This is a genomic window from Bradyrhizobium lablabi (assembly GCF_001440475.1).
In the GTDB taxonomy this organism is placed as follows: Bacteria; Pseudomonadota; Alphaproteobacteria; order Rhizobiales; family Xanthobacteraceae; genus Bradyrhizobium; species Bradyrhizobium lablabi.
In genome coordinates, this window is the sequence record NZ_LLYB01000134.1 from 173015 (window position 1) to 230685 (window position 57671).

Genomic DNA, 57671 nt, shown 5'->3' on the forward strand with positions numbered 1-57671 from the left:
AGGGCACCGCCGGCGGCGGCCAGATCGAGGTGTTCGTCGAAGCGTCCGGATTTGCAGCCAACCTGAATTTGCGCACCCAGGGCAACAAGCAGGTCGTGCAGATCGACTCCAAGGGCGAGATCCGCGGCGTCAAGATCACGATGACAAGGACCTGATAGGGCCATCGAGGCAATGTGAAATGGCGGCGTTCAACGCCGCCATTTTCATTTTCGCGACCCGCCTAGCGGAATTGCCACGCCCAATGTGCATCGCCGCGGTCGCGGCGTTCGGTGACCTCGACGCGCATGAAGCGGTCATGAGCCAGCGCGGCGCCCACCCACAATTCGTTCCAGGCATCGAACACGGCGGGCGACAGTGCTTCGCGCTCCGCCATCAGCCGCCACGAGGTCTGGCGCACGCTGGCATTCGCGTTTTCCAGCTTTAGTTCGGCATCGTCATCCTGCGCGCGCGACAGCCGGGCGAAGGCCGCTGCAAAACCGGCAGCGCCCGCCTCGACGCCGCCCAGCATCGCGGCGACGTCGTCGAAGGTGTGCATCCCGACCAGCCGCGCGGCGGCACCGGCGAGATGGCCGCCCTCCTCCGGGCCGAGCACGGCTATGGTTTCCGGCACGATCGAGGTGACGTACTCCATCGCATAATTGCGCAGCACTTTTTGCAGCCGCTCCTCCGGCCATGTCGTATCAGGCAGACGCGGCGCCAGATCGGCGCGGAATGGCGGGCAACGCTCGCCGGGCGAGAACTGCAGCCGCTCCTCGGGCGCAAGATCGCGATCCCATTCCTTGTAGTAACCCTCGAGCCCCGGCTGGCCGTCAACGGTCTGGCCGGTGCAGACAAAGCCGAGCCTGGGATTGCCGAGCACGACGCCGTTATTGGCGTGCCATCCGCGCAGCATCGCCCGCGACACTTCGGAAGGAATGCCGCAGATGGCGGTACCCGACCAGATCCAGCGCGGCGGCGGATAGCGCACCCAGGCCTTGGTGTCGGTCTCATGGACATACTCGACCTTCACGCCGCCGACCTGGTTCGAGAGGTAGTGATATTGCGCGCAGGCGACCGCATGGGGGAGCTTGTCGAGCCCGAGCTTCTTCAATCCAGGCAGAAAGCGCGCCAGTTGCTGGCGGCGGAAGGTGCGGAACACCACCTCGGCCGCACGCGGCGCGCCCGCCCGCGAGGCCAGCATCAGGATCAGCCCGGTGAGGTAGGAATGATAGATGTGTTCGACGGCGCGATAAGCGGCGGCGTCCGCCGCAGGGCGAGCGGCTAATCCTGCAGACGTCATTCCTCAGCCTCTCTTCGGCTGCCGTTGATCGGCAACCCTTGTTATTCAGCAACGCCTGGCTTGTTCTCCGCCGGTTTGGCGTGACTGACGCCGCGAATCTTTTCCGACAGATTGATCAGGAACATCGAGGTCGGCCGCAGGATGAAGAGGTCGGCCACCAGCGCAGCGATCATCGAGAACGCGCTGAGCCAGCCGAACAGCCGCAGCGACGGCAGGTCGGAGAACACGGTAACGACGAGGCCGCAGGCTAGCACCACGGTGGTCAGGATCAGCGCCGGACCGACCAGCACGGTGGCGCGCTCGACCGCCAGTGCCGACGTCACGCCCGGCTTGCTCTCCAGCCGCAGGCGGTTGAGGAAGTGGATGGTGGCGGAAAGCCCCAGGCCGAACGAGACCGTCAGCGCGACCACGCTGGCGAATTGCAGGCCCTCGCCCAGGATCCACAGCACCGTGCCCGATGCCACGACCGGGAAGATGCCGGGCAGGATGCACGAGAACATCACCACGACCGAGCGGAATGCGAGGCCGATGAAGACTGCGACCAGCAGGAACTCGATCGTCAGGCCGTGATTGAGTTTCGAGATCATGTTGGCGCTGTTGCGCGCGGCGATCGCCGACAGGCCAGTGACCGCGATCTCAAAGCCGGGATGTTCGGCGCGCACCTTGTCGAGCGCCTTGTCGAGCTTGTCGACCACGGGAAGGATTTCGCTGGAATCGAGATCGGGCACGCGTCCCGACACCACCACGGCATCCTGATCGGCCGAGATGAAGCGGCGGACCAGATGTTCGGGGATGACGCTGACATATTGCTTCAGCGTTTCGACGTCGCTGCTGCCGGCTTTCTCGGCGAGCCAGCGGCGCAGGGTTTCGAGCGACCAGACATTGCCGACGCCGGCTGATTTCTCGACCATGGCGTGAACTTCGGCGATCGTCTTCAGCGTATCGGGTGCATAGAGCGAGGTGCCCTTGGGGAATTCGATCAGCACGTCGATCGGATTGGCGCCGGTGAGCTTGGCGTCGAGGCGGCTCGACGCGGCCACGGCTTGCCGCTTGTCCGGCACCTGGTCCGCGAGNCAGCGTGGCGTAGATGTAGCCGAGCGCACCGACGAAGAGCAACGCGATCAGGCTGAACATGCCGGGGCGGCCGACCATGCGCACCGCGATCCAGTAGCAGAAATTGCGCAGCATCTGCACGCCGGCATCGGCGCTCTGGAACTTGACCGCAAAGATCTTCTCGTTGCGCACGAACAGCACGCCGAACACCGGAACCAGCGAGAGCACGGCAATCAGCGCGATGATGGTGGCGGCAAGGCCAGCCTCGCCGAATTTGCGGATCAGTTCGGAATCGGAGAATTGCAGGGCAATGAACGAAATGCCGGCGGTTGCGTGGGTGAGCACGCAGGCCGGGCCCACCACCAGAACGGCATTGGTGAAGGCGGTGCGCTTGTCCTGGCCCGCGATCAGGCGGTCGCGTGCCGCGAACGTCAGCTGCATCGAGTCCGAGAAGCTGATCACCATGATGAGCGGCGTCATCACGTTCAGGAACATGTTGAGATTGAAACCGGCCCAGCCGAGGCCGCCGAGCGCGAGCAGGATCGCGATGATCGGCGGGAAAGCCGCGACCACCATGAACGATATCTTGCGGAAGAAGATGATCGCGATGATACAGCCGGCCAGAATGCCGAGGATGTTGTAGGTCAGCCCGTCGCGCTTGACCGCGTTGCGGATCTCGAGCTGCATGACGGGAACGCCGGAGAGCTGGGCGTTGAGACCACTGCCCGACAAGTCGTCGGCCATGATCTTGCGCATTTCGCCGACCACCTTGCCGAGCTCGTTTGAGGAAACGACGCTCGGTTCGAGCGACAGCACGATCAGCGCCAGCGTGCCGTCTTCCGACAACAGCTTGCCGCGAATGATCTCGTTTGATTTGACGGTCTCGGCGAACTTCTCGTAGGCGGCGCCTTGCGGCAATTCGGGCGGGAACAGCGCGGCCGGCAGCTTGCCGGGCTCCGGTGCCTGGCGCGCCGAAAACAGCGAGACCAGACCGCGCACGCCCTCGACCAGCTGCAGGTCGGTGACCATGTCGCGGATCTTTTCGAGGTTCTCGCGGGCCAGCAGCGTTTTGCCCTCGACCACGACGAGCACGTCGAATTCGGTCGCCGGGAAGCGCTTCGTCACGGCCTCGTATTGCTTGTAGTCCTTGGAGTCGGAACGGAACAACTGGCTCAGGGAGTCGTCGATCTTGATCCGCTCGATGCCGAACAGCGCGGCCACGATCAGCGCGGCGAGAATGAACATGGACAGGATCGGCGCCTTGACCGCGATCAGGCCCATGCGCTCGAGCCCGAAGGCGATGCTCTTGCCTGGCGGCGGCGGCTCCTCGATGGCTTCGACGTGGACGTGACTTTCGGAGTTCTTGTCGAGCATACCCTGTCCAGTTCTCACGTCGGCCTGTTCGTGCAGCTTGGCTTATGCATTTGGTGGCGCGAAGGCGGCTTTGACAGCCATCATCCGATTGGCGCTAACCATTGAAATCACGCGGTAAATTAACCGGCGCCGTTTTACAGGGCGAAGCCCCGTCCGGCAAGCATGCGGGACAGGGCAAATCGGCATGAAGATGACGAAAATCCGCGTTAAGTCTCTGATTTGCCACACCTGCCGGCACGGTCCCGGCAACCCCGATCGCGCCGACCGGGCGCCACGACCTCCGGTCAATTTTTCGGGAAATGGCACGCTCGAGGCGAGCGGCGCGACCGCTCAGTCCTGTTTCTTCTCCGCTTCCGTCCCGGCGCGGAGCGCGGCCTTGAACGCCGCGTCGAACAGGCCGGCATATTGGCTCGCATTGACATTGGAGATATGCGCGGTGTCGCGGAAATTGGCCTGCCCGTTCCGGACCAGATAGCAATAGCCGTGCTCGCAGACGGCGGACAGCGGGTCGATGATCAGGAGATGCGGATTATCCCGGTACCGGTCGAGGACGCCCGCGATCTCGCCCCGGAAGGCGCTCATCGTCAGGCCGGGGCTGGCCTCGACTTTCCATTCGTCGATCGCCTTGCCCGCGCGGATCTGGTTTTCGATCCATCGCTGCGGCACGTCGAAGCCGACATGCAGCAACGGCATGATGAAGACGACGGTCTTGCCTGCCGAGAGCAGTCTGTCCACCAGAACAGAAACCTCGGCGGCGGTGCCCCAGATACTGCCAAGCACGACGATGCTCGGCCCCGTCTGCGCCAACACGAAATCAAGCGTGCTGCGGTTGAATTGCCGGCATGGCGGCTGATACCCTGCGTCGATTGCCGCATCGTCGACGAAAGCCCTGCACCCGCTTTGCGTCGCGATCAGCCCGTGGATGCCGTTGGCCAGCGCGGCCGATGAAATCGGATCGAGATACTGGTTGGCAAAGGAATCGCCCCACAGGATCGCCGACGGCATGGCCGCGGCTGGCGCACTGCCGAAGCTGCAATAGGTCTCGGTTGCCTTCTTGGTGGAGTTTGCATTCCGGAAACACTCATCGCGCGGCGTGTTGGTCCTTCGCGCAAGTTCAGCAGGCAGCAGATATTCCGGCAGCCTGCCCGGAAAGCCTTGATTGAGGAACGCCAGCGACACAAAGCCGGCGAAGGCGGCGAACGAGACGCCTGAAGCCGTCAGCAGGACGCGGGGCGTCCAGAAATCGCGCTGCGTTCGGACCGGCTGTTCGACGTAGCGGTAGGACAGCGCGCCAAGTGCCAGCGAGGCCAGCACCATCGCTGTCTTTTGCACGCTGCCGACCTCGTAACCGCGCACCGCGAGCCAGCTCAGGCCGAACACCCAGACCGGCCAGTGCCACAGATAGATCGAGTAGGACCAGTCGCCGATGCGCTGGACCGGGGATAGTGCGAGCAGGCTGCCCTCACCTGCTTTCTGTCGCGCCGCGACGATCATGCAAGCGCCGAGGATCGGCAGGATGGTGAGCACGCCGGGCCATCGCGCTTCTGGCATGGGGTAGACGGTACAGGCTGCGACCAGCACCCAGCCGGCAAGCGCTGTCATCGGCGATTCCAGCCATGACGTTTTCATGCCTTCCGACCGGCGCCGGATCTCAGTGGCTGCGATCAATCCGCCAGCCAACGGCTCCCAGGCCCGCGCCTGCAGGGAGAAGAAGGATGATCCCGTCGCATCTTGCTGGCTTGCCCACAGACACCACGCCAGTGAAAGGGCCGCGAAGACCTGCAGCGCAACGACCACCGCGTTGATCCCTGACATGGCGCGCGAAGCAAGCCGCCAGACCAGGCCAACGATCAGTGGCATGAAGAAATAGAACTGCCACTCCAGCGACAGCGACCAGGTGTGCAGCAGCGGTTTGGTCTGGGCCGCCATGGCGAAATAGCCGCTATCGCTCTTGAAGGCGAAGTTCGAAAAGAAAGTCAGCGCCGACAGCGCCTGGAGCAAATGCCGTTGATATTCAGCCGGCAAAGTCACGAACCAGCCGACGATAACGGACACCATGGTGAGCACCGCAAGCGCAGGATAGATCCTGCGCATCCGCATCATCCAGAAAGCCCACAGCGAAAGGCGACCGAGCCGCAGGTCGTTCAGCACCTTCGTCGTCATCAGATAGCCGGTGATGACGAGGAAGACGTCGACGCCGACGAATCCTCCGGCGAATCCCGGGATCTGGAAGTGGAAGCCGACGACGGCGATCACCGAGAGCGCCCGCAGTCCATTGATGTCGAGCCGGAACCCGTCCGGACCCGCATGCCTGCCCGCAGCGCTTCGCGTCCCCGCTGTCTCCATCGCCTGTCCTGCCCGCTCCTTGGTCGCTTATATCAGGCGCGGGTTGGCTCACCGTGGCGGAGCGGCCACATGTCGATTCGTTTTCGGGCTCAGTCGACCGGTCGGGCCGCGATCAGCGCGGTTCCGCTCTCGTCCTTGAGCGCCACGCCGGTGACCTCTCGCGCGATGCCTTCCCGCACCAGCCACGCGATCTTGAAGGCGGCCTCATCGTAGCTCAGGCCTGCACCGTGGATGTTGGACACGCAATTGCGCTTCTCGTCGGTGAGGCCGATGCGCGGCGCAAAGGTCAGGTAGGCGCCGAGGCTGTCAGGTGCCGACAGGCCGGGCCGCTCGCCGATCAGCATCGCCACCATCCGCGCGCCGAGCACCGCGCCGATCTCGTCGCCCAGCGCCACGCGCGCGTTGGATGCGACCACGACATGCCCGCACCGGATTCCCGCTTCCGTCAGGCGCGGTGTGAGATGACGAACCAGTTCGACCGCGTGGAGATTGACGGCCGCCGGCGACAGCCCGTCGCCGATCACGACCACGACCTCGCTCGCGCCGCTGCTGCGGTCTTCCAGCGTGCGCCGCGAATCCGGCTCCAACATGCGTCCGAGATCGGGACGGCGCAGGTAGTCACCACGGTCGCGCGCCTGACTGGAAACCTCGCTGACTTGCAGGCCGAGGCCGGCCAATCCGGCAACCAGATGCGGCGCATCGAAGGCGGCATGAACGGCGTCGCGCGCGCGTGCGTGGTCGAGCGTAAAGGCAAGCAGCGCGTCGGTCGGCATGCTCGCGCCGGAGCGGCCGAGGCCGACGCGCGCCGGCGTCAACTCCCGCAAGGCTTCAAGCGGACGGGACGGCGGCGCCGGCGTTTTCATGCAGCTTTACTCGGCAGGGACCGAGGCTTCGCGCAGCCGGATCGAATAGTTCGACGCGTTCTGCTGGCCGCCGGACGCCGCACGCGCGAACTTGATCAGATGATGCGCAATGGTGGCCGACCCGATGAATCCCTCGATATCGCCGCGCCGAAGCCGCCCTATCGCGAACTTCCAGAACACGCGCCTGTAGTCGCCGCGCACGCCGACCTGCCAGAAGATATTGCGCAGCATGATCAGCGCGCGGCGAATGTTGCGCCAGCTCTTCATTTCGGGTGCGACCGGCACCTTGATGCGGTTGGCATAGGTGTAGTCGCACTGATACTCGTATCGCGCGAACAGCTTCTCGGGCTCGTAGGCGATCTCCATGCATCGCTTCCAGGAGCTGACGACGTCCTCATACGGCATCAGGAATTCGACATTGGAATCGCGGCTGTCGTCCTCGACCAGACGCCCCTCGCGCTCCAGCCGGTCCCACAGCGGCGTCTTCGGCAGCGCCTGCAGCAGGTTGATGGTGAGCAGCGGAATCCGCGATTCATCGACGAAGTTGAGCAGCGCATCCGCGGTGCCCGGCTTGTCGGTATCGAGCCCCATGATGATGCCGGAGACGACCTCCATGCCGTAGGAATTGATGGTCTGGATGCCCTCGAGGATCGGGACCATCATGTTGTGGTCCTTGTGCATGGCGTGCAGCGCATCGGGGTCCGGCGTCTCGATGCCGCAGAACACCGTGACGAACTGCGCCTCCCGCATCTTCTCGAGGATCTCCGGCCGCTTGGCGATGTTCAGCGTCGCCTCGCAGGCCAGCCGCACGACATATCCTGTCCTCTTCTGCCATTCGATCAGATGCGGCAGCAGGTCCAGCGCAGCCTTGCGGTTGCCGATGAAATTGTCATCGACGAAATAGATCGTGTCGGTCATGCCGCATTCGCGTAAGCGATCCAGTTCGGCAACGATCTGCTCCGGCGTCTTCAGGCGCGGGTTGCGGCCATAGAGGCCGGGGATGTCGCAGAACTCGCACTGATAGGGACAGCCGCTGGAAAACTGGATGCTGCCGAGCAGATATTTTTTCACTTCCGCCAGCTCGTAGGCCGGAATCGGAAACTCGGTCATCGACAGCCGGTCCTTGGTCGTCAGCACCACCTGCTGCGCAGGGCGAGACGGGTCCTGCGCCAACCGCGCAAGCAGCTCGTTGGTGGCGTCGCCGAGCTCGCCGACATGCAGATAGTCGAACGAGGGATAGTAATCCGGGCACGCGCTCACCGAGGGGCCGCCGATCGCCACCGGGAGCTCGAAGCCATGGGCGCGGCGGCAGATGTCGTTCATCTGCTGGCGCTGGATGTGCATGCCGCTGACGAACACCGCCTCCGCCCATTCGAAATCCTCCCTGGAAGCGGGACGGATGTTCTCGTCGACGAAACGAACGGGCCAGTCCGCCGGAAGATAGGCCGCGATCAGGAGAAGACCCTGCGGCGGCATGAATGCCTGGACGCCGTCGGTCAGGGGATAAGCGTGCTCGAACGTACCGAAAGAAGACGTATAGCGCGGAAAGACGCACAGAATACGCCGTACCGTTCCGATGCCTTCAGCTCTCATCAAATTTCCTCAAGGCTGGCGCGAATTTAAGCACGACATTGAAAGCTGGGCCAGAAGTTCTTCAATATTGTGACAGTCACCTCTAACTCGCTGTGGGTTCAATTGGTTGCACGAAAATCTGCCGGCCGCGGGGCCAGGGCTTACGTGACCGGGCTCACGTGATCAGGCGATCAGGCGCGAGGCAAATTCGGGCAGCAGACCCGCGTTGCCCGCAAGCCGGAAATCGGCGTCGGCGAGGCCTGCGCGCACCAGCCACTCGTCGAATTCCGGCGCCCGCTTCAGGCCGAAGAGGTCGCGGACGTAGAGCGCGTCGTGAAACGAGGTCGACTGATAGTTCAGCATGACGTCATCGGCGCCCGGCACCCCCATGATGAAGGTGACACCGGCGGCGGCCAATAGCGTCAGCAGATTGTCCATGTCGTCCTGGTCGGCCTCGGCATGGTTGGTGTAGCAGACGTCGACGCCGAGCGGCAGGCCGAGAAGCTTGCCGCAGAAATGATCCTCCAGCCCGGCGCGGATGATTTCCTTGCCGTCATAGAGATATTCCGGGCCGATGAAGCCGACCACACTGTTGACCAGCAGCGGATCGAAGGCGCGCGCCACCGCATAGGCCCGCGCCTCGCAGGTCTGCTGGTCGACATGGTGATTGGCGTTGGCCGACAGCGCCGAGCCCTGCCCGGTCTCGAAATACATCACATTCTCGCCGACCGTGCCGCGGCGGAGCGACAGCCCGGCCGCGCGCGCCTCGCGGAGCAGCGCGAGATCGACACCAAAGCTGCGGTTGGCCGCTTCGGTTCCGGCGATCGATTGAAACACCAGATCGACCGGCGCGCCCTGCCCGATCAATCCGAGCGTCGTCGTCACGTGGGTGAGCACGCAGCCCTGCGTCGGAATCTGCAACCGCGCGATGATGCCATCGAGCAGCCGCAGCAGTTCGCCGATCACGGCCGGATCGTCGCTGGCCGGATTGATGCCGATGCAGGCATCGCCCGATCCCAGGAGGATGCCGTCGAGGATCGAAGCGGTAATGCCCTTGGCGTCATCGAAGGGGTGATTGGGCTGCAGCCGCACGCTCATCCGTCCCTTCAGGCCGATGGTGTTGCGAAACGCCGTGGTCACGGCGCATTTTTTGGCAACCAGGATCAGGTCCTGGTTGCGCATCAGTTTGGAGACGCCGGCGGCCATTTCCGGCGTGATCCCGCGCGCGACCTTCGCCAGGGTCTCAGCTGTCGCGGCATCGGAGAGCAGCCAGTCGCGGAAGCCCCCGACGGTCAGCGACGAGATGGGCGCAAAGCCCGGGGCGTCGTGGCTGTCGATGATCAGCCGCGTGACCTCGTCGTCTTCGTAAGGAATGACGGCCTCGTTGAGGAATTGCTTGAGCGGCAGGTCGGCGAGCGCCATCCGCGCCGCGATCATCGCTTCCGCGCTGTCGGCCGCGACGCCGGCAAGACGATCGCCGGACCGCGGCGGCGTCGCCTTGGCGAGCAGTTCGCGCAAATCGCCGAATACGTAGGCGGTGCCGCCGATGACCTGGCGATAGACCATGCTGACCTTCCCGCGCCCGTACCCGCGCCCTGCCGCCTCGCTAATCTATGCCGGGCGGACAGCCAAGGCTACCCAGCTAGTCCAGCGTACCGAAATGGCGAACGGCAAAGCTTATCTCATAGGCCACCGCGCCTAGCGCAAACAGCAGGTGGAATTTCGGATTGCGCGTTCTCGCAGCTATCGCTGACAGCAGGATGAATGCACTGATGGCGACGAGATAGTCCAGTCCCAGCGACCGCAGATGCGCTTCGCCCTTTATCCAAGTGTCGACTACATCGAGCGCTTCGGTAAGGGCGGCAAAACCAAAGAACCAGCGGCGGCGCGAGAGGAAGTAATCTTCGTAACCCTGATAGTCATCGAGATCCTGCGGGAAAAGCAGGACGCTCAGGAAATAGTACATCGATGCGTAAACGCAAACGAAGAAGTAAAGGCCATACGTCCAGTGCTGGATCTGGTTCAGCCGAAACTCAAACCACCAGAACGTGACGACGTTCAGCAGCGCCCAGGCGACCCAGGCAAGATGTACTGGCCAGATCGGGTAGCGACCGGGATGCTGGACCAGGCCCGCGATGCCGCTGACCAACCGCGTGACGCTGAGCCCCAGGATCAGGGCGATCAGCACGCGCACGTGAAGATAGAGATCGAGATTGCCCGGCAAGGCGGCAGCACTTTGAGTCATGAGTCCCGGTTCTCACGCATAAGCATGCGCCGCCTGCAGCAGGCGCCACACGACGAATTGGAGCGATGGTTTGAGAATTGCGCACTTGCCGCCCGGGCAAGGCGAGTTCGAACAAGTTCCGCCGCCTTGCTTGCTGTCTAGCTTGATTCGCTGCAGAGATGCCTGCCGAAGCGCGACAGCGCGTGGTGAGAACTCCCCCGGCCGATGCGGTCACGGGACCTGTGTCGCTGTCCGGCTATGGCCACCTCCAATTGCGCCGGCATGGCCGAGCCCGTTCGGGTCGGCGCGGAGCTGCCGAATCTTCCTGGCGATGCAAGTCATTCCGAGGGTGTAATTAACTGAAATCACTTGATAATTAGTATTAGTTGCACGCCCCGCAACTTCGCGCGTTAAGACATTTTCCATCTAACTTGGGCACACTTTGCCAAAGTAAGCGGCAGTCGCTGGATTCCGCTCCGGCGCGCCGATACGGCTGAAATTTACAAAAATCCCGTACTTGTTTTGGTGACGCCATGGCATCCCGGTTTTCGCTCGCAGCCAGACTATATTCGATCTTCGCGCTGTTCGCGCTGCTGGTTGCCGCCATCACGGCGCTGTCCGACTACAACACCCGCCAGAACGCCGCCCTCACCGAGGCGGTCTCGATTGCGAGCCGCGCCGCGCTCAATGTCGAGCGCATCAATTCGCTGGTCTATGCGGTCGTGATGGAATCCCGCGGCATCTACATGTCGACCGAACCGGCGGTGGTGAAGAAATACGGCGACGGGCTGCTCAAGTTCAATGAGCGCATTCTCGACGTCGTGAAGAACTGGGAGGCGCTGGTTCAGGCCGATGACGCCCAGCAGTTCGCCACCTTCAAGAAGCGGATCCAGCAGTTCGTCGACTTCCGCAAGGAACTGGTTCGCCGCGGCGTCGAGATCAACGCGGCCGCAGGGCGCGAATGGGGCGACAACGACGCCAACCGCGAAGTGCGCACCGCGCTGAACAAGGATCTCGAGGCGCTGTCCAAGGTCTATGCCGAACGCAGCAAGAAGCTGGCGCAACAGACCGACACCAACCACACGCTGGCCTTTGTGCTCACCGCTCTCGGCGTCATGGCACTGGCAGTGGTGGTCATCGGCATCCTGATCATTGCGCGCTCGATCGCCCACCCGCTGTCGGTTATCACCGCCACCATCAAGCAGGTCGCCGACGGCGCCGAGGGCGTCGAGGTTCCGCATACCGGCCGCGCCGACGAGATCGGCGCGCTGGCCCGCGCCATCAAGATCTTCCAGGAGGCGATGGATCGCAACCGCAACCTCAATTCGCAGGTGCTGCAGGATTCCAAGGCCCGCGACGAGCGCACCCGGCACATCGAAGCCTCGGTCGACGCCTTCCGGGAAGCGATCGGCGGCGTGCTGCGCGCGGTCAAGGACAATGCGACCTCGATGCGCGGCACCGCCGAGACCATCGCCAACGTCTCATCGGAAGCGAGCGGGCGTGCGGTGGCCGCCAACGGCGCGACCGAGCAGGCCTCCAGCAACGTCTCTGCGGTGGCCAGCGCCGCCGAGGAACTTTCCGCTTCCGTCGAGGAAATCGGCCGCCAGGTGCGCCAATCCGCGAGTGCTGTCGAGCAGGCCGGCCATCGCACCGAGAAATCGGTCGCCGAAATCGAGGGACTTGCGGCCGCGACCCAGCGCATCGACGGCGTGCTGAGCCTGATCCAGGCGATTGCCGAACAGACCAATCTCTTGGCGCTCAACGCGACGATCGAGGCGGCGCGTGCCGGCGATGCCGGCCGCGGCTTTGCCGTGGTCGCCCACGAGGTCAAGGCGCTGGCCGAGCAGACCGCGAAAGCGACCGCCGAAATCGGCCAGAACGTCGGCCTGATCCAGACCTCGACCAAAACCTCCGTCGAGGCGGTCCGCGAGATCGGCAACGCGGTGCGCGAGATCAACGAGGTTACTTCCATCATCGCCAGCGCGATCGAGCAGCAGGATTCGGCAACCCGCGAGATCTCGTCGAATGCGCAACTGGCGGCGCAGGGCAACGGAACGCTGGTGGTCAATATCTCTTCGCTGAGCGATGCGATCGGCACGACCAGCACGGCGGCCGCCTCCGTGCTCACCGCCTCCAGCGAACTGACCGCGACCGCCGATACGCTGTCCCGCGAGGTCGAAAAGTTCTTCCGCAACCTGCGCGCGGATTCATCCGAGCAGGTGCGGAAGACCGGGACGTAAGGCCCGCTGCAGCAATTGCGGAGCATCTGTAATCCGTCACCCTGAGGAGGCCGCAACACGGCCGTCTCGAAGGGCGACGGCCACCAGCCGGGCCGCACATCCTTCGAGACGCGCTTCGCGCTCCTCAGGATGACGGATCACGATGGGTGGGGCCAAGTCCGGCCTACTCCACCAGCACCACATCGACGGCCACGCCGAGCTTCTGCTTGCGCGATCCGACGATGATGCCGTCGACCGGCGAGACGTCAGAAAAATCCCGGCCGATCGACAGGATGATGTGGTCGTTCTCGACCAGGAGGTCGTTGGTCGGATCGAAGCCGACCCAGCCGAGCTCGGGACCGCACCAGACCGACACCCAGGCGTGGCTGGCGTCGGCGCCCTGCAGGCGCGGCTGGCCGGCGGGCGGGGTGGTGCGGAGATAGCCGCTGACATAGGCCGCCGGCAGGCCGAGCCCGCGCAGGCCCGCGATCATCACATGGGCAAAATCCTGGCAGACGCCGTGGCGCTTTTCGAGCACCTCCTTGAGCGGCGTCGAAATCACGGTGGCCTTGGGGTCGTAGCGGAAATCGCGGCGTATCCGGGACATCAGGTCGACGGCGCCCGCGAGGATGCCGCCATCAGGCGGGAAGCTTGGCGCGGCATAGGCGGTGAGCGGCGCCAGCACCGGCACCAGCGAACTCGCGAAGACGTATCCGACCGGTGACGCGGGGCCGAGGCTGGTGGCCTCGAACGCGACGTCGCGGATGCGCTCCCAGGGCGGGCTAGGTGCCGCGCGGGCGGGCGCATGGCGCGAGACCGAAACGCGCGAGCGGGAATCGATCCGCAGATTGCGATGCGCGGTCTCGATCAGCACGCTCTCGGTATGGGTTCCGAAAAAGTCGCGCCGCACCGTGCGCTCGGCCGGCCGCGGCCGGATATCGACCGAATGCGAGATCAATTGCTGCCCGTCGCTGCTCCGCGGCTCCAGCCGCAGCGAGCAGCGCGCAAAGCTCACCGGGCTCTCGTAAGCATAGGTCGTGACGTGACGGATGTCGTAGATCACGCGAGGCCCGTCAGCTTCTCCGGCCGGCTCGCATGCGGTCCGTGCGGGAAATAATGCTGACCGATCGCGTCGGCGAGATTGAGCAGAGCCTGTTCGAGCGCAAACAGGGTCGTGACGTCGAGCGTAGCGGCCTCTCCCGTCGTCAGCGTCGCCTGCAATGCCACGGCCAGCCGTTGCGGCCGCTCGATCAGGCCGTGCTCCTTCAGGCTCGGGAGGGCTGCGATATGATCATTCAGCGTCGCCACCTGAAACGCGACCGAGCGCGGATTATAGGGATCGAGCACCGCAAGATCCCGCACCGGCGCCAGTGCCGGCCCAACCAGATAGCGCGAGCGATAGGTGATCTGGCAATCCACCAGCGTCAGCAGGGCGTCGAGGTCATCCTCGCCGGCTTCGTCATAGGCAAACTGCCGCGCAAACCGCACCGTGTTGATGGCGCGCTCGGCGCGGCGGCCCATGTCTAGGAAGCGCCAGCCGGCGGCGCGGTTCATGTTCTCCTGTGCGAGGCCTGCAAGGCTCGCCAGCTCCTGCAGCGTCAGTTCGGCGGCGCTGACGACGCTGTCGTCGTCGTCGACCTGCAGCGCGAGGCGTTCCACCATCTCGGTGATGACCTGCCAGGCGTCCGGCGAGAGCCGCTCGCGCAACGAGCTCGCGGTGCGCTGCACCGATCGCACCAGGGACAACGCCGAGCCGAACTTCTCCTCGCTCTGCAGCGCCTCGGCGATGACCCGCGCCGGGTTTGACCGTGTCGTTTGCGAGGTGGCGCCCCAGCTCACCAGAATGCGCTGGATGCGCTCGACCGAATGCAGCGCGGTTGGCGCGCCGTTGGCCGGATCGCGCGTCGAGGTGCCGAGCACGCGGATCAGCCGCAGCGTCGCCTCTGCGCGTTCGAGATAGCGGCCGAGCCAGAACAGATTGTCGGCGGCGCGGCTCGGCACCACGCCGGCGATCCGCCTGATGCGTACGGTTTCGGCGGCCGGCAGCAGCGTCGACGTCGAGACCGCCTTGTCGGAAACCACCCAGACATCAGCCGCTCGCGCGCCGTCCCCCATCGACACGGCGCGGGCATCGGGTTGGTCGGCGATCCGGCAGAAACCGCCGGGCATTATGGTCCAGCCCTGCGGCGTGGCGGCGGCAAATACTCTCAGCACGAACGGGCGCGGCGTGATCCGGCCCTGCTCCCACACCGGTGTCGTCGACAGCCGCACCAGTTCCTGGCCGACATAATCGATGCCGCGGTCGGTGATCGCCTGCCGGAGCCGGTCGCGTTCGTCGGGCGGCAGTTCGCCTGCCAGCACGGGCCCGTGGCTGGAAAAGCCCGGAACGGCCCGGCCATAGGCGCCCTCGATCGCGAAATCCTCCAGCCGCGACAGCACCTCCTCGCGCGCCGATTTCTGGCCGCACCACCAGGTCGCGATGTGCGGCATGATCAAGGTCTCGCCGAGCAGACGCCGGCACAGGCTGGGCAGGAAGCCAAGCAGCGCCCTCGCCTCCAGCACGCCCGAGCCCGGCATGTTGGCGACCACGACGCCGCCCTTACGTACGACGTCGATCAGGCCGGGCACGCCGAGCTGCGAGGAGGCATCGAGTTCGAGCGGATCGAGAAAATTGGAATCGACCCGCCGCAGCAGCACGTCGAGGCGCTTCAGTCCCGCGACGGTGCGGATATGGATGCGGTCGCCGCTGACGGCGAGATCGTCGCCTTCCACCAGCAGGAAGCCGAGATAGCGCGCGAGCGTGGCGTGCTCGAAATAGGTCTCGCTGAAGGCGCCCGGCGTCAGCAGGCCGATGCGCGGCTCGTCGCGGTCGGCGCTGGCGCGAAGTGAATCGCGGAATGCCTCGAAGAACGGCGCGACGCGCTCGACGTTCATCGACTTGTAGAGATTGGAAAAGGCGCGCGACAGCACCAGGCGATTTTCCAGCGCATAGCCGGCACCTGACGGCGCCTGCGTGCGGTCGTTCAGCACCCACCAGCGGCCGTCGGGGCCACGGCCGACATCGGCGGCATAGAAATGCAGATGACGCCCGCCAGGCGGTTTGACGCCGCAGACGGCACGCAGATATTCGTTGCTGCCGGCAATCGCCGCCGCCGGCACCGCGCCCTCGGTGACGAGCCGCCCCTCGCCATAGAGATCGCGCAGGATCATTTCGAACAACTGCGCGCGCTGCGCGATGCCCGTGGTCAGTTGCTGCCAGTCGGCCTCGTCGATGATCAGCGGCAGATGGCTGAGCGGCCACAGCCGGTCGGCGGTCTCGCCGGGCGCGCGATAGGTGACGCCGGCCTCGCGCAGATGACGGTCGGCGGAGGCGAAGCGCCGCTCGATATCGACGGGCGAGAGCGCCGCAAAGGCATCGAAGAAGCGGGCCCAGGCCGCGCGGGGCGCCCCGTCAGGCCCGATATATTCATCAGGGATTCCGGGCAGCCGCGCATAGTCGCGCGTCCATTGCGCCATCCGGCGCTGGCCCGGACGGGCCTTGCTCTCCTGGTTGTTGCCCTGGCCTGACATTCCGATTCCCCGAGACGGCCGATTAGATCAGGAGCGGCGTCCTCAAGTCGAGTGTCAAAGGGAATTCAATGGTGCGTTCCTCGGGCGGCGGCTCGATTTTGCCCGGGGTGTGGCCGTGATCCTGAAACCGGGCCAGCCGGCGGGCTTCCGCCTCATAGGAATTGACCGGCTTGGTGTCATAGTTGCGGCCGCCGGGATGGGCGACATGGTAGACGCAGCCGCCGAGCGAGCGGCCGTTCCAGCTATCAATTAAGTCAAATGTCAGCGGTGCGTGCACCGGAATGGTCGGGTGCAGCCCCGATGCCGGCTGCCAGGCCTTGAAGCGGACGGCGGCGACCGCCTCGCTGGCGCGCCCCATTGACGTCATCGGCATCCGCCGGCCATTGCAGGTCACGACATGGCGTCCCTCGACAAAGCCGGTCGCCTTGACCTGCAGCCGCTCCACGGAAGAATCGACGTAGCGCACGGTGCCGCCGGCCGAGCCCTCCTCGCCCAGCACATGCCATGGCTCCAGTGCCTGCCGCAATTCCAGCGCGACGCCGCCATGATGCACGCGGCCGAACACCGGAAAACGAAACTCGAGCTGCGCCGAATACCAGTCCGGCGAGAAGTCGTAGCCGGATTGCCGGAGCTCATCGAGCACGCCGAGAAAATCCTCCCAGAGGAAATGCGGCAGCATGTAGCGATCGTGCAGCGTGGTGCCCCAGCGCACGAACTTGCCTTGCAGTGGCTCGCGCCACAGTTTTGCAATCAGCGCGCGGATCAGGAGTTGCTGCGCCAGCGACATCCGCGGGTCCGGCGGCATTTCGAGCGCGCGGAATTCGACGAGCCCGAGACGGCCGGTCGGCCCGTCGGGCGAATAGAGCTTGTCGATGCAGATCTCGGCGCGGTGGGTGTTGCCGGTGATGTCGACGAGGATATGCCGGAACAGCCGGTCGACCAGCCACAGCGGGGCTTCGATGCCGGGCGGCGGCACATGCGATAGCGCGATCTCCAGTTCATAGAGCCCGTCATGCCGCGCCTCGTCGATGCGCGGCGCCTGGCTGGTCGGGCCGATGAACATGCCGGAGAACAGATAGGACAGCGACGGATGGCGCTGCCAGTACAGCACGAGACTTTTCAGCAGATCCGGACGGCGCAGGAACGGCGAGGCTTCCGGTGTCGAGCCACCGACCACGACATGGTTCCCGCCACCGGTGCCGGTATGACGGCCATCGACCAGAAAGCGGTTGGCGCCGAGGCGAACCTTTGCGGCGTCTTCGTACAGGCCGAAAGTAATATCGACCGCTTCGCGCCAGCTCTGCGCCGGCTGGACGTTGATCTCGATGACGCCGGGATCGGGCGTCACCTTGATGACCTCGATGCGCGGATCATAGGGCGGCCCATAGCCCTCGACATGAACCGGGATCTGCATCTCCTCGGCGGTCGCCTCCACCGCCGCGATCAATTCGAGATAGTCCTCGACTCTCTCGACCGGTGGCATGAAGACGCACAAGACGCCGTCGCGGATTTCGACCGATGTTGCCGTGCGCACCGGCTTGGGCTGCTTCGGCTTCTGTGCCAGCCGCGAGCGAACGCTATCAGCCACCGCGTCCTTGTGTTCCGTCGCCAGTTCGAGCCGCGGCTCCATCGGGTCCTGCTCGACGATGTAGGGATAGTCTTCCGGCTCGACATGCGGCAGCGAGGCCATCGGCAGCCGCAGCCCGAGCGGGGAATCGCCCGGGATCAGAAACAGATGGCTGCGCCGAAGCTGCCAGCGCTCGCTCATCCAGCCCGAACCATCGGCGCCCGCGTGCTGGATCGGCAGCACGAACCCTCTGGCCTTGTTGAGTCCCTCATCGAACACCCGCGCCATGCGCGAGCGTTCTTCCGCCTCGGAGAGCTTGGAATCGCTGGGATCGACATTGACCGGAAGGGCGGCTTCCTTCTGCAGCCAGTGCACGGGATCTTCATAGGCGGGCATCACGTAAGCGATATCGAGGCCGAGACGCTTCGCGGCACGCTCCATGAATTGTTGAGCGTCTTCGATTATCGCCTTGCGCGGGCTATCGATCGTCGCAATCAGATCGGCATTCTTCCAGATCGGCACGCCGTCCTTGCGCCAATAAAGGCCGAACGCCCAGCGCGGCAGGCTTTCGCCCGGATACCATTTGCCCTGTCCGTAATGCAGCAGGCCGCCCGGTGCAAAGCGCGCGCGCAGCTTGCGGATCAGCTCATCCGCCAGCGCCTGCTTGGTCGGGCCGACGGCGGCGATATTCCATTCCGGCGATTCCAGATCGTCGACGGAGACGAAGGTCGGCTCGCCGCCCATGGTGAGACGCACGTCGTCAGCTCTGAGATCGGCATCGACCTGCTCGCCCAGCGCATCGAGACGCGCCCAGGATTCATCCGAGAACGGCCGCGTGATCCGCGGCGCCTCGCGGATGCGCCTGACGCTCATCTCGAAAGCAAAATCGACTTCGGCAAACCCGGCGCTGCCCGAGACCGGCGCGGCAGATCGATAATGCGGCGTGGCGGCGACCGGGATGTGCCCCTCGCCCGTCAGCATGCCGGACGTGACGTCGAACCCGATCCAGCCGGCCCCGGGAAGATAGACCTCGGCCCAGGCGTGCAGATCGGTGAAATCGCGTTCGACCTCGCGCGGCCCTTCGACCGGATCGATGTCGGGACGAAGCTGGATGAGATAGCCGGAGACGAAGCGCGCGGCGAGGCCGAGATGCCGCAACGCCTGGATCAGCAGCCACGCCGAGTCGCGGCACGAACCGGAGCCGCGCGCCAGCGTCTCTTCCGGCGTCTGAATGCCCGGCTCCATCCGGATGACATAGTTGATCTTCTTCCGTAGCTGCGCGTTGAGCTCGACCAGGAAATTGACGGTACTGTCCGCCTCGCGCGGAATCTCCTTCAGATACTGCTCGAACAGTGGCCCCTGCCCGGTGGTGGCGAGATATGGCGCGAGCTCGGTCTTGAGATCGTTGGGGTATTGGAACGGAAAGGAATTGGCGTAGGGCTCGACGAAGAAGTCGAAGGGGTTGACCACCGTCATCTGCGCGGTGAAGTCGACTTCGATCTTGAGTTCGGTTGCCTTCTCCGGAAACACGAATCGCGCCAGCCAGTTGCCCTGCGGGTCCTGCTGCCAGTTCACGAAGTGGTTGGCCGGTGTGACTTTGAGCGAATAACTCAGGATCGGCGTGCGCGTATGCGGCGCCGGGCGCAGGCGAACGGTTTGCGGGCCGAGATCGATCGGTCGGTCGTATTTGTAGTGTGTGACGTGATGAAGTGCGACGAAGATCGACACGGACCGGAAACTCCAGCGGCTTTTTTAAGCAGAACACCGGTTCCGGGTGGGATCAAGCATTAACAACGGGCACGGGGTGCCTATGGGGCAGGCTGAGCTCCTTCCCCGCCATTGCGAGGAGCGAAGCGACGAAGCAATCCATCGTCCCGCTTGCCGCACTATGGATTGCTTCGCTGCGCTCGCAATGACGGTTGAGACAGTCCTGTAGCCCGGATGGAGCGAAGCGCAATCCGGGGCAACTCGGTCCGCCTGCGGCACCGCTCCCGGATTTCGCTTCGCTCCATCCGGGCTACGATCGCGAGAACTACATCGTCGCCCCAATCACCCAGGGCGCGAACTCGGCGCTGCCGAAATCGAAACTCTCGCTCTTGGTCGGCTGTCCCGATGCCGTTTTCAGCATCAGTTCGAAGATGCGCTGGCCGCATTGCTGCACGGTTTCCTCGCCGTCGAGGATGGTGCCGCAATTGACGTCCATGTCGTCTTCCATGCGCATGTACATCGGCGTGTTGGTGGCGAGCTTGATCGAGGGCGCGGGCTTGCAGCCGAACACGCTGCCGCGCCCCGTGGTGAAGCAGACCATGTTAGCGCCGCCGGCCACTTGGCCCGTGGCAGCGACCGGGTCGTAGCCGGGCGTGTCCATGAAGACGAAACCCTTCTTGGTGATGGGCTCGGCGTAGTTGAGCACGTCGACCAGGTTGGTGCTGCCGGCCTTGGCCATCGCGCCCAGTGATTTCTCGAGGATCGTGGTAAGACCGCCGGCCTTGTTGCCGGGGCTCGGATTGGCGTTCATCTCGGCGCCTTCGCGCTTCGTGTATTCCTCCCACCAGCGCATCAGGCCGACGAGCTTTTCGCCGACCTCACGGCTGACCGCGCGGCGGGTCAGGAGATGCTCGGCGCCGTATGTTTCCGGCGTCTCCGAGAGGATCACGGTGCCGCCGTGGGCAACCAGGAGATCACTCGCCGCGCCCAGCGCGGGATTGGCCGAGACGCCGGAGTAGCCGTCGGAGCCACCGCATTGCAGGGCGACCGTCAGTTCGCTCGCCGGCACGGGCTCGCGCTTCACCTTGTTCGCATCCGTTAATGCTTCCTTCACGAAGGCGACGCCGGCCTCCACCGTCTTGCGGGTGCCGCCGACTTCCTGGATGTCCATCGCGCGCAGCCGTCCGGCGAGCTTCTGCTCCTCCATCAGCCCGCCGATCTGGTTGACCTCGCAGCCGAGCCCCAGCACGACCACATGGGAGAAATTCGCGTGCCGCGCGTAGCCGCCGAGCGTGCGGCGAAGCAAAGCGAGCGGTTCGTTCTGCGTCATGCCGCAGCCGGTCTTGTGGGTCAGCGCGACGACGCCGTCGACATTCGGGAAATCGGCCAGCGGGTTATCGCCGGTAAAGGGATTCTTCTTGAACATGTCGGCCACGATGCCGGCGACATGGGCGCTGCAATTCACCGAGGTGAGGATGCCGATATAGTTGCGCGTCGCCACCCGCCCGTCGGCGCGGCGAATGCCGTCGAACGTCGCGGGCAGATCGAAGTTCGGCACCGGCTTGACGTCGACGCCATAGGCATAGTCCTTGGAAAAGTCCCCCATGCCGCAGTTTTGCGTATGCACGTGCTGTCCCGGCGCGATCGGCGCGGTGGCGAAGCCGATGATCTGGCCGTAACGGCGCACCGGCTCGCCCATGGCAATCGGCCGGATCGCGACCTTGTGGCCGGCGGGAATGCGCTCGACCGTGGTGACGCCGTCCGCCACCATCATGCCCGGCGGCAGGCTTGCGCGCGCGATCAGAACGCCGTCGTCAGGGTGCAGGCGGATCACGGGTGCGGGGGTCGTCATGGTGGTGTCTCCTCGGGTTCGCTGTCACCTCTCCCCGTCCTTTACGGAGAGAGGTCGAATTCTCGCAACGCGAGAATTCGGGTGAGGGGCAAGGCACGATGCCGAACGCTAACACAGTGCTCGCTGGATGGAGGCCCCTCACCCCGCCCCTCTCCCCGCAAGAGCGGGGCGAGGGAGAAGTAAGAGCTTAGGCCTTGCCGGCACTATCCTTGCGGGTCTGGTTCACCTGCATCTTGGCGTAGGTCGACATCAAGCCGACCTCGTTCGACAGCGTCACCAGCTTGAAGCCCATGTTGATGGCGCGCACCGCGCCCTCGGCGCCGGAGCAATGGATGCCCGGATTGAGGCCGCGCTTGCCGCATTCCTTGATGATCTTCTCGTAGATCTTGAGGATCTCCGGCTCGTCGCGGTCGAGCTTCGGCACCAGGCCGTAGGAGAAGCCGAGATCGGACGGGCCGATATAGACGCCGTCGATGCCCTCGACATCGAGGATCGCTTCCATGTTCTCCACCGCCGTCTTGGTCTCCATCATCGGCAGCAGCACGATCTCGTCGTTTGCGGTCTGCTGATAGCTGCCGGCGGTGCCGTACATGCCGGCGCGGATCGGGCCGTTCGAGCGCGTGCCCTTCGGCGGATACTTGGCGAACTGAACGAGATCCTTGGCTTCCTGCGGGGTGTTGATCATCGGGCAGATCACGCCGTAGGCGCCGCCGTCGAGCACCTTGCCGATGATGCCGGGCTCGTTCCAGGGCACGCGGACCATCGGCGTCACCGGGTGGCCGTTCATCGCCTGGAAGCATTGCACCATCGAGAGGTAATCCTGCACGCCATGCTGCATGTCGACGGTGACGCTGTCGAAGCCGCATTGCGCGATCACCTCGGCCGAGAAGCCGGAGGGGATCGCGAGCCACGCGTTCACCACGGCCTTGCCCGAGGCCCATACTTTCTTGACGTTGTTGGTTGCCATTGATCGCTTTCCTTTTGTGATCGTTACGATTGTTGGAGTTCGTGAGGTGAATTAGCTGGTCGCGCGCTGAATGCTGGCTTCGCTGACGCCGACCTCGCGGGCGGTGTTGACGATCGCGGCCCAGGTATCGTCAGGCAGCGGCACGCCGTTCTTCGTTCGCTCGGCGCGCGTCTTCCGTTCCGGATCGCCCGGGACCAGCACGGACTCGACGCCGGCGATCGGCTTGGTCTCGCGGATGAAGTCGGTATAGCGCGAGATTTCGCCGTCGAAGAAGTTGGCGGTGTCGACCACCTTGGGATCGACATAGAAGGAGAGCATGCCGTTGGCGAACTGCCGCCCGCCCGAGGTGGCGCCGGTGCCGGTCAGCGCGCCGCCGAGCAGTTCACAGATGAACGCCAGGCCCGAGCCCTTGTGCTCGCCGAAGGCGCGGATCGCGCCGGTACCCTTGGTATGGTCGCGAGGTCCATCTGGAGTGTAGGGCCCGTAGAGCACGGACGGCTCCTCGCTCAGCGTGCCGTCGGCATCAACCAGTGCGCCGGTGGGCAACTTCTTGCCGCCGCGGCTGGCGACCAGCACCTTGCCCTCGGCGACGATGGAGGTCGCAAAATCGAGCACGATCGGATCCTGCCCCTTGCGCGGAATGCCGACGCAATAGGGCGCGGTCGAGAGCCGCTTCTGGACGCCGCCGAACGGTGCGACCAAGAGCGAGCCGGCCGCATTGACGAAATGCACCGATACCAGCCCTTCGGCGGCAGCCATCTCCGCCCAGTCGCCGACGCGGCCGATATGGCCTGCATTGCGCAGCGCGACCGCCGATAGCCCCGCCTTCTTGCACTTGTCGATGCCGGTCCGCACGGCGAACGGCGTCACGGTCTGGCCGTAGCCGAACTTGCCATCGACCACCGCGAGCGAGGGCGTATCGACGACGATCTCGGGGGTCTGGTTGGGAATGACGTTGCCGGTCTTCTTCCACCTGATGTAGACGGGAACCCGGATCACGCCGTGGCTGTCATGGCCGGTGAGATTGGCCGTCGTGAGGTAGGTCGCGATGCGCCTTGCTTCCTCGGGCGAGGATTCCGAATGGGAAAAAACCTCAGCGACGAAATCGATCAGATTGTTGACTTTGATAGTGACCATGTCCGGATTTCAGCCCTGTCCTTGCCCGGCGGAAGCCTGCGCTTGAACAGCCAGGCCCGCGACTCCCGCGCCGGTTTTCATGACCGGCTTGGCCGGCACTTTGAGCGAAAAACCGCGCGCATGTCTACTCGCCTCGATCGCATTTAGCCAAATGATTGCAATCATTTGTCCGCCCGCTATGCACCGGCTCGGTAGCATCATGCAAATTTGTGATTACTCGTCCGCCTCGGCGTCGCCCTCGCCTGCGACTTCCATCGCCGCAAGGCTGCGCTCGAGTTCGCCCAGCATGTCCTGCAGCTCGGCGAGCTTGCGGGCGCCATAGCGCTGCGTGATCTCGGCGTAGATCGCTTCCGAGGTCGGCGCCACCGCCTCGATCAGCTTCAGGCCCTTGGACGAGATCGACACCACGCCGCGGCGCAGATCGGCTTCGGCTGTCCGGCGCTCGATCAGGTCGCGCGCTTCGAGGTCGCGCAGGATCCGCGACAGGCTCGGCCCCAGCAGAAACGCGACGCGCGCGAGCTCGGTCACCTCGATGGTATCCACCGCCGTCAGCGCGCGCAGGATCCGCCATTGCTGTTCAGTCAGGCCATGGTTGCGCAAGGATGGGCGGAACTGGCGCATCACGGCTTCGCGCGCGCGTAAGAGCGACATCGGCAGCGAACGCGAGAATTCGCGCATCGGCCCGCGGCGCGCGTCCGGTGTTCCCTCCTGGTCCGAACGCGTTCCGTTCGGCGACTTCTTGCCCGTCATGTCTGGTGATCCGCCAATCGGGAATCCTCGATCTCGCGAAGGATAAAGTTTTGCGGCGCAACAAGCATCAAATCAGTTTGCGCCGGATAACTTAACATGTTAAACAAATTTCAGCACCCGCTTTTTGCTGAAACAGCCGGACGCTCATGGCCCTTTCAACCGACGACATCCGCAGCGCCGCCACGCGGCTCGACCAGGCCGAAAAAACGCGCAAGCAGATTCGCCAGCTTTCGCTCGAACATCCCACCATAACGATCGAGGATGCCTACGCTATTCAGAAAGCCTGGGTCGAGATGAAGGTCGCCCAGGGCCGCGTCGTGAAGGGCCACAAGATCGGCCTGACCTCGAAGGCGATGCAGAGCGCGCTCAATATCGACGAGCCGGACTCCGGCATCCTGCTCGACGACATGTTCTTTGCCGATGGCGGGCTGGTGCCGTCGGACCGCTTCATCGGCACCCGCGTCGAGGCCGAGCTTGCCTTCGTGATGAAGTCGCGGCTGGCGGGACCGGACTGCACGATGTTCGATGTGCTCAATGCCACCGACTTCGTGGTGCCCGCGCTCGAAATCCTCGACACCCGCGTCGAGCGGGTCGATCCGCAGACCAAGGCGACGCGGAAGATCTTTGACACCATCGCCGACAACGCCGCCAATGCCGGCATCGTGCTGGGCGGCCGCCCGATCCGGCCGATGGACGCCGACCTGCGCTGGATCGGCGTGCTCTGCTTCCGCAACGGCCAGCTCGAGGAAACCGGGCTTGCGGCGGGCGTTCTCAATCATCCCGCGACGTCGGTCGCCTGGCTTGCCAACAAAATCGCGCCGAATGGCCTCGCGCTCGAAGCCGGACAGGTGGTGCTGGCAGGCTCGTTCATTCGCCCGATCGAGACGCGGAAGGGCGACACGATCCAGGCGGACTATGGCCCTTACGGTTCAGTGAGCTGCTACTTCGCCTGAAGCTTGAGGACGACAGGAGCAATCGCAACATGCCGCACTTCACGATTGAATATTCGGCCAATCTCGATGGGCGCGTCGACATGGGCGCGGTGGTGGAGTTGGTTCGCAAGGCCGCAGTCGAGACCGGCATCTTCCCGCTCGGCGGTATCAGAGTCCGCGCCGTCAGATGCGAGCACTATGCGATTGCCGATGGCCGCCAGAACTATGCCTTTCTCGACATGGTGCTGCGGCTCGGCGAGGGTCGCGACCTCGCCACCCGCAAGAAGGCGGGCGAACATATTTTCAAGGCCTTGTCGGCCCATCTCGAGCCGGTCTTTGCGAACGAGAAGTTCGCGTTGTCGTTCGACATGCAGATCAACGACAAGGAAACAAGCTGGAAACGCAACAACATCCACGAAGCTCTGAAGGTGGAGACTATCAATGGATAAGGCGACACCTAAAGACGGGTTTCAGGCCAATCGCGACCGAGCAGCCCCCCTGCTCGCCAAATTGAAGAGCGACGGCATCGGACACATGATCGGCGGCAAGACCGTGCCGTCGGTGTCGGGCCAGACCTTTGAGACGAAGTCGCCGGTTGACGGCGCGGTGCTGGCGTCCGTCGCACGCGGCACCGCCGAGGATATCGACCGTGCCGCAACCGCGGCCGCGACCGCCTTCAAGTCCTGGCGCGACATGCCGGCGGCGGCGCGCAAGAAATTGCTGCATCGGGTCGCGGATGCGATCGAGGATAACGCCGACGATATCGCGGTGCTCGAATGCATCGATACCGGCCAGGCCCACCGCTTCATGGCCAAGGCCGCGATCCGGGCGGCGGAAAACTTCCGCTTCTTTGCCGACAAATGCGGCGAGGCCCGCGACGGCCTCAACACGCCCTCCGAGGAGCACTGGAATATTTCGACCCGGGTGCCGATCGGCCCGGTCGGCGTCATCACGCCCTGGAACACGCCGTTCATGCTGTCGACCTGGAAGATCGCGCCCGCGCTCGCCGCGGGCTGCACGGTCGTCCACAAGCCGGCGGAATGGTCGCCGGTCACCGCGGACCTGCTGGCAAAACTTGCCAAGCAGGCCGGCCTACCCGACGGCGTACTCAACACAGTTCACGGCATGGGCGAGGAAGCCGGCAAGGCACTGACCGAGCATCCCGCCATCAAGGCAATCGGCTTCGTCGGCGAAAGCGCGACGGGCTCGGCCATCATGGCGCAGGGCGCCCCTACCCTGAAGCGCGTGCATTTCGAGCTCGGCGGCAAGAACCCGGTAATCGTGTTCGACGACGCCGACCTCGACCGGGCGCTAGATGCGGTGGTCTTCATGATCTACTCGCTGAACGGCGAGCGCTGCACCTCCTCCAGCCGGCTGCTGGTCCAGGAGAACATCGCGGAGAAATTCATCGAAAAGCTGACGGCGCGGGTGAAGGCGCTGAAGGTCGGCCATCCCCTCGACCCCGCCACCGAAATCGGGCCGCTGATCCACGAGCGGCACCTGGCAAAAGTCTGCAGCTATTTCGACGTCGCCAAGAAGGACGGCGCCACCATTGCCGCCGGCGGAAAACCGCATGACGGCCCCGGCGGCGGACACTACGTGCAGCCGACGCTGGTCACCGGCGCGCATGCGAGGATGCGGGTGGCGCAGGAGGAAGTGTTCGGCCCGTTCCTGACCGTGATCCCGTTCAAGGACGAGAAGGACGCCATCGAAATCGCCAACGGCGTGCAGTATGGCCTGACCGGCTATGTCTGGACCGGCGACATGGGCCGGGCGCTGCGCGTCGCGGATGCGCTGGAGGCCGGCATGATCTGGCTCAATTCCGAAAACGTCCGCCATCTGCCGACCCCGTTCGGCGGCATGAAGGCCTCCGGCATCGGGCGCGACGGCGGCGACTACTCGTTCGACTTCTACATGGAGACCAAGCACGTCTCGCTCGCGCGCGGGACGCACAAGATTCAGCGACTGGGAGTGTAACAGCCACCGTCGTTCCGGGATGGTCCAAAGGACCAGACCCGGAACCTCGAGATTCCGGGTTCGATGCTGCGCATCGCCCCGGAATGACGAACCAACCCAAGGGAACGCCCATGCCGGTGCCGACACACGTCTTCGACCCGCCCTTCAACATCATCCGCTGCAGCCACGCCGTGCTCGACGTCGTCGACCTCGGCAAGAGTCGCGCCTTCTACGAGAACACCGTCGGCCTGCATGTCGAGGACGCCGACGACAAGGCGGTGTACCTGCGCGGCAGCGAGGAGCATCAGCATCACTCGCTGGTCTTGCGGAAAGCGCCGGTAGCCGCCTGCAGCCGGCTCGGCTTCAAGGTCGGCAATGACGGCGATCTCGACAAGGCGGCGACCTTCTTCTCCGAGAACGGCATCGCTTACGCCTTCGTCGACCAGCCGTTCCAGGGCCGCACCCTGCAATTCACCGATCCCGCCGGCTTCCAGCTCGAACTCTATGCGACGATGGAGAAGCGGCCGCATCTGCTGCGGCGCTACGATCTATATAAAGGCTGCCATCCGCAGCGGCTCGACCACTTCAACGTCTTCGCCGCCGAAGTTCAGGACACCGTCGATTTCTACGCAAGGCTCGGCTTCCGGCTGACCGAATATGGCGAGGAGGACGGGCCGAACGGACGGATCGCGGCGGCCTGGATGCACCGCAAGGGCAACGTCCATGACTTCGCCATCACCAATGGCCGCGGCCCTCGCCTGCACCACTTCGCCTATTGGACGCCGACGGCGATGAACATCCTGCATCTCTGCGACGTCATGGCTTCCAGCGGCTATCTGAAGAACATCGAGCGCGGCCCGGGGCGGCACGGCATCTCGAATGCGTTCTTCCTTTATGTTCGCGACCCGGACGGCCATCGTCTCGAACTCTACACCAGCGATTATTTCACCGGCGACCACGACCATGAGCCGCTGCGCTGGTCGCTGAAGGACCCGCGCCGGCAGACGCTGTGGGGTGCGCCTGCGCCGCGCTCCTGGTTCGAGGAGGGCTCGCCCTTCACCGGACAAAAGGTGCGCGAACCGGCCTTCGTCGCCGACGTCACTATTGCGGATTAGGATCGGCCTCAAACCATCGGGAGGGCATCATGAGCACGTCGTTGCTGAAATCCGTCGCAATCCTGCTTTCCGGTGCACTTGTCATGACTTCCGCAGCCTCCCTTCAAGCCGCCGAACTCAACGTCATCGCCGGCGGCTCGATGACCAACTCGATGAATGCCCTTGCCGCGACCTTCGAGAAAGCGACGGGGCATAAACTGTCGATCCATTTCGATTCCACGCCCAACATCATCGCGCGAATAAACTCCGGCACGCCGTTCGATGTGGTCGTCGTTCCCGTCGACGTCTTCAAGGACGCCGCGGCCAAAGCCCGCTTTGCGCCCAGCCCCACCGTCGATATCGCTCGTGTCGGCTACGGCGTCATCGTTCGGGCCGGCGCACCGAAGCCCGACATCTCGACGCCGGACGCCTTCAAGAAGGCCCTGCTTGCCGCGCCCTCCATCGCCTTTCTGCCGGCAAGCGCCGCGGGCGCTTACATAACAAAAGTGTTCGAACGCCTCGGCATATCGGAGGAGATGAAGGCCAAGACCAAGGCGCAGGCCGGACCGGGCCAGATCGCGCCGGCCGTCGCCAAGGGCGAGGCCGAGCTTGGCGTGTTCCTGACGCATGTCCTGGCCGTGCCAGGCGTCGAACTCGTTGGCCCGTTCCCCGGCGATCTGCAGCAGGAGCTGGTGTTCACCTCGGCCGTCGCCGCCGAGGCCAGGGAGGCCGACGCCGCCAGGGCGCTGATCGACTACCTCAGAACACAAGAAGCCACCGCCATCATCAAGGCTGCTGGCATGACGCCGGGCTAACAGGACATTTCATGGCCACTCCCCGTCTCGCGACCTATTCCATTGGCGGCGCCACCAAATACGGCGCCGTGACCGACGCCGGCATCGTCGATCTCTCCGCGCGGTTCGGAAAAGACTATCCGACGCTGCGCGAGGTCATCGCGGCCGGCGCGCTGATGAAGCTCGCCGACGAAGGCGCGCGGCACCAGCCGGACCATGCGCTCGATGCGATCACGTGGCAGCCGCCGATCCCCGTGCCGGAAAAGATCATCTGCATCGGCGTCAACTACCCGGACCGCAACGCCGAATACAAGGACGGCCAGGACGCGCCGAAATATCCGAGCATGTTCATGCGCACGCCGCGCTCCTTTGTCGGCCACAATACGCCGCTGGTGCGCCCCCGCGCCTCGCCGCAGCTCGACTACGAGGGCGAGCTGGTGCTGGTCATCGGCAAGGCCGGCCGGCACATCAAGGAGAACGACGCGCTGGATCATATCGCCGCCGTCACGCTCTGCAACGAGGGCACGATCCGCGACTGGGTGCGGCACGCCAAGTTCAACGTCACGCAGGGCAAGAATTTCGATTCCACCGGCAGCCTCGGCCCCTGGATCGTGCCCTACACGCAAGAAAGCCAGATCGCGGACATCCGCCTGACCACGAAGGTCAATGGCGAGACCCGGCAGGACGACCGCACCGGCCGGTTGATCTTCGGCTTCAGATACCTCATCAACTATCTCTCGACCTTCACCACGCTGGTAGCAGGCGATGTCATCGTGACGGGAACGCCGACCGGCGCCGGCGCGCGGTTCGACCCGCCGCGCTACCTCAAGCCCGGCGACGTCATCGAGGTCGAAGCCGAGGGTGTCGGCGTACTGAAGAACGGCGTGACCGACGAAGCCTGAAAAATTCCTGCAAGCGAGTGGATAGTACAATGAGCTCAACTTCCGGCGGCGAAGCAATCGTCAATGGTCTCGTCGCGCATGGCGTCGACACCGTGTTCGGCCTGCCCGGCGCGCAGATCTACGGCCTGTTCGACGCCTTCCACCAGGCGCAGTTGAAGGTGATCGGAGCGCGGCACGAACAGGCCTGCGGCTACATGGCCTTCGGCTATGCGCGCTCATCGGGAAAGCCCGGCGTGTTCAGCGTGGTGCCCGGGCCCGGCGTGCTCAATGCCAGCGCGGCGCTGCTCACCGCGTTCGGCTGCAACGAGCCGGTGCTGTGCCTGACCGGCCAGGTGCCGACGGCGTTTCTCGGCAAGGGCCGCGGCCATCTGCACGAGATGCCGGACCAGTTGGCGACACTGCGCACCTTCGTGAAATGGGCCGAGCGGATCGAATATCCGGACGCCGCGCCATCCGTGGTGTCGCGCGCATTCCAGGAGATGCTGTCGGGCCGCCGCGGCCCGGTGTCGGTGGAGATGCCGTGGGATGTGTTCACCCAGCGCGCGCAGGTCCGCCGTTCGACGGTGCTCGATGCCCTGCCCGCGCCACAGCCGGACCCTGACAGGATCAAGGCGGCGGCAGCGCTGATCAAGGATGCGAAGCGGCCAATGATCTTCGTCGGCAGCGGCGCGATCCATGCCGCGGAGGAAATCCTCGAACTGGCCGAGATGATCGACGCGCCCGTGGTGGCGTTCCGCAGCGGCCGCGGCATCGTCTCCAACGCGCATGAGCTCGGGCTGACCATGGCGGCCGGCTACAAGCTCTGGCCGACCACCGACCTGATGATCGCAATCGGCACCCGCGCCGAACTGCCGACATCGGGCTTCCGCTGGCCATATCAGCCGAAGGGATTGAAATCCGTTCGTATCGATATCGATCCGGCCGAGATGCGCCGGCTGGTGTGCGACGCCGCCATCGTTGCCGATGCCAAGGCAGGCACGGCCGATCTGGTCGCAGCCGTGAAGAAGGCCGGCTACAGTAAGACGAGCGGCCGGCGCGGTGAAATCCGCGACGCGACGGCGGCGGCGCTTGAGGAGATCCAGAAGGTACAGCCGCAGATGGCGTATCTGAACATTCTGCGCGAGGTGCTGCCGGCGAACGCCATCGTCACCGACGAGCTGTCGCAGGTCGGCTTTGCCTCCTGGTACGGCTTTCCGATCTATGAACCGCGCACCTTCATCACCTCGGGCTATCAGGGCACGCTCGGCTCGGGCTTCCCGACCGCGCTGGGCGCCAAGGTCGCCAATCCTGACAGGCCGGTGGTCGCGATAACAGGCGACGGCGGCTTCATGTTCGGCGTGCAGGAACTGTCGACCGCCGTGCAATTCAAGATCGGCGTCGTGACGCTGGTGTTCAACAACAACGCCTACGGCAATGTGCGCCGCGACCAGCGCCAGCATTTCGACGGGCGCGTGGTGGCGTCCGACCTGGTCAATCCGGATTTCGTGAAGCTGGCGGAATCCTTCGGCGCAGGCGCGGCGCGCGTCACCTCGCCGGATCAGTTCCGGCCCGCGCTGGAAAAGGCGCTGGCCGATGGCGGGCCTTACGTGATTTCGGTGGAAGTGCCGACGGATTCCGAAGTCTCGCCGTGGGCGTTCATCCATCCGCCGAAACCGTAGGCGTGCCTGATTACGTCGCCCTGCATCCGCAATGGTGCAATTCTCCCCTTTTGGGAGCTCCCGGCCGCGCGCTCCGGTTATCGCATGGGAGACCACCTTGGCGAGGCCGATGGCGCGCCTAGATGCGGGCGACCGCCTTAATTTTCTGAAGGCCGATTGCAGAACGGCGGTGCTGGTTGGCACCGCCGCTTTCGCCATGGCGGTGAATGCTGTAAGCGCGTTCTCTTTTTACACGCAGGAACGCACATCAGTTGCAAGCCGAAAACATACCGGCAAGAAGAAGCCCCCGGAGATGATCTCTCCGGGGGCCCTTGGATCGCTAGAATTGGGTACATCCGCCAATCCAACGATGATCCTCTCGCCATCTCGCCCCGCAATCGTGATCAGTATGTGGCAGCGATGCGTCACCCGCGTGATTTTATCCCTGCCAGAAAGGTGCGAGCAGACAACCCCCGAAAAGGAAAATCAGCGCGCTTTGCGAAATGTGAGGTTGATCCGCTGCCGCCCCATGACGGCGTGCTCGCCGTCCGCGAGCGGCGCGACACCGTGAAAGTACAGCCGCGACGGGCCGCCCCATACGACGACGTCGCCGTGCTCGAGCCGGTAGCGGTCTGGCTTGTCGGCGCGCTTCGGGCCGCCGAACAGGAAGATCGCCGGTAGCCCAAGCGAGACCGATACGATGGGCGCACCGAAATCGAGTTCGTCCCTGTCCTGATGCAGCGACAGCTTCGCGCCTGGTACATAGCGGTTGATCAGGCAGGCCTCCGGCCCGAAGCCGCTGAACCCGGCGTCATCAGCAGCGTCGGCCGCTAGTCTGTACAGAACGGGCGGCATCGCCGGCCACTTCTGTCCGGACGCGGGGTCGATGGCGTCATAGCGATAACCGGTGTGGTCCGACACCCAGCCGACACTGCCGCAATTGGTCATCGCGACCGACATGCGGTGCCCGCCCGGCGTGATCAGATGCCGGAACGGCGCCTGTTTGACTATCGCGCGCAGTGCCGGAAGCAGCTCGGCTTCGAACGGCCGCGCAAAACCACGCAGCAGCACCGCGCCGTCCGCCATCACTTCGCGTGACGGGCGCACATCCTGAACGTTACCGAACAAATCCGCTGTCAATTCAGTCCGCGCTCATTTGGCATCGTGGAAGATCACACCGACGGTGTGGCGATCACCGGATCTGATGCGGCTGACGCCATGGCGCAGATTAACCCGATACGGCCCGCGCGTCCCCTGCACCGGCCGATGGTGCACAGCAAAGGCGACGGCATCGCCCTGTTTGAGCGGCACCACCTCCGGCCGCGACTGCATCCGCGGCCGCTGCTCCGTCAGCACGAACTCGCCGCCCTCGAAATCGCGCCCCGGTTCCGACAGCAGGATCGCGACCTGCAGCGGGAAGACGTGCTCGCCGTAGAGGTCCTGATGCAGGCAGTTGTAGTCACCCTCGCCATACTGCAACAGCAGCGGCGTCGGCCGCGTCTGCCCCGCGTCATGGCAGCGTTTCAGGAATGCGGCATGCTTGTCGGGATAGCGGATGTCTATCCCCATCGTCTCGTTCCAGCGATTGGCAACGCCGCAAAGCCGCGTGTAGAGCGCGGGCCGCAACTCTGTGATCAGGTCCGGCAGCGGATAGGAAAAATACTTGTACTCGCCACGGCCGAAGCCATGGCGCCCCATCACGATGCGGCTGCGGAAATTTGTGTCGTCCGGATAGAGCGCGGCCAGCACGGCGCATTCGTCCGGCGACAGCAATCCCTTCAGGACGGCGCAGCCTTCTGCGTCGAGATCGGCGGTGACCTGCGTCCAGTCGATGGCGTCGACGCGCACGGCGATATCGAGGGACGGAGGATAGAGCTTTTTTGCGGTTGCTTTCATGACGGGGATCTTCCCGCTTTAAATGGTCCTGTGCCACCCGATTTCCGAACATCCATGGGGCTCGATCGGTTCCAAGGACCCAATTTGGACGTTTTCCGCCAAAACGATGCAACCCGTACAAGAGTCAATAAAACTGCCTGTTAGCCTGGACTGCTCTCGCCGATGCGCAAACCTCTCATCATTTTAGCCAAGCTGGTCGTGGCGCTGCTTTCGGTAGCAGGCACGGGGCTATTGATATTCGAGGGCTGGCTGATCTGGCACTACGAATACGGCATTGGCCTGCCGGACGAAAGAAAACTCGCGGCGCTTTCGGTGCCTGCACCTGCGTGCTCCACCAGCAACCAGCAGACCTACGTTCCGCTGTCCGAGATACCTCCGCTCGTCCGCCAAGCGGCTGTCGCTTACGAGGAACCCGAATTCTATGAACGCCTGTCGCTGAACCCTTTGATTGAATTAGTCGTTGCCATCACCCACAACCGCGGTCCTCGACCATCCAGCATAACGGCTTCGGTCACAAGGTGCCTCATTTCGCTTAATCCAGCGTGTTGCAGGGGACTCGACTGGCATATCGGGAATATCGCTCTCATGACTCGCGTAGCTAAGACCTTGTCCCGCGATCGGATCCTCGAGATTCATCTGAATGAGAGTTACTTCGGCCGCGGCAGCTACGGCGTCGGCGCCGCTTCGACGGCGTATTTCGACAAACCGCTCGCGTTGCTGACCGTCGACGAAATCGCAGTGATCGCGGCCCTGCCGAGAATGCCGACGCTGCTCAGCCGACGGACCGATCTCGCCCAGGATCGGCGAAATGCCGTCATCGACCGGATGCTGCAGGCAAAAATCATCAATGACGCCGAGGCCACGACGGCGCGAGCGCGTCCGCTGCAGTTCCGCGAAATCCCGCCGGACAACGCCACGCAGCGGCGGAAGCTGTGAGGTCAGCCCAACACCGGCATCGTGATCACATCATAGCCGTGGCTGATTTTGCGCTTCAGCACAGGATCCTCCAGCTCGAACTCGAAGCGATCGGCCGGGCGGATGCCGCCCTTAGCGGCAAAGGTGCCGCCGAACATGGCGCAGCCGTCGGGCAGGCCCTTGCCGGCAAAACCGCGGTCGATCAGGTCCTTCACCGGCAGCATGGCATCCAGCGTGCCCTCCTGATAGAGCACCCGCGCGCCATCGATTACAGCCCAGGAACGCAGGATCATCTTGTCCCAGTGGCCGATGACGTCCTCCAGCTCCCACAGCACGGACGCAACCGGCTTATCGCACATCTGTTTTGATACGGTGACGCTGTAGCTCTCGACCTTGCGGTCAGTGTGGTCGGAGCCGCAACCGACGAAGATGCGGCCCTGCCAGCCGATCAGCACGAACTCGACCTCGCCGCTGGAATTTTCACCCGAGACCTCGATGCGGTCGGCCTGGGTAATCCGCCGCGCCGAGCAACGGTAGTAGATCGGCGTCGTCGCGGGCCGCGCGATGCCGAGCTCCTCGAGTTCGGCGATGTGCTTGTCGCGCGCCACCGGATCGCGCCCGGTCCAGCCGGCGATGACGGCCTGGTCGATCGCCAGCGTCAGTGGCGTCAGCATGCCCTTGTCGTCGACGTTGAAGGTGAGATCAAACACGGATGACGTCCTCCATTCCGGCCGCTAGTTCGAAGATGCGACGATCCGATCCGCCCGCGGCGGCCAGCATCAGCCCGACCGGCATCTCGCCTTCGCGATGCGCCGGCAGCGAGATCGCGCAGCCGTCGAGCATGTTGATCAGCGTGCAGTTGCGCAACGACCGCAAATTCTCCGTGGCGAACAGCTTGTCGTCGGCGACAAGGTCGGCGATTTTGGGCGGCGTATTCGCGGTGGTCGGCAGCACCAGCGCGTCATACGGCGCGATGCGCTGCTCGGTGCGCGCAATGAACGAGCGGCGCGCGTTGAGGATGTCGATATAGTCAGCCGCGCTGATGGCTTCGCCACGCAGGATGCGGACGCGGACGCGGGGATCGTAGACGTCGCCTTTGCTGGTGAGCAGATAGCGGTGCCACGCGTAGCTTTCCGCGGCGGCAAACCCGCCCTTGCTGCTCATGGCGCCGACATCGTGGAATTCCGGCACCTCGATCCGCTCGATCAACGCACCGTGGCGTGACAGCGTCTCCAGCGCGCGCTCGAAGGTCTTTGCGACCTCTTCGTCGAGATCGTCGAGCGCGACCGTGGTCGGCACCGCGAGCCGCATGCCCTTGACCGGGCGCGGATGCAACGGCTTAACGGCTTCCTCCGCGAGCACGGCGTCGAGCACCGCGCAGCAGCCAACCGAGCGCGCCAGCGGGCCAAAGCTGTCGAGTGAGGACGACAGCGGCACGCCGCCGTCAAGCGGCACGCGCGCCTGCGTCGGCTTGTAGCCGACGATGCCGTTATAGGCCGCCGGAATCCGACAGGAGCCGCCGGTATCGGTGCCGAGCGCGCCATAGGCCATGCCATCCGCGATCGAGACCGCAGCCCCCGAGGACGAGCCGCCCGGCACATGGCCGACGCTGCGATTGAACACGCTCTTCGGCGTGCCGTAATGCGGATTGATGCCGATGCCGGAATAGGCGAATTCGGTCATGTTGGTGCGGCCGATCACGATGAAGCCGGTCCGGCGCAGCCGCGCCACCACAGGTGCATCGGCTTCCGCGGGCGCGGAATCCTCCAGCGCGCGGGATCCGGCGCGGGTCACCTGCCCCTTGATGTCATAGAGATCCTTGATCGACACGGGGATGCCTGCATAGGGCGACGGTGCGGCATGCGCTTTGCGTAAGTGATCCATCGCATCCGCCGCCGATATCGCGGCGTCCTTGTCGACATGGATAAAGGCCCGCGCGCCTTCGCCGGCGGGATCGGCAATTCTGGCCAGACACGCCTCGACCAGTTTGCGCGCGGTGGTGCGCCCGGTGTCGAGATCGGCGGCGAGGCTGGCGAGTGTCGGATTAGCAGGCATGATCGTCGTCGCTCTCTTCGTTAATTGCCGTCCGGCGCGGGTACGATGTCGAGATCCAGCAGCGCCGAACTCAGCGATTTGCCGTGTGCATCGAGGGCCAGCGACCGGGTTACGCCCCCTCCCAGCGCCTGGTCCATCACGAAATTCAGCGCAGCGAGATTGGGCAGTTCATAACGAACCACCTCGCCCTGGACAACACCGGCAAAATGGGACTTCACCCGCGCAGCGGTAACTTGCTCGAGCAACAGCGGATAGTGCTTGGCGTCATAGGCGATGACCGAGATGTTGGAAATGTTGCCCTTGTCGCCGGTGCGGGAATGAGCGATCTCGCGCAGCTTCACCCTATGCTCCCACAAATCGGATCTGCGACTTTGCCAGCTCGCGCGGCAGCAGCACGGATGCGACCGCGACCACGTCACGCGCCGATTTCCAGGCGCCGCCGCCCGCGGCCGGGCCATTGGTATAGAGTGTCTCGACCTCGTTGCCGATCCTGATCGCCTCACGCAGGTTCTCGGTACGCCCCGCGACCCGCACGCGCACCTCATAAGGTTCGCCGGCCCGCGCGGACACTTCCGGCCCATGCAGGGAATCGACGCCGACCAGTTCGAACCGCAATTCGCTCGCGGCGACGTTGGTGAGCTTCAGCCGCTCGCGGACGATCTCCAGCGCCAGCCGCCCCCGCGCCAGTGCGCCGGGACCGGCATAGGAGATCTGTCCCTCGCCGATATAGCTGTCGACATAACCGACCGAGACCTTCAGCGTATCGGTTCGCTTCGTGCCACGGCCGCCGCTGACACGGACGCGATCAGGTCCGATTTCCTCGATCCTTACCTGCGAGAAATCCGCGACCACATCCGGCTGGAAATATTTCGTGGGGTCGTGGACCTCATACAGCAATTGCTCCTTGCAGGTTTGCTCCGTCACCGCGCCGCCCGAGCCCGCAACCTTGGTGACGACAAGACTGCCGTCCTCGCCGACCTCGCCGATCGGAAAGCCAAGCCGCGCCAGATCAGCCACATCCTTGTACCCGGGATCGGCAAAATAGCCGCCGGTGATCTGGCCGGCGCATTCGAGCAGATGGCCGGCGACCGTGCCCTGCCCGAGCAGATTCCAGTCGTCCATCGCCCAGCCGAAGGCATGGATCATCGGCGCCAGGAACAGCGCCGGATCGGATGCTCTCCCGGTGATGACGACATCGGCACCCGCGGCCAGCGCCTGCGCCATCGGCTCGGCGCCGAGATAGGCATTCGCCGACAACAGCCGGTTGCCGAGCTGCTTGATCGTGCCGTCGAATTCCATGATCGGCAGATCGCCTTCCTTGCAGGCGTCGAGCACGTCGTCGCCGACGATGGCAGCCACCTTCAGAGATGGCAGCCCAAGTGACCTCGCGATCTCAGCGGTCTTTCGCGCGGCGGCTTCCGGATTGGCCGCGCCCATATTGGTCACGATCTTGATGCCCTTGGCGGCGCAGACCGGCAGAACCGCGCGCATGCGCTCCTCGAGCAATGGATCGAAGCCGCTGTCGGGATCTTTCATGCGCGCCTGCTGCGCGAGCGCCACCGTACGCTCGCCGAGGCATTCGAACACGAGATACTGGATATCGCCCTTCTCGGCGAGTTCGATCGCAGGCTCGATGCGATCGCCCGAATAGCCGGCACCGGACCCTATTCGTATCGTTCGCACATCGTCTCCTTCTCGCTGCAAGCACCACGCGGCTCGCAACAGACAAATACCCTAGCGCGGAAAATTACTGGCATACAAGCGCTGTGGCTTGGCGGAATGCGGCCATGCGGCAGCGCCACTGCTGGGACCGTTGACGGGGAACAGTCTATGTCGCATCAAGATCGAAACATGCGGGCAAGCGTCCGCGTCCCAAGGAGAAATTGCCGCATGGCCGAACCCGCGCGCGCCAAACCAAAGCCCACACCGGAGACCCAGCATTTCTGGGACGGAACGCAAGCCGGCGAACTGCGCCTGCAGCGCTGCGACGCCTGCGCCAATGTCTATTTTCCGCCGCGCCCGTTCTGCCCCTCCTGCGCCTCGCGCAAGGTTTCCGTGTTCAAGGCAAGCGGCAAGGGCAAGCTCTATAGTTACGTTATCAACCACCGTCCGGCCGCGCCCGGCTTCACGCCGCCCTACGCGATCGCGGTCGTCGAACTCGACGAGGGCCCGCGCATGATGAGCAACATCATCGACTGTCCGCAGACGCCGGAGGCGCTCGAACTCGACATGAAGCTCGAAGTCGCGTTCGAAAAGCTCGACGACAAGATCACCCTTCCCTTGTTCCGTCCGGCGAAGGGTTAAGCATATGCGCAGAAACCAGGTCGCCGTCGTCGGCGCAGCCGAGACCACCGAACTCGGCGTCATTCCCAACATGTCGCAGATCCAGCTCCATGCGGACGCGGCGCTCAACGCCATTGCGGATGCCGGGCTGAAACTGTCCGACATCGACGGCATCGCTACCGCCGTCGAAACCCCGCAGCAGATCGCACATTACCTCGGCATCACGCCGACCTGGGTCGACGGCACGTCCGTCGGCGGCTGCTCGTTCATGCTGCACGTCCGTCATGCCGCCGCTGCCATCGAAGCCGGGCTCTGCAAGACCGTGCTGATCACCCACGCCGAGAGCGGCAAGTCGATGATCGGAAAATTGCCGCGCTCGACGCCGCCAGACAGCCTCAATGGCCAGTTCGAGGCGCCGTTCGGCGTCTACGGCCCGCCCAGCATGTTCCCGATTCCCGTGCTGCGCTACATGAAGACCTACGGCATCACCCATGAGCAGATCGCCATGGTCGCGGTCGCCCAGCGCGAATGGGCGGCAAAGAACCCGCGCGCGATGATGAAGGACCCGATCACGGTCGCCGACGTGCTGAACTCGCGGATGATCGCCTACCCGTTCCGCCTGCTGCAATGCTGCCTCGTCACCGATGGCGGCGGCGCGCTGATCCTCACCTCGGCCGACCGCGCCAAGGATTTTCCGAAGAAGCCGGTCTATATCCTCGGCACCGGCGAGAGCGTGGAAACGCCGATGGTCAGCCAGATGGAGACGTTCAACTCCTCGCGCGCCTTCAAGGTGGCGGGGCCGACCGCCTTCAAGGAGGCCGGCATCACCCACAAGGACGTCAATCATCTCATGATCTACGACGCCTTTGCCCATCTGCCGCTTTTTGGCCTCGGCGATCTCGGCTTCATGCCGCATGAAGAGACCGGTAAGTTCATCGCCGACGGCAACACCCGCCCCGGCGGCAAGCTGCCGCTCAACACCAATGGCGGCGGCCTCAGCTATATGCACTCCGGCATGTACGGCATGTACGCGCTGCAGGAGAGCGTGCGGCAGATGCGCGGCATCGCGCCGGCGCAGGTCAAGGACGCGAAGATTTCGGTCTGCCACGGCGTCGGCGGCATGTTCGCGGCGAGTGGCACGATCATCTTTACGAACGAACGCTAGGAAATGGCTGGCGCGAGCGCAGCACTCAATCTGTCATTGCCGGGCTTGACCCGGCAATCCATCTCCTTCTGAAGAAGGATGGATGCGCGGGTCAAGCCCGCGCATGACGAGCGGAGTTCTGCATCGGCCTGCGAAAACAGAACAGGAGACCCCCAATGGCAAAATCACTGCAAGACAAAGTCATCATCGTCACCGGCGCAGGCCGCGGCATCGGGCGCGAGATCGCGCTGCTCTGCGCCGCCGAAGGCGCCAAGGTCGTGGTCAACGATCCCGGCGGCGCGGCCGACGGCGCCGGTTCGAGCGCGGCTCCCGCCGAGGAAGTGGTCGAGGAGATCAAGAAGCGCGGCGGCATCGCGGTCGCCAATTTCGAGTCGGTGGCGGAAGCGATCCCTGCCAGCAAGATCGTGAAGACCGCGACCGATCATTTCGGCCGGCTCGACGGCGTCGTCAACAATGCCGGCATCCTGCGCGACATGATCTTCCACAAGATGAGCGTGGAGGCGTTCGAGGCCGTCATCAAGGTGCACCTGATGGGTTCGTTCTATGTCAGCCACGCCGCGGCGCGGATCTATCGCGAACAGGAGAGCGGCGCCTTCGTGCACTTCACCTCGACCTCGGGCCTGATCGGCAATTTCGGCCAGGCCAACTACGCCGCCGCCAAGCTCGGCATCGTTGGCCTGTCGAAGTCGATCGCGCTCGACATGGGCCGCTTCAATGTGCGCTCGAACTGCGTCTCGCCGTTCGCCTGGACCCGCATGATCGGCACCATCCCGACCGAGACCGACGCCGAGAAGGCGCGGGTCGAGAAGATCAAGCAGATGGGCCCGGAGAAGATCGCACCGGTCTGCGCCCACCTGCTCTCCGATGCCGCCAAGGACGTCACCGGGCAGATCTTCGGCGTGCGCATGAACGAGATCTTCCTGTTCAGCCAGAATCGTCCGGTACGCTCGGTTCACCGCGGCGAAGGCTGGACGCCGCAGACCATTGCCGAGCACGGCATGCCGGCGCTGAAGGGATCGTTCACCGCGCTCGACCGCTCCGCGGATATCTTTACGTGGGATCCGATCTGACGGACGAAGCGTAGGGTGGGCCAAGGCGCAACAGCGCCGTGCCCACCATCTCGCAACTGCCGGACCTCATCCTGAGGAGGCGCGCGAGCGCCGTCTCGAAGGATGAATGGCACCAGCGGGGCCTCATGGTTCGAGACGGCGCTAATGCGCCTCCTCACCATGAGGATTCAATGGCTGCTATACTGCGGCGCCATTTCCGGTTGTTTCATCACAGCCCGCCCGCTTTATGCCGGAATGCGGGCTGATGTTTTTCCTCCCAACAAAAAATACACGGGAGGAAATCATGACAACCTCGCTGACCCTTTCCGATCCCCAGCAACAAGGCGGCGGTTTTGACCGTCGCAAGATACTGACCGGCGCGGCAGCACTCGCCGCCTCGACCGTAACGATGAAGACGGCTTCTGCCGCCTCCGTGGCGCCGCTCGGCCAAACCGGCGCACCGACCACGGCATCGCCGCCCCTGCCACTCGGCCCGCTTTCCGGCGCCCGCTATCCGGACGCTCGACTGGAGTCGATGAAGAAGCCGAAGGTTTCGTTCGGGCCGACAGGCTTTCCGGCCTTCGCGGGCACCATGGCCGTCGAGCGCGTCGCCACCGGATTCCGCTGGGCCGAAGGCCCAGTCTACTTTCCGGCTGGGCGATATGTTCTGTTTAGCGACATTCCCAACAACCGCATCATGCGCTTTTCAGAAGATGACGGGCATCTCAGCGTCTATCGCCAGCCGTCGATGAACTCGAACGGCAACACGATTGATCGCGAAGGACGCCTGATCACCTGCGAACACAGCGGTCGGCGGGTCACCCGGACCGAACTCGACGGCTCGATCACGATCATCGCCGACAAGTACAATGGCAAGAAACTGAACTCGCCGAACGACGCAGTCGTCGCGGCCGACGGTACGATCTGGTTCTGCGACCCAGCCTACGGTATCGGCGGCTATTACGAGGGCATCAAGGCCGACGCCGAGCAGGAAAAGAAAAACGTCTACCGGGTGGATCCGAAATCCGGCGACATCAAGATGGTGGTCGATGACTTCGTGGAGCCAAACGGCCTTTGCTTCTCGCCTGACGAGAAGAAGCTCTATATCTGCGATACCGGCTTCACCGACGGGCCGGACAACCCGTCGCATATCCGCGTGTTCGACGTGGATCTCGCCGCCGGAAAGCTATCGAACAGCAAGGTCTTTGCGGACATGCCCAAGCCCAGCATTACCGACGGGCTGCGCTGCGATCGTGAAGGCCGCCTCTGGTGCTCCGTGGGTTGGGGCGATCCGAATGAGGACGGCGTGCGCTGCTACACAGCGGACGGCGACCTCCTCGGCAAGATCCACATCCCGGAAACGGTCGCCAATCTGTGCTTCGGCGGCCAGCAGCGGAACAGGCTCTACATCTGCGGCTCGTCGTCGCTGTATGCCGTGTACACCAGTGCGCAGGGTGCGATGAAGCCGTGAGCAATGCCAACGGGCGCCAATAGTTGTTGGGAATACGCCCCCACCACGAGTCGTCCCCCCGCCTTGTGCGCAATTGCGCACTTGGCGCGGGGACCCATAACCACAGGGCTCTGTTGAAGCAGGTGATCTCTCCCATCCTGCCTTACGGATAGATCACGCGGTATGGGTCCCGGCGCCCGTGCGCAATTGCGCACTAGGCCGGGACGACGGCGGAGGGAGTGGCGCCCCCTCACCCGCTATTCCGCAAGCCCGCCGAAATCCCGTTGATGGTGAGCTGAATCCCGCGCAGCACCTGCTCATCCGGGTTCTGCGCGCGGTGCTCCTTCAACAGTTCGACCTGCACATGGTTGAGCGGGTCGAGATAGGGAAAGCGGTTGCGGATCGAGCGGTCCAGCAGCGGGTTACCCTGCAGCAGGCGTTCGTGCCCCATGATGTCGAGCAGCGTCTCGATCGAGGAATGCCATTCGCGCCGGATGCGGCCAAAGATGCTGTCGCGCAAGGCGACATCAGGCACCAGCTCGGCATAGCGCGAGGCGATCGCGATCGAGCTCTTGGCCAGCACCATATCCATGTTCGACAGCAGCGTGCGGAAGAACGGCCATTCGCGGTAGAGCTCCTGCAGGAACGGCATGCCCTGCTCCGGATGCTCGGCGATCCAGGTCTCGACCGCCGAACCAAAACCGTACCAGCCCGGCAGCATCAAGCGGCACTGCGCCCAGCTGAACACCCAGGGAATGGCGCGAAGATCCTCGATCTCGCGGGTTTTCTTGCGCGACGCCGGACGGCTGCCGATGTTGAGCGTCGAGATTTCGGTGATGACGGTGGAGCCCCAGAAATAATCCGCAAAACCTTCGGTCTCGTAGACCAGGCCGCGATAGGCCTTGAAGGCCAGCGCGGACAGTTCCTCCATCGCGGTCAGATATTCCTTGCGCGGCGCACTCTGCCGCGGGTGCAGCAGGCTCGCTTCCAGCGTCGCCGCGGCAAGGATTTCCAGATTGCTGCGGCCGACCTCGGGATTGGAATATTTGCTTGAGATGATTTCGCCCTGTTCGGTGATGCGGATCTGCCCGTTCACCGCGCCGCCGGGCTGCGCGATGATCGCGTCATAACTCGGCCCGCCGCCGCGGCCGACCGATCCGCCGCGACCGTGGAACAAACGCAGCCGCACGTGATGGCGCTCGAACACGTCGACGAGGCCGATCTCGGCCTTGTAGAGCTCCCAGCCCGAAGTGACGAAGCCGCCATCCTTGTTGCTGTCGGAATAGCCGAGCATCACTTCTTGTATGCCGCCGCGGCTGTCCACCAGCCGGCGATAATCGTGGAGGGACAGCATCCGGTCCATGATGCCGGATGAGGCCTGCAGGTCCTCGATGGTCTCGAACAGCGGTACGATGTTGATGGCGCTGCGGCCGGAGGGATTGATAAGCCCAACCTCCTTCAGCAGCACCGCCACCTCCATCATGTCGGACATGCCCTTGCACATCGAGATGATGCATTGGTGGATCACATCGGGGCCGAAATGGGCATGGGCCTCTGCTGCCGCGCGGAACACCGCGAGTTCGCTGAGCGTTTCGTCGCTGTACCTGACGAAGGCCGAGCTGAGCGGCCTTGCGCTGCGCAGTTCGCTCAACAGCAGGCTGACGCGGGCTTCCTCGTTCAAGTCCAGATAGGACATGCCGGGGATTGCCGCATCGAACAGTTCGGCCACCGTGCGCTCATGCACCGCGGAGTTCTGCCTGATATCAAGCCGCGCGAGGTGGAAGCCGAAACAATCCACTGCGCGGCGCAGCAGGCGCAAACGACCGCGTGCGATCACGCCGGAATTATTCGCAATCAGCGAACGATCGAGTACATCGAGATCGGCCTTGAATTCCCGCACGCTCTCGTACGGCGCGCCCTCGCCGACCGGCCGCCTTGTCGTCTCGATCTCTAGCTTCAGCGCCGTTGCGGTCAGCCGCGCATAGATTCCTGAGACCGCAAGGCGGTACGGTTCACCGCTTCGGTGCGGCGAGGAGTCGGGCGAGCGCCCGGCCAGGGCGCGCAATTCTTCAGAGACATCGGCAAGATGCGCCGCCAGCGAGAGTTCCGAGCCGAGGACGTGCAATTCCTCCAGATAGAAGCTCATCACCCGGCTCGACTGCAGGCGCAGCGTGCCGCGCATGACGTCGGCGGTGACGAACGGGTTGCCGTCGCGGTCGCCACCGATCCAGCTTCCCATGGTCAGGAACGATGCCAGATCGCCGGGCGTGCCGCCCTCCTCCCGGTTGAGCCGATCTTCCAGCGCGCTATGCAGCCGCGGCACCTCGTGCAGGAAGGTGTAGTCGTAGAAGGAGAGACCATTTGAGACTTCGTCCAGCACGGTCAGCTTGGTTCGCCGCAACAGGTTGGTCTGCCACAGCGTGAGCACGGCGCGGCGCAACTGCTCGTCGCAGGCCTCGGCCTCCTCCGGCGTGAGCTGGACGCGCTCGCGCCGGTCGAGCAAGCCGGCGATTTCCATCTCGCGGTCGATCGTGCTCTTGCGGCGGACTTCGGTTGGGTGCGCCGTCAGCACCGGGCTGACCTGGGCTTCCTTGAAAAAGCGGCGGAGCTCGGCCGCACTGATCCCGGCCGTCTTGGCATGCGCCAACGTCTGGGTTAGCGCGCTCGGCCGCGGCCCGCCGGGACCTCGACCGCGCATCTGACGGATGTTGTTCTGGTCCTCGGCGATGTTGGCGAGGTGGGAAAAATAGCTGAAGGCGCGGACGATCCGCACGGTATCGGCTGTCGACATGCTGTCGAGGATGGTCTCGAGTTCCCGCCGCGCCAGCCTGTCCTCGTCGCGATGGAACCGGATCGAGGTCTGCCGGATACGCTCGACGAGGTCGAACACATCGGCACCCTCCTGATCACGAACGGTATCACCGAGAATCCGGCCGAGCAGGCGGATATCGGTCCGCAGCCGGGCATCTTCCTCCAGCGCCAGCGCTTCGTCGCTGCGGTTGGACCGGACTTCGATCTCGGAAGGCATGATCTGGGAAGACATTGGCTCGCCACCTCAGGAACAGCCCGGCTGTCCCGAGTGTGCAATTTTTTTGCCGCAGTGCAAGATAAAGATGGAGGCGGTGCAGCTATCCGTCGTCCCCGCGAAAGCGGGGACCCATAGCCACCGGGCGCAGTGGTTACATGCGCTGAGGGCTCCAGCTTCGCGAACCACAAACATTCGTGGTTATGGGTCCCGGCTCGCGCTTCGCTTGGCCGGGACGACGAGCATTGGATATCGCTAAATCCTCCGCCCGGCCCGCTCCCAAAAGGGATCGCGCAGGCGGCGCTTGAAGATCTTGCCGGAATCTTCCCGCGGCAGGCCGGACTGGATTTCGATATGCTTCGGCACCTTGTAGTCGGCGAGCGAGACCTTGAGCTGGCTGCGGATCGAAGCAAGATCGAGCGTCACGCCCGGCTGCGGCTCGACCACCGCCATCAGCGCCTCCCCGAATTCCGCATCGGGAATGCCGAACACCGCGCAATCGTGCACGCCAGGAATCGCATGCAGCGCCGCCTCGATCTCGGCCGGATAGATGTTGACGCCGCCCGAGATCACCATGTCGCGNGATGAAGACGTAGCCGTCGGCGTCGATATAGCCGACATCGCCCGAGGTGATGAAGCCGTCGCGATCGATCTCGGAACGCTTCTCCGGCTTGTTGTGATAGGTGAAATCCGGATTGCCCGCGATGCGCGAATAGATTTCGCCGATCTCGCCCTGCGGCAATTCCCTGCCGTCATCGCCGATGAAGCGCAGCTCCGCGCCGGGCGAAATCTTGCCGACCGTGCCCGGCTTCTTCAGCGCATCCTCGGAAGTGGCGAAGGTGACGGCGCCTGATTCCGTCGAGCCGTAGAATTCGTAAATGACCGGCCCCCACCACTCGATCATCGCGCGCTTGACGTCCGCCGGACAGGGCGCGGCGGCATGGATGATATGGCGCAGCGACGACATGTCATACTTCTTGCGCACCTCCTCGGGCAGCTTCATCAGGCGGATGAACATGGTAGGCACCATGAAGATGGTGTCGACCTTCTCGGTTTCGATCACGCGCAAAAATTCTTCCGCATCGAAACGCGGCATGATCACCAGCGCGCCGCCGAGCCGGCCGGCACGCAGGCCGAAGGAATTCGGCGCGGAATGATACAACGGCCCCGGGAGCAGCGCGCGGGCGCCAGGCTTCAGGCCATAGATCATCGCGCGCATGCGTTCGGCATTGGCGGTCTGCTCCGGCGTAGGCGCGAAACGACGAACACCCTTGGGATGGCCCGTTGTGCCCGAGGTGTAGATCATGTTCTGCGGCTGCGGCACCGCCGGCCCGTCATAGCGCGGGTGCTGCTTCAGCCAGGATTCAAAATCGATCGCGAAGTCGGGCGTCGCGAGGTGATCCGGATCGATCCTGTAGCTGGCAATAATTTCAGGCGGCGTCGGCACGCTGAGCGCCGTGACGCCGGGCGGGATGGCCTCGCGCAACTGATGCAGCATGTCGGCATGCGCGATTAGCACCGCGGTGCCGGAATCCTTCAGCACAAAATTGATCTCTTCCGGCTTGAAGTGCCAATTGACCGGCACGCCATAGGCCCCGAGCCGCATCGCGGCATAGGCCGCCTCGATGAAAGCGATGTCGTTGCGCATCAACATGGCGACGCTGTCGCCCTGCTTGACGCCGAGTTGTTGCAGACCGCTGGCGATGCGCTCACTGCGCTCGGCGACCTCGTCGTGAGTGCGGCGGCGCGGGCCGCTGATGATGCCGAGGAAGGGCGAGATAGACATTGTCTCTTTCCGATCTGCTGCCGGGTTTTGTGTGACCCTCATGGTGAGGAGCGCGTCTTGGCGCGTCTCGAACCATGAGGTCCGTGGCCCATCTCTCGAGACGCCGCTTGCGCGGCTCCTCGGGATGAGGTCGAAGTCTAAGCCTCCGCAAAGCGCGGCGGGCGTTTTTCCATATTGGCGCGAACCGCCTCGGTCTGGTTGGGGCTGCCGATCAGTTTCTGCTGCTCGACGGATTCAGCCAGCAGCGCCGGAGCCGGATCGACGGAGAGCTTGTTCAGCATGCGCTTGGCGGCGCGGATGGCATCGGGGCTCTTGCCGGCGATTTCGCGCGCGACTTCGAAGGCCGCCGCGCGCGGATCGTCGCAGATCCGCGTCGCGAGGCCGTAGCTCATCGCTTCCTGCGCCGAGAAGATGCGCCCGGTATAGGTCAGCTCACGCAAAATATCGTCGCGGACGAGGCTGGCGAGGATCGGCGTGCCCGCCATGTCGGGCACCAGGCCCCATTTGATTTCCATGATCGACATCCGCGCGTCGGGCGTGAGGAAGCGCATGTCGGCGCCGAGCGCGAGCTGGAACCCGCCGCCGAACGCCACGCCCTGGATCGCGGCAATGACCGGCACCGGAAGCTGGCGCCAGCCCCAGACCGCCTGCTGCGGAAAGTTCGCGAGACCATGCGTGCGTGCAGTCAGATCGCGTTTCTCGCCACCGGCGATCCCGTTACCGCCGTTTTCCTTCATGGCCTGGAAGCGCCCCATGTCGAGACCGGCGCAAAACGCCCGTCCCTCCCCCGACAATACTACCACCCGGACGCCTTTTTCACGCGCCAGCCGCTCGGTCGCCGCCACCAGCGCCTCGAACATCGCGGCATCGAGCGCGTTCATCTTGTCGGCCCGCACCAGCCGGACATCGGCGATACTGTCCGAAATCGAGATCGAGACGCGTTGCTCCATGAAAATCTCCTCGCAGATAGCCCTGTTGCGGCTTTACAGAACGGAATTGTCCGGTTTTAGTCAATCGACCAATTAACAGACAATCCCGTGGGTGGAAACGATGTTCAACGATCAGCTTCTCGCCGGGCGACGCATTCTCGTGACCGGAGGCGGCACCGGCCTCGGCAAGTCCATGGCCGCGCGGTTCCTGCAACTGGGAGCCGAGGTCCACATCTGCGGCCGCCGCAAAATTGTGTGCGACGAGACCGCAACCGAATTGATGGATCTGCATGGCGGGCGCGTGGTCAGCCACGGCGTCGACATCCGCAATGCGATGGCCGTCGATGAGATGATCGAGCAGATCTGGACGTCGGGGCCCCTCACCGACCTCATCAACAACGCCGCCGGCAATTTCATCTCGCGCTCGGAAGAGCTTTCGCCGCGCGGCTTCGATGCGGTCGCCAACATCGTGATGCACGGCACCTTCTATGTGACGCATGCGGTCGGACGGCGCTGGATCGCCGGAGGTCACCGCGGCAACGTGGTGTCGATCACCGTGACCTGGGTACGCAACGGCTCGCCCTACGTGGTGCCGTCAGCGATGAGCAAATCGGCGATCCACGCCATGACGATGTCGCTCGCGGTGGAATGGGGCAAGCACGGCATCCGCCTCAACACCATCGCGCCCGGCGAAATCCCGACCGAGGGCATGAGCAAGCGCATCAAGCCCGGCGACGAAGCCGGCGCGCGAACCCGGGCGCAGAACCCGATGGGCCGCGTCGGCACCATGGAGGAACTGCAGAATCTTGCCGTGTTCCTGATCTCCGGCGGCTGCGACTGGATCAACGGCGAAACCATCGCCATGGACGGCGCGCAGGCGCTGGCGATGGGCGGTAATTTCTATCAGTTGCGCGACTGGAGCGACGACGACTGGAACAAGGCGCGCGACTCGATCAAGGCACAGAACGAGAAGGACCGCGCGGCCAGGGGGTAGGTTGTCGTCCCTGCGAAAGCAGGGACCCATAACCACCAGCGCCAGCTATTGCGAAGGCAACTAACCGCGTCCTGTCATCGACGAGCCGCGGCGTATGGGTTCCTGCTTTCGCAGGAACGACTGAGCCGTATTGTCTTTGCCGCGCGATACCGCCAAACTCCGCGTAACGATAACAAGACGATACGGGAGTGACATGTCCGCTTCGCAGGAATCGACCGACCTTGTCCACATGGTGCGCGAACGCGCCAGAACGCGCGGTGACGCCATCGCCTACGAATTCGAGGGACGCCAGACCAGCTTTGCCGAATTCAACGTCAGGACCAACCGCGTCGCCAACGCGCTGATCGCGATGGACGTCAAGCCGGGCGAGCGGATCGCCTACCTCGGCAAGAACAGCGACTTCTATTTCGAGCTGCTGATGGGTGCGATGAAGGCCAAGGTCGTAATGGCGCCGGTCAACTGGCGCCTCGCGGGCCCCGAGATCGCCTTCATCGTCGGCGACTGCAAGGCGCCGGTGCTGTTCGTGGGGCCTGAGTTCATCACCCAGGTCCGCAATATCAAGCCGCAACTCCCTGATGTCCGCACCATCATCACGACCGAGGGCGGCGCGCCGGAATGGCAGGATTTTATCGCCTGGCGCGATGCGGCCAGCGGTGACGATCCGAAGGTGGCGATCAGCCCGAAGGACATTGCGATCCAGCTTTATACCTCGGGCACTACAGGCAAACCCAAGGGCGCGATGCTGTCGCATGCCAACTTCCTCAACCTCGCAACCGCCGGCAACGCGGCCGAGAAGCCGGAATGGAACAAGTGGACGACGGATGACGTCTCGCTGGTGGCGATGCCGGTCTTCCATATCGGCGGCTCCGGCTGGGGCGTGTTGGGTATCTATCACGGCGCCAGGAGCGTGATCGCGCGCGAATTCGATCCGACCAAGGTTTTGGACTTCATCGAGCAGTCCGGCGTCACCAAACTGTTCATGGTGCCGGCCGCGATGCAGTTCGTTGTGCGGCAGCCACGGGCGCGGCAGGTCGATTTCTCCCGTCTGAAACACATGCTCTATGGCGCCTCGCCAATTCCGGCTGCGCTACTGAAGGAGTGCATCGAGGTGTTCAAGTGCGGCTTCGTGCAGCTCTACGGCATGACCGAGACAACAGGCACCATCGTCGCCCTTCCGCCCGAAGACCATGTCGAGGGGCTGGAGCGCATGCGCTCGGCCGGCAAGGCGCTGCCCGGCATCGAGCTTGCGATCCTCGATCCCGACGGCAACCAGTTGCCGCCGCGCCAGGTCGGCGAGATCGCCACCCGCTCCGGCTCCAACATGGCGGGCTACTGGAACCTGCCGGAGGCGACCGCCAGGACGCTCGGCAGCGACGGCTGGCTGCGCACAGGCGACGCCGGCTACATGGACGAGGACGGCTACCTCTACATCCACGATCGCATCAAGGACATGATCATCTCCGGCGGCGAAAACATCTATCCGGCCGAAGTCGAGAGCGCGATCTGCGATCATCCCGATGTCGCCGAAGCCGCCGTGATCGGCATCCCCGACGACAAATGGGGCGAAGCGGTGAAGGCGGTCGTGGTGATGAAGCCAGGCAAGCAGGCGAGCGCCACCGACATCATCAATTTCACACGCGAGCGCATCGCCGGATTCAAGACGCCGAAGTCGGTGGATTTTCTCGAAGCGCTGCCGCGCAATCCGTCAGGGAAGATCTTGCGGCGGAATCTCCGCGAGCCTTATTGGGCGGGCAAGGACCGGCAGGTGAATTAGGCCACCGTCGTCATTGTGAGGAGCGCAAGCGACGAAGCAATCCATCTATCCGTTATGCCGTGATATGGATTGCTTCGCTTCGCTCGCAATGACGGTGTTGGCAGCAGCGCCTACTTCTTCCCCGCCTTCTCCCGCAACACCCGCCGCCGCGCCTTGGCCTCGTCCGACCAGACCTCGTTGACATCGTAGAACTCGGCGACCGCCTTCGCCCCTGGCGGCAGCGTCACCCAGGGCTGCTTGGTGGAGGTGAAGATGTGAATATCCGGCGGGCACTGGCCGGGATCGTCCATGGTGCCGACACGCACGAACCGCACGGCGGGGCCAAATCCCGGATAGTTGCTCCAGACCGCGACCTTGCAGACCGGGCAGCGGGCGATGCGCTGGCCCTTGCCGCTCGCCGACGGCGTCACGACGATCTCGGGCTCAGCCCCGATATGCTCGACCCTCTCGGCCTCGTACATCGCATTGAGCGCGTGCACCGTGCCCGTCTCGCGCTGGCACCAGGTGCAGTGGCAGGCATGCACGATCATCGGCCTGCCATTCAGGCGATAGCGGACATGCCGGCACGTGCATCCACCTTCCATCGTTACCCCCTAGTGCTTCCCCGCCCCCATATATCCGAACAGGAATCCCGCCACTTTGCGCTTCTGGATTTCCTCGCTGCCTTCGGTGATGCGGTAGCGGCGGTGGTGGCGGTAGATATGCTCGAACGGCTTATGGCGCGAATAGCCCATGCCGCCATGCACCTGCATGGCGCGGTCGGCGGCCTCGCAGCACAGCCGGTTTGCCCAGTAGTTGCACATCGAGACCCGGTCGGACAGCGTGTTCTCGACCTGCGCCTGGGTGAGCTGGTCCATCTCCCAGGCGGTCTTGCGGATCAACAGCCGCAGCATTTCGGCCTGCGTCGCCAGTTCGACCAGCGGCCACTGGATCGCCTGGTTCTCGGCCAGCGCCTTGCCGAACGGTTTTCGTTCGCGCGCGTATTTCACGCTTTCATTGATGCAATAGACCGCCGCGCCCAGCGAGCTCGCCGCCTGCCGGATCCGGTTCTCATGCACGAAACATTGCGCCAGTGACAGCCCCCGGCCGATCTCGCCGAACAGCGCATCTTCAGGCACGAACACATTCGTGAAGCTGACGCGCGGATGATCCGTCGGCATATTGAAGGTCCACATGTATTCCTCGACCTTCACGCCCTCGCTCTTCGCCGGCACCAGGAGGCATGTGATGCCGCGCGCATCGCCGTCATTGCCAGACGTGCGGGCAAACAGCGCGCAGTGGGTCGCGACATGCATGCCGGTCGTCCACATCTTCTGGCCGTTGATGATCCAGCCCTTGACGTTGTCGCGGGTCGCCTGCACCGCCCTGGTTTCCATATGCGTCGCGTCCGAACCGTGATCGGGCTCGGTGAGGCCGAAGGTGATGCGGTATTTCCCGGTGATTGAACCTTCGATCATCGCCTTCTGCTCGTCGGTGCCGTAGCGGTCGAGCATAGTGACGAGCGGCAGATTGCCGACGATCGAATGCTCGTTCTGCAGGTCGTTGTGCAGGCCGAGGCCCTTTGACGCAAAGTGCTCACGGATCACGGCCATCCAGAGATTGGAGCCGTCCTTGCCGCCGTAGCGCTTCGGGATCGCAAAGCGCAGGTGGCCTGCGGCATCCGCGAGGTTCTTCGCCTTGCGCAGCAGCGCTTCCCATTCATGCCGCGGCAGGCCGCCCTTTTCGAAATCGGTGCGCGCCCATTCGCGACGATGATCGAAGAAGCGGATGTTGTCATCGGCCTCCTCCAGCGGCTTGATCTCGCGTGCGATGAAGCGATCGAGTTCGTCGAGATAGGCCGTGAGGTCGGCAGGCAGGTTGAAATCCAAGGCATCTCTCCCGGAAATGTCGTTTATTGCTTTTGCGTTTAGGCGCTACGAGAGCGCTCCTGCTCGGATCGATTTAGCTGAGAAGACCGCCTCCAAGTCAAGCAACGGAATTGACCTTGGCATGCGCGGGGGCCTTGCGTAATTGGATGGTTTCAGGCGCGCGCCTCGCGCTATGATCGTGGTCAATATTCTTCGCCGCAGAAAATCAACATGGGAGCCAACATGGACCTGAAATTCTCCAAGGTGACGCGCAAGGGGCCGATCACGATCATCACGCTGTCGCGGCCGGAAGTGTACAATGCGCTGCATATCGACGCGCATTTCGAACTCAACAAGGTGTTCGACGATTTCTCCGCGGACCCCGAGCAATGGGTCGCGATCGTCACCGGCGCTGGCGACAAGGCGTTCTGTGCCGGCAATGACCTGAAATGGCAGGCGGCTGGGGGAAAACGCGGCTGGGACAAGGGCGGCTTCGCCGGCCTGACCTCGCGCTTTGACTGCGACAAGCCGATCATCGCCGCCGTCAACGGCGTCGCGATGGGCGGCGGGTTCGAGATCGCGCTGGCCTGCGATCTCATCATCGCCGCGGAGAACGCGACGTTTGCCCTGCCCGAGCCGCGCGTCGGCCTCGCCGCGCTCGCCGGCGGCGTGCACCGGCTGCCGCGCCAGATCGGGCTGAAGCGCGCCATGGGCATGATCCTCACCGCGCGCCACGTCTCAGCCAAGGAGGGCCTCGAGCTCGGTTTCGTGAATGAGGTGGTTCCCGCCGGTGAAGCGCTGGCCGCGGCCGAACGCTGGGCCGAGACGATCTGCAAGAACTCGCCGATGTCGATCCGTGCTTCCAAGCAGGCGATCCAGCGCGGGCTCGATGGATCGCTGGAGCAGGCGATCGCCGAGCAGCGGGAATATCCCGCGGTGAAGGCGATGGCGGCCTCGCAGGATTACATCGAAGGGCCGAAGGCGTTTGCGGAGAAGCGGCCGCCGAAATGGCTGGGACGGTAAGGATCGCGACGGTCGATCCCCGTCATTGCGAGCCAACGGGTCGGCGCGAAGCGCCGCCCGATGACAGGCTCCGCGANGCCTCAACACGGGGATAGATGGATTGCTTCGTCGCTTGCGCTCCTCGCAATGACGGGAGAGTTGGTCACTGGCCTACTTATTCCCCAACTCCCGCTTGTACGACGCGTAATTCGGCTGATCGACGGCGAGTTTGTCCATCGTGGTCTGCCAGAGGTGTTCTGCCAGCCCCGGCGTTGCTAGATCGACTTCGCCCTTTGCAATCTTCTCCGATAGCGCGCGGTTGAGGTCGATCAGCGCGCCGTCCATGCCGAGCAACTGCTTCAACCGCTCGGCCTCCGCCGCATCGCTCCCCTGCTCCAGCGCCAACTGCCGCGTCACCAGATCAAGCGCGTTGATGCCGACGCGGAGCTTGAACGCGTTGTGGCCCTTGATTTGAGGGACGATCTCGTTGCGGAGGAAGTCCGCGACCGCCTTGATCAGTTCGGTGGGTGTCGGTTCGTCCTGCATGTTATCACCCTCGCGGCGCAAGTAACCGCAACAGATCGATCTCCGTCTCCGACGTGCGCCGCCCGATCACCGCTTGCTCCATCGGATGATCCGGGGCGTTGCGGAATCGCTGCATCATGCGGCCGCACATGATGCCCCAACGCAGCGTGCCCATCACCTCCCAGAACATCACACGATCCGCATCAACTTTGCCGCCGGCTTCTTCGTAACCTGCAAACAAATCTTCGCGGGAGCCAAACCCACCGGCCGGCTTGTCGATCTCGCCAAAACGCCAGGAGTTGACGCAGATCCAGCCGAGATCTTCCATCGGATCGCCGAAGTGCGCGAGTTCCCAGTCCAGTACCGCGCGCACACCATCGGGGCCGATGATGAGATTGCCGTTGCGGAAATCACCATGCACCAGCGTGACCTGGCGCGACGGGCCGGGATCGTGGTCGGCGAGCCAGCGTAGCGCGAGTTCGAACACCGGACGGGGCCAGTCGGCGCCCCGGTATTCGCGATCGAGGTCCGCGATCTCTCTTGTTGCGGTCATGCTGCGCAGGTTCGGCAGCCTTGCTCGCGGAAGGCTGTGTATGCCGGCGGCGATCCTGCCAAGCTGTCGCGCGAGCAGCGGTCTTGCCTGGGCAAATTCTTCGTCGCGCAGGATCTTGCGCGCAAGGGTCTCGCCCTCCACCCGCGCCATGATGAAGCCCCGACCGAGCCTCTCCTCCGGCGTCAGCACGTGCATCACGCGCGGTGACGGCAGGCCTGCATCGTACGCAAGCTGCATTAGCACCGCTTCGGCATCGAGGCCGGCAGCGCGCGACGGCGATGGCGAGGCACCATAGCCCGGTGGCGCACGGCGCAGGATCGCGCCGAAATTACCGCCGGGGTGAACGATGTCGAACGTCCAGGTCTCCTGGCTGGCGCCGCCGGAGAGTTTGGCGGCCCCAGTCACGCCGGTCGCCCCCTTATACCAGGAGGCGACGCAGCGTCCGAGTTGGTCCTCGATCATTTGCCCTTGAACTTGGCGGGGCGCTTTTCGAGAAACGCCGTGACGCCTTCCTTGAAATCTTCCGCCGCGCCCGCGATGCGTTGCGATTCGAATTCGAGGTTGAGCTGTTCCTCGAAGGAATTTTCCGGGCTGTCCCAATAGAGTTTTCGGATCAGCGACAGCGCGATCGTAGGACCGTTGGCGAGGTCATGCGCGAGCTTCATCGCCTCCTCCATCAAGACCGCATCGTCATAGACGCGGTTGACGAGGCCCCATTCCAGCGCCTTCTCCGCCGGCAGCCGCTCGCCCATCAAGGACAATTCGACCGAACGGGCCTTGCCGATCATGCGCGGCAACAGCCAGGTCGAGCCGCAATCCGGCACCAGGCCGATGCGGCGGAACGCCTGCAGGAAATAGGACGAGCGCGCGCACAGGATCATGTCGCCCATCAATGCAAAACTCATCCCGGCGCCGGCGGCGGGGCCATTGACCGCCGACACGATCGGGCAATGCAACCGGCGCAGCCGCCGCAGGAACGGATGAAAGCCGATTTCCAGCGATTGCCCGGCATTGCTCTTGCCGGGCTTCTGGTTGTTGCGGCCCTGCAGATTGGCGCCGGTGCAGAAGGCGCGCCCGGCACCGGTCAGCACGACGCAGCGGACTTCGTCGCGCTTGTCGTCGATCTCATCGAGCGCCTCGCCAAGTCCGCCCAGCATGTCCATCGAGACCGCGTTCATGACCTCCTGATGGTCGAGCTTGAGAACGGCGACCGGGCCGTCGAAATCGAGCGTGACGTGCTTGAATTGCATTGTTTCCTCTTGACTTGCGTTTACGCGCTATTTCGCTGCGCGGAAGACCTGATGATGTCGCGCCCATATTTGATTTTCCTGACGGCGTTGTCCATGCTTGCGCCAGAACATCTGCCCGCCACCGGGCGCAAGTCTGCTACCCAAAAAAATGGAAACATCCCATGAGCATCTTTGATCTCAGCGGCCGCACGGCCGTCATCACCGGCGGCAATGGCGGCATCGGCCTCGGTATCGCGCAGGCACTGAACGCTGCCGGCTGCAACGTCTCGATCTGGGGCCGCAATGCGGACAAGAACAAGAGCGCTGCCGCAACCATGTCGGCGGGGCCCGGCAAGGTTCATACAGAGGTCTGCGACGTCACCGATCCCGCCTCCGTCAAGGCCGCGATGCAGGCGACGCTCGACACGTTCGGCCGTGTCGACGGCTGCTTTGCCAATGCCGGTATCGGCGGCGGCGGACGCCGGTCCTTCATCGACCGCACCGAGGAAGAGTGGCGAAAAATGTTCGCGACCAATCTCGACGGCGTCTTCCACGTCTTCCAGGCAGCGGCCCGCCACATGACCGAGCGCGCGGAAGCCGGCGACAAGTTCGGCCGGCTGGTTGCGACCTCCAGCCTCGCCTCGCTGTTCGGCACCGCCCGCAACGAGCATTACGCCGGCACCAAGGCAGCGCTGAACGCGCTGTGCCGCGCGCTCGCGGTCGAGCTTGCGCGCCACGGCGTCACCGCGAATGCGATCCTGCCCGGCTGGATCAAGAGCGACATGACTGCCGGCATCATGGGCAACGAAAAATTCGTCGCCAACGTGATGCCGCGGATTCCCGTGCGCCGCTTCGGTGAGCCCACGGATTTCGGCGGCATCGCCGTGTACATCATGAGCAAGGCGTCGTCGTATCATACGGCCGATTGCTTTGTGATCGATGGCGGGTACACGGCGTTTTGAGGTACGCAGCGACATAACGGCCTCATGGTTCGAGACGCGCGACGCTGCCGCGCTCCTCACCATGAAGGTTTCAGAACTAGTCCTGCGGCTTATCGATTCTTTCACAGCTATCCGTTCGCAAACGGTGCGTTCCCTCTCCCCTTGCGGGAGAGGGTTAGGGAGAGGGGTGGCGGCAAAGACGGTGCCCGTGGCTTACCCCTCTCCCCTACCCTCCCCCGCAAGGGGGGAGAGAGCGCAGTGTGCCCGCGGGTGATAGCGTGGTTAGTCATTGCGAGCGGAGTGAAGCAATCCACGCCTTGGCGCGGGGATAGATGGATTGCTTCGCTCGCAATGACGGAGAAAGCGACAGCGTGCCCACCATCAAGCAGCGCGTTCGGTGATGGATGGTGGGCACGGCGCTGACGCGCCTTTGCCCACCCTACGCGACTTCGCGGCTT

47 protein-coding genes and 2 pseudogenes (1 of these 49 cut by a window edge) are annotated in these 57671 nt (G+C 64.1%); 18 read left to right on the forward strand and 31 right to left on the reverse strand.

Annotated features, from left to right (window positions below; translation table 11 throughout):
* Positions 1-155 carry the 3' portion of a hypothetical protein gene (locus tag CQ14_RS40435; RefSeq protein ID WP_057863447.1) on the forward strand. The gene continues 349 nt to the left of window position 1, outside the view, so the window shows 155 of its 504 coding nt (coding positions 350-504); the start codon falls outside the window, past its left edge; it ends in the stop codon at positions 153-155.
* A 65-nt stretch (positions 156-220) separates the two neighbouring features.
* Here the strand turns inward: CQ14_RS40435 and CQ14_RS40440 are convergent, their stop codons facing one another.
* From CQ14_RS40440 to CQ14_RS40470, 8 genes and pseudogenes are all read right to left on the reverse strand, one after another.
* A complete protein-coding gene (locus tag CQ14_RS40440; protein WP_057863310.1) occupies positions 221-1279 on the reverse strand; it encodes a hypothetical protein in 1059 nt (352 codons plus the stop codon).
* 41 nt (positions 1280-1320) lie between these two features.
* On the reverse strand, positions 1321-2352 hold a 1032-nt coding region (locus CQ14_RS47435), incomplete at its 5' end, for an MMPL family transporter (RefSeq protein ID WP_245320909.1).
* Between the two features lies 1 nt (position 2353).
* Positions 2354-3706 (reverse strand): annotated as a pseudogene (locus tag CQ14_RS47440) (efflux RND transporter permease subunit); the annotation flags it as partial.
* 330 nt (positions 3707-4036) lie between these two features.
* On the reverse strand, positions 4037-6052 hold the full coding sequence (locus CQ14_RS40450) for an acyltransferase family protein (protein ID WP_057863311.1): 2016 nt from the start codon (positions 6050-6052) through the stop codon (positions 4037-4039).
* A gap of 89 nt (positions 6053-6141) precedes the next feature.
* Positions 6142-6915, reverse strand: coding sequence for an ethanolamine ammonia-lyase subunit EutC (gene eutC / locus CQ14_RS40455; RefSeq protein WP_057863312.1), 774 nt, complete (start codon positions 6913-6915; stop codon positions 6142-6144).
* A 6-nt stretch (positions 6916-6921) separates the two neighbouring features.
* Entirely contained in the window at positions 6922-8508 is a 1587-nt protein-coding gene (locus tag CQ14_RS40460) for a B12-binding domain-containing radical SAM protein (RefSeq protein ID WP_057863313.1), read from the reverse strand.
* Positions 8509-8670: 162 nt separating this feature from the next.
* A complete protein-coding gene (locus CQ14_RS40465; protein ID WP_057863314.1) occupies positions 8671-10053 on the reverse strand; it encodes an ethanolamine ammonia-lyase subunit EutB in 1383 nt (460 codons plus the stop codon).
* A 76-nt stretch (positions 10054-10129) separates the two neighbouring features.
* Positions 10130-10732 (reverse strand): hypothetical protein, encoded by a 603-nt coding sequence (locus CQ14_RS40470; RefSeq protein WP_063800492.1) that lies wholly within the window; start codon positions 10730-10732, stop codon positions 10130-10132.
* A gap of 512 nt (positions 10733-11244) precedes the next feature.
* On the opposite strand from CQ14_RS40470, the gene CQ14_RS40475 reads away from it, so the two are divergent.
* Positions 11245-12951 (forward strand): methyl-accepting chemotaxis protein, encoded by a 1707-nt coding sequence (locus CQ14_RS40475; RefSeq protein ID WP_057863316.1) that lies wholly within the window; start codon positions 11245-11247, stop codon positions 12949-12951.
* Positions 12952-13114: 163 nt separating this feature from the next.
* Here the strand turns inward: CQ14_RS40475 and CQ14_RS40480 are convergent, their stop codons facing one another.
* From CQ14_RS40480 to hpaR, 8 genes are all read right to left on the reverse strand, one after another.
* Positions 13115-13993, reverse strand: coding sequence for a transglutaminase family protein (locus CQ14_RS40480; protein WP_057863317.1), 879 nt, complete (start codon positions 13991-13993; stop codon positions 13115-13117).
* A complete protein-coding gene (locus CQ14_RS40485; protein ID WP_057863318.1) occupies positions 13990-16500 on the reverse strand; it encodes a circularly permuted type 2 ATP-grasp protein in 2511 nt (836 codons plus the stop codon). The genes CQ14_RS40480 and CQ14_RS40485 overlap by 4 nt, the downstream gene beginning before the upstream one ends.
* Before the next feature lie 22 nt (positions 16501-16522).
* Complete coding sequence (locus tag CQ14_RS40490; RefSeq protein WP_057863319.1) at positions 16523-19795, reverse strand: transglutaminase family protein; 3273 nt, start codon at positions 19793-19795, stop codon at positions 16523-16525.
* Positions 19796-20099: 304 nt separating this feature from the next.
* Entirely contained in the window at positions 20100-21626 is a 1527-nt protein-coding gene (locus tag CQ14_RS40495) for a UxaA family hydrolase (protein WP_057863320.1), read from the reverse strand.
* Positions 21627-21813: 187 nt separating this feature from the next.
* Entirely contained in the window at positions 21814-22593 is a 780-nt protein-coding gene (locus CQ14_RS40500; RefSeq protein WP_057863321.1) for an HpcH/HpaI aldolase family protein, read from the reverse strand.
* A 51-nt stretch (positions 22594-22644) separates the two neighbouring features.
* Positions 22645-23730, reverse strand: coding sequence for a malate/lactate/ureidoglycolate dehydrogenase (locus tag CQ14_RS40505; RefSeq protein ID WP_057863322.1), 1086 nt, complete (start codon positions 23728-23730; stop codon positions 22645-22647).
* Between the two features lie 9 nt (positions 23731-23739).
* Positions 23740-23895 carry a hypothetical protein gene (locus CQ14_RS40510; RefSeq protein WP_156435869.1) on the reverse strand — a complete coding sequence of 52 codons (156 nt, stop codon included), beginning with the start codon at positions 23893-23895 and terminating at the stop codon, positions 23740-23742.
* Between the two features lie 48 nt (positions 23896-23943).
* On the reverse strand, positions 23944-24480 hold the full coding sequence (gene hpaR, locus CQ14_RS40515) for a homoprotocatechuate degradation operon regulator HpaR (RefSeq protein ID WP_057863324.1): 537 nt from the start codon (positions 24478-24480) through the stop codon (positions 23944-23946).
* Positions 24481-24626: 146 nt separating this feature from the next.
* Between hpaR and hpaH the strand changes: the two genes are divergently transcribed.
* The 7 genes from hpaH (at position 24627) to CQ14_RS40550 (ending at position 31816) form a co-directional block, all read left to right on the forward strand.
* Positions 24627-25433: a 2-oxo-hept-4-ene-1,7-dioate hydratase gene (gene hpaH, locus CQ14_RS40520; RefSeq protein WP_057863325.1), complete on the forward strand. Its 807-nt coding sequence runs from the start codon at positions 24627-24629 to the stop codon at positions 25431-25433.
* Between the two features lie 29 nt (positions 25434-25462).
* Positions 25463-25861: a 5-carboxymethyl-2-hydroxymuconate Delta-isomerase gene (locus tag CQ14_RS40525; RefSeq protein ID WP_057863326.1), complete on the forward strand. Its 399-nt coding sequence runs from the start codon at positions 25463-25465 to the stop codon at positions 25859-25861.
* The gene (gene hpaE, locus CQ14_RS40530; RefSeq protein ID WP_057863327.1) at positions 25854-27389 is read left to right on the forward strand and encodes a 5-carboxymethyl-2-hydroxymuconate semialdehyde dehydrogenase; all 1536 of its coding nucleotides are present in this window, start codon (positions 25854-25856) and stop codon (positions 27387-27389) included. Before CQ14_RS40525 ends, hpaE begins: the two co-directional genes overlap by 8 nt.
* 110 nt (positions 27390-27499) lie before the next feature.
* Positions 27500-28483, forward strand: a complete 984-nt coding sequence (gene hpaD, locus CQ14_RS40535; RefSeq protein ID WP_057863328.1) for a 3,4-dihydroxyphenylacetate 2,3-dioxygenase — start codon at positions 27500-27502, stop codon at positions 28481-28483.
* Positions 28484-28512: 29 nt separating this feature from the next.
* Positions 28513-29277, forward strand: a complete 765-nt coding sequence (gene modA / locus CQ14_RS40540) for a molybdate ABC transporter substrate-binding protein (protein ID WP_057863329.1) — start codon at positions 28513-28515, stop codon at positions 29275-29277.
* 11 nt (positions 29278-29288) lie between these two features.
* The gene (locus CQ14_RS40545) at positions 29289-30158 is read left to right on the forward strand and encodes a fumarylacetoacetate hydrolase family protein (protein ID WP_057863330.1); all 870 of its coding nucleotides are present in this window, start codon (positions 29289-29291) and stop codon (positions 30156-30158) included.
* 29 nt (positions 30159-30187) lie between these two features.
* Positions 30188-31816 carry a thiamine pyrophosphate-dependent enzyme gene (locus CQ14_RS40550; protein WP_057863331.1) on the forward strand — a complete coding sequence of 543 codons (1629 nt, stop codon included), beginning with the start codon at positions 30188-30190 and terminating at the stop codon, positions 31814-31816.
* A 465-nt stretch (positions 31817-32281) separates the two neighbouring features.
* Here CQ14_RS40550 and alkB read toward each other — a convergent pair whose 3' ends face one another.
* Entirely contained in the window at positions 32282-32935 is a 654-nt protein-coding gene (gene alkB / locus CQ14_RS40555) for a DNA oxidative demethylase AlkB (RefSeq protein WP_063800493.1), read from the reverse strand.
* Between the two features lie 12 nt (positions 32936-32947).
* Positions 32948-33691 carry a 2OG-Fe(II) oxygenase gene (locus CQ14_RS40560; RefSeq protein WP_057863333.1) on the reverse strand — a complete coding sequence of 248 codons (744 nt, stop codon included), beginning with the start codon at positions 33689-33691 and terminating at the stop codon, positions 32948-32950.
* Positions 33692-33853: 162 nt separating this feature from the next.
* Between CQ14_RS40560 and CQ14_RS40565 the strand changes: the two genes are divergently transcribed.
* Positions 33854-34627 (forward strand): transglycosylase domain-containing protein, encoded by a 774-nt coding sequence (locus tag CQ14_RS40565; protein ID WP_057863334.1) that lies wholly within the window; start codon positions 33854-33856, stop codon positions 34625-34627.
* Between the two features lie 2 nt (positions 34628-34629).
* Here CQ14_RS40565 and CQ14_RS40570 read toward each other — a convergent pair whose 3' ends face one another.
* The 4 genes from CQ14_RS40570 to CQ14_RS40585 are packed head-to-tail and all read right to left on the reverse strand — an operon-like array spanning position 34630 to position 38344.
* The gene (locus CQ14_RS40570) at positions 34630-35316 is read right to left on the reverse strand and encodes a DUF2848 domain-containing protein (RefSeq protein ID WP_057863335.1); all 687 of its coding nucleotides are present in this window, start codon (positions 35314-35316) and stop codon (positions 34630-34632) included.
* Positions 35309-36661, reverse strand: coding sequence for an amidase (locus CQ14_RS40575; protein WP_057863336.1), 1353 nt, complete (start codon positions 36659-36661; stop codon positions 35309-35311). Before CQ14_RS40575 ends, CQ14_RS40570 begins: the two co-directional genes overlap by 8 nt.
* 20 nt (positions 36662-36681) lie before the next feature.
* Positions 36682-37002 (reverse strand): AtuA-related protein, encoded by a 321-nt coding sequence (locus CQ14_RS40580; RefSeq protein WP_057863337.1) that lies wholly within the window; start codon positions 37000-37002, stop codon positions 36682-36684.
* Between the two features lies 1 nt (position 37003).
* Entirely contained in the window at positions 37004-38344 is a 1341-nt protein-coding gene (locus tag CQ14_RS40585) for an acyclic terpene utilization AtuA family protein (RefSeq protein ID WP_057863338.1), read from the reverse strand.
* 207 nt (positions 38345-38551) lie between these two features.
* On the opposite strand from CQ14_RS40585, the gene CQ14_RS40590 reads away from it, so the two are divergent.
* The 4 genes from CQ14_RS40590 to CQ14_RS40605 all read left to right on the forward strand — a co-directional run bounded on the left by CQ14_RS40590 (position 38552) and on the right by CQ14_RS40605 (position 42629).
* Complete coding sequence (locus CQ14_RS40590) at positions 38552-38965, forward strand: Zn-ribbon domain-containing OB-fold protein (protein ID WP_057863339.1); 414 nt, start codon at positions 38552-38554, stop codon at positions 38963-38965.
* Between the two features lie 4 nt (positions 38966-38969).
* The gene (locus tag CQ14_RS40595) at positions 38970-40109 is read left to right on the forward strand and encodes a thiolase C-terminal domain-containing protein (RefSeq protein ID WP_057863340.1); all 1140 of its coding nucleotides are present in this window, start codon (positions 38970-38972) and stop codon (positions 40107-40109) included.
* A 155-nt stretch (positions 40110-40264) separates the two neighbouring features.
* Positions 40265-41179 carry an SDR family oxidoreductase gene (locus CQ14_RS40600; RefSeq protein ID WP_057863341.1) on the forward strand — a complete coding sequence of 305 codons (915 nt, stop codon included), beginning with the start codon at positions 40265-40267 and terminating at the stop codon, positions 41177-41179.
* A 283-nt stretch (positions 41180-41462) separates the two neighbouring features.
* Complete coding sequence (locus tag CQ14_RS40605) at positions 41463-42629, forward strand: SMP-30/gluconolactonase/LRE family protein (protein ID WP_057863342.1); 1167 nt, start codon at positions 41463-41465, stop codon at positions 42627-42629.
* A 229-nt stretch (positions 42630-42858) separates the two neighbouring features.
* Here the strand turns inward: CQ14_RS40605 and ppc are convergent, their stop codons facing one another.
* From ppc to CQ14_RS40620, 4 genes and pseudogenes are all read right to left on the reverse strand, one after another.
* Positions 42859-45651, reverse strand: a complete 2793-nt coding sequence (gene ppc / locus CQ14_RS40610; protein ID WP_057863343.1) for a phosphoenolpyruvate carboxylase — start codon at positions 45649-45651, stop codon at positions 42859-42861.
* Between the two features lie 237 nt (positions 45652-45888).
* A partial coding sequence (locus CQ14_RS47445) for an AMP-binding enzyme (RefSeq protein WP_430650258.1) occupies positions 45889-46215 on the reverse strand: 327 nt, incomplete at its 5' end.
* Position 46216: 1 nt separating this feature from the next.
* A pseudogene (locus tag CQ14_RS40615) lies at positions 46217-47419 on the reverse strand (AMP-binding protein); the annotation flags it as partial.
* A 137-nt stretch (positions 47420-47556) separates the two neighbouring features.
* Entirely contained in the window at positions 47557-48369 is an 813-nt protein-coding gene (locus tag CQ14_RS40620; protein ID WP_057863344.1) for a crotonase/enoyl-CoA hydratase family protein, read from the reverse strand.
* A 100-nt stretch (positions 48370-48469) separates the two neighbouring features.
* Here CQ14_RS40620 and CQ14_RS40625 point away from each other — a divergent pair, with 100 nt between their 5' ends.
* Both CQ14_RS40625 and CQ14_RS40630 read left to right on the forward strand, forming a co-directional pair.
* Positions 48470-49342: an SDR family oxidoreductase gene (locus tag CQ14_RS40625; protein WP_057863345.1), complete on the forward strand. Its 873-nt coding sequence runs from the start codon at positions 48470-48472 to the stop codon at positions 49340-49342.
* 193 nt (positions 49343-49535) lie between these two features.
* Positions 49536-51116: a fatty acid--CoA ligase gene (locus tag CQ14_RS40630; RefSeq protein ID WP_057863346.1), complete on the forward strand. Its 1581-nt coding sequence runs from the start codon at positions 49536-49538 to the stop codon at positions 51114-51116.
* 110 nt (positions 51117-51226) lie between these two features.
* Here CQ14_RS40630 and CQ14_RS40635 read toward each other — a convergent pair whose 3' ends face one another.
* Both CQ14_RS40635 and CQ14_RS40640 read right to left on the reverse strand, forming a co-directional pair.
* A complete protein-coding gene (locus tag CQ14_RS40635; RefSeq protein ID WP_057863347.1) occupies positions 51227-51700 on the reverse strand; it encodes a GFA family protein in 474 nt (157 codons plus the stop codon).
* Between the two features lie 9 nt (positions 51701-51709).
* Positions 51710-52984, reverse strand: coding sequence for an acyl-CoA dehydrogenase family protein (locus CQ14_RS40640; RefSeq protein WP_057863348.1), 1275 nt, complete (start codon positions 52982-52984; stop codon positions 51710-51712).
* 222 nt (positions 52985-53206) lie between these two features.
* On the opposite strand from CQ14_RS40640, the gene CQ14_RS40645 reads away from it, so the two are divergent.
* Entirely contained in the window at positions 53207-53986 is a 780-nt protein-coding gene (locus CQ14_RS40645) for an enoyl-CoA hydratase-related protein (protein ID WP_057863448.1), read from the forward strand.
* 150 nt (positions 53987-54136) lie between these two features.
* Here CQ14_RS40645 and CQ14_RS40650 read toward each other — a convergent pair whose 3' ends face one another.
* Genes CQ14_RS40650 through CQ14_RS40660 form a run of 3 tightly spaced genes read right to left on the reverse strand, consistent with a single transcriptional unit; the run spans position 54137 to position 56293 of the window.
* Positions 54137-54511: a DUF6285 domain-containing protein gene (locus CQ14_RS40650; RefSeq protein WP_057863449.1), complete on the reverse strand. Its 375-nt coding sequence runs from the start codon at positions 54509-54511 to the stop codon at positions 54137-54139.
* A gap of 4 nt (positions 54512-54515) precedes the next feature.
* On the reverse strand, positions 54516-55505 hold the full coding sequence (locus CQ14_RS40655; protein ID WP_057863349.1) for a phosphotransferase family protein: 990 nt from the start codon (positions 55503-55505) through the stop codon (positions 54516-54518).
* Positions 55502-56293 carry an enoyl-CoA hydratase/isomerase gene (locus CQ14_RS40660; protein WP_057863350.1) on the reverse strand — a complete coding sequence of 264 codons (792 nt, stop codon included), beginning with the start codon at positions 56291-56293 and terminating at the stop codon, positions 55502-55504. The genes CQ14_RS40655 and CQ14_RS40660 overlap by 4 nt, the downstream gene beginning before the upstream one ends.
* 161 nt (positions 56294-56454) lie before the next feature.
* Between CQ14_RS40660 and CQ14_RS40665 the strand changes: the two genes are divergently transcribed.
* Positions 56455-57234 carry an SDR family NAD(P)-dependent oxidoreductase gene (locus tag CQ14_RS40665; protein WP_057863351.1) on the forward strand — a complete coding sequence of 260 codons (780 nt, stop codon included), beginning with the start codon at positions 56455-56457 and terminating at the stop codon, positions 57232-57234.
* Positions 57235-57671 lie beyond the last annotated feature (437 nt).

Excerpts from the sequence above, each read along its gene's own strand:
- CQ14_RS40440 (WP_057863310.1), bottom strand. The coding sequence starts at position 1,279 with ATGACGTCTGCAGGATTAGCCGCTCGCCCTGCGGCGGACGCCGCCGCT.
- CQ14_RS40450 (WP_057863311.1), bottom strand. The coding sequence starts at position 6,052 with ATGGAGACAGCGGGGACGCGAAGCGCTGCGGGCAGGCATGCGGGTCCG.
- eutC (WP_057863312.1), bottom strand. The coding sequence starts at position 6,915 with ATGAAAACGCCGGCGCCGCCGTCCCGTCCGCTTGAAGCCTTGCGGGAG.
- CQ14_RS40460 (WP_057863313.1), bottom strand. The coding sequence starts at position 8,508 with ATGAGAGCTGAAGGCATCGGAACGGTACGGCGTATTCTGTGCGTCTTT.
- CQ14_RS40465 (WP_057863314.1), bottom strand. The coding sequence starts at position 10,053 with ATGGTCTATCGCCAGGTCATCGGCGGCACCGCCTACGTATTCGGCGAT.
- CQ14_RS40470 (WP_063800492.1), bottom strand. The coding sequence starts at position 10,732 with ATGACTCAAAGTGCTGCCGCCTTGCCGGGCAATCTCGATCTCTATCTT.
- CQ14_RS40475 (WP_057863316.1), top strand. The coding sequence starts at position 11,245 with ATGGCATCCCGGTTTTCGCTCGCAGCCAGACTATATTCGATCTTCGCG.
- CQ14_RS40485 (WP_057863318.1), bottom strand. The coding sequence starts at position 16,500 with ATGTCAGGCCAGGGCAACAACCAGGAGAGCAAGGCCCGTCCGGGCCAG.
- CQ14_RS40495 (WP_057863320.1), bottom strand. The coding sequence starts at position 21,626 with ATGACGACCCCCGCACCCGTGATCCGCCTGCACCCTGACGACGGCGTT.
- CQ14_RS40500 (WP_057863321.1), bottom strand. The coding sequence starts at position 22,593 with ATGGCAACCAACAACGTCAAGAAAGTATGGGCCTCGGGCAAGGCCGTG.
- CQ14_RS40505 (WP_057863322.1), bottom strand. The coding sequence starts at position 23,730 with ATGGTCACTATCAAAGTCAACAATCTGATCGATTTCGTCGCTGAGGTT.
- CQ14_RS40510 (WP_156435869.1), bottom strand. The coding sequence starts at position 23,895 with ATGATTGCAATCATTTGGCTAAATGCGATCGAGGCGAGTAGACATGCG.
- hpaR (WP_057863324.1), bottom strand. The coding sequence starts at position 24,480 with ATGACGGGCAAGAAGTCGCCGAACGGAACGCGTTCGGACCAGGAGGGA.
- hpaH (WP_057863325.1), top strand. The coding sequence starts at position 24,627 with ATGGCCCTTTCAACCGACGACATCCGCAGCGCCGCCACGCGGCTCGAC.
- CQ14_RS40525 (WP_057863326.1), top strand. The coding sequence starts at position 25,463 with ATGCCGCACTTCACGATTGAATATTCGGCCAATCTCGATGGGCGCGTC.
- hpaE (WP_057863327.1), top strand. The coding sequence starts at position 25,854 with ATGGATAAGGCGACACCTAAAGACGGGTTTCAGGCCAATCGCGACCGA.
- hpaD (WP_057863328.1), top strand. The coding sequence starts at position 27,500 with ATGCCGGTGCCGACACACGTCTTCGACCCGCCCTTCAACATCATCCGC.
- modA (WP_057863329.1), top strand. The coding sequence starts at position 28,513 with ATGAGCACGTCGTTGCTGAAATCCGTCGCAATCCTGCTTTCCGGTGCA.
- CQ14_RS40545 (WP_057863330.1), top strand. The coding sequence starts at position 29,289 with ATGGCCACTCCCCGTCTCGCGACCTATTCCATTGGCGGCGCCACCAAA.
- CQ14_RS40550 (WP_057863331.1), top strand. The coding sequence starts at position 30,188 with ATGAGCTCAACTTCCGGCGGCGAAGCAATCGTCAATGGTCTCGTCGCG.
- CQ14_RS40560 (WP_057863333.1), bottom strand. The coding sequence starts at position 33,691 with ATGAAAGCAACCGCAAAAAAGCTCTATCCTCCGTCCCTCGATATCGCC.
- CQ14_RS40565 (WP_057863334.1), top strand. The coding sequence starts at position 33,854 with ATGCGCAAACCTCTCATCATTTTAGCCAAGCTGGTCGTGGCGCTGCTT.
- CQ14_RS40575 (WP_057863336.1), bottom strand. The coding sequence starts at position 36,661 with ATGCCTGCTAATCCGACACTCGCCAGCCTCGCCGCCGATCTCGACACC.
- CQ14_RS40590 (WP_057863339.1), top strand. The coding sequence starts at position 38,552 with ATGGCCGAACCCGCGCGCGCCAAACCAAAGCCCACACCGGAGACCCAG.
- CQ14_RS40595 (WP_057863340.1), top strand. The coding sequence starts at position 38,970 with ATGCGCAGAAACCAGGTCGCCGTCGTCGGCGCAGCCGAGACCACCGAA.
- CQ14_RS40600 (WP_057863341.1), top strand. The coding sequence starts at position 40,265 with ATGGCAAAATCACTGCAAGACAAAGTCATCATCGTCACCGGCGCAGGC.
- CQ14_RS40605 (WP_057863342.1), top strand. The coding sequence starts at position 41,463 with ATGACAACCTCGCTGACCCTTTCCGATCCCCAGCAACAAGGCGGCGGT.
- ppc (WP_057863343.1), bottom strand. The coding sequence starts at position 45,651 with ATGTCTTCCCAGATCATGCCTTCCGAGATCGAAGTCCGGTCCAACCGC.
- CQ14_RS40620 (WP_057863344.1), bottom strand. The coding sequence starts at position 48,369 with ATGGAGCAACGCGTCTCGATCTCGATTTCGGACAGTATCGCCGATGTC.
- CQ14_RS40625 (WP_057863345.1), top strand. The coding sequence starts at position 48,470 with ATGTTCAACGATCAGCTTCTCGCCGGGCGACGCATTCTCGTGACCGGA.
- CQ14_RS40630 (WP_057863346.1), top strand. The coding sequence starts at position 49,536 with ATGTCCGCTTCGCAGGAATCGACCGACCTTGTCCACATGGTGCGCGAA.
- CQ14_RS40635 (WP_057863347.1), bottom strand. The coding sequence starts at position 51,700 with ATGGAAGGTGGATGCACGTGCCGGCATGTCCGCTATCGCCTGAATGGC.
- CQ14_RS40645 (WP_057863448.1), top strand. The coding sequence starts at position 53,207 with ATGGACCTGAAATTCTCCAAGGTGACGCGCAAGGGGCCGATCACGATC.
- CQ14_RS40650 (WP_057863449.1), bottom strand. The coding sequence starts at position 54,511 with ATGCAGGACGAACCGACACCCACCGAACTGATCAAGGCGGTCGCGGAC.
- CQ14_RS40655 (WP_057863349.1), bottom strand. The coding sequence starts at position 55,505 with ATGATCGAGGACCAACTCGGACGCTGCGTCGCCTCCTGGTATAAGGGG.
- CQ14_RS40660 (WP_057863350.1), bottom strand. The coding sequence starts at position 56,293 with ATGCAATTCAAGCACGTCACGCTCGATTTCGACGGCCCGGTCGCCGTT.
- CQ14_RS40665 (WP_057863351.1), top strand. The coding sequence starts at position 56,455 with ATGAGCATCTTTGATCTCAGCGGCCGCACGGCCGTCATCACCGGCGGC.